Annotated in this window: 55 protein-coding genes and 1 tRNA gene (1 of these 56 running past the window's edge); 39 read left to right on the plus strand and 17 right to left on the minus strand. The window is 70.6% G+C overall.

What is annotated here, in order from left to right:
- Positions 1-794: HNH endonuclease (locus tag ACX80K_RS00005; protein WP_459269854.1), on the plus strand; the 794-nt coding region annotated here is incomplete at its 5' end.
- 161 nt (positions 795-955) lie between these two features.
- On the opposite strand, the gene ACX80K_RS00010 is transcribed toward ACX80K_RS00005, so the two are convergent.
- The 9 genes from ACX80K_RS00010 to ACX80K_RS00050 form a co-directional block, all read right to left on the minus strand.
- Positions 956-1,492, minus strand: a complete 537-nt coding sequence (locus tag ACX80K_RS00010; protein ID WP_459269855.1) for a hypothetical protein — start codon at positions 1,490-1,492, stop codon at positions 956-958.
- Complete coding sequence (locus ACX80K_RS00015) at positions 1,489-2,979, minus strand: DUF58 domain-containing protein (protein ID WP_459269856.1); 1,491 nt, start codon at positions 2,977-2,979, stop codon at positions 1,489-1,491. Before ACX80K_RS00015 ends, ACX80K_RS00010 begins: the two co-directional genes overlap by 4 nt.
- A complete protein-coding gene (locus tag ACX80K_RS00020) occupies positions 2,966-3,949 on the minus strand; it encodes an AAA family ATPase (protein WP_459270651.1) in 984 nt (327 codons plus the stop codon). Before ACX80K_RS00020 ends, ACX80K_RS00015 begins: the two co-directional genes overlap by 14 nt.
- Positions 3,950-4,002: 53 nt before the next feature.
- Complete coding sequence (locus tag ACX80K_RS00025) at positions 4,003-4,476, minus strand: hypothetical protein (protein WP_459269857.1); 474 nt, start codon at positions 4,474-4,476, stop codon at positions 4,003-4,005.
- On the minus strand, positions 4,473-5,204 hold the full coding sequence (locus ACX80K_RS00030) for a DUF4129 domain-containing protein (RefSeq protein ID WP_459269858.1): 732 nt from the start codon (positions 5,202-5,204) through the stop codon (positions 4,473-4,475). Before ACX80K_RS00030 ends, ACX80K_RS00025 begins: the two co-directional genes overlap by 4 nt.
- Before the next feature lie 118 nt (positions 5,205-5,322).
- Positions 5,323-5,395 (minus strand) — tRNA-Arg (locus tag ACX80K_RS00035).
- 89 nt (positions 5,396-5,484) lie between these two features.
- Entirely contained in the window at positions 5,485-6,996 is a 1,512-nt protein-coding gene (locus ACX80K_RS00040; protein WP_459269859.1) for an FAD-dependent oxidoreductase, read from the minus strand.
- Positions 6,993-7,853, minus strand: coding sequence for an FAD:protein FMN transferase (locus tag ACX80K_RS00045; RefSeq protein WP_459269860.1), 861 nt, complete (start codon positions 7,851-7,853; stop codon positions 6,993-6,995). Before ACX80K_RS00045 ends, ACX80K_RS00040 begins: the two co-directional genes overlap by 4 nt.
- Positions 7,854-7,861: 8 nt before the next feature.
- Entirely contained in the window at positions 7,862-8,416 is a 555-nt protein-coding gene (locus ACX80K_RS00050) for an FMN-binding protein (RefSeq protein ID WP_459269861.1), read from the minus strand.
- A 263-nt stretch (positions 8,417-8,679) separates the two neighbouring features.
- On the opposite strand from ACX80K_RS00050, the gene argS reads away from it, so the two are divergent.
- The 10 genes from argS (at position 8,680) to ACX80K_RS00100 (ending at position 21,722) form a co-directional block, all read left to right on the plus strand.
- On the plus strand, positions 8,680-10,320 hold the full coding sequence (gene argS / locus ACX80K_RS00055; protein WP_459269862.1) for an arginine--tRNA ligase: 1,641 nt from the start codon (positions 8,680-8,682) through the stop codon (positions 10,318-10,320).
- Between the two features lie 5 nt (positions 10,321-10,325).
- Positions 10,326-11,843, plus strand: coding sequence for a diaminopimelate decarboxylase (gene lysA, locus ACX80K_RS00060; RefSeq protein WP_459269863.1), 1,518 nt, complete (start codon positions 10,326-10,328; stop codon positions 11,841-11,843).
- Complete coding sequence (locus ACX80K_RS00065) at positions 11,840-13,171, plus strand: homoserine dehydrogenase (RefSeq protein ID WP_459269864.1); 1,332 nt, start codon at positions 11,840-11,842, stop codon at positions 13,169-13,171. The genes lysA and ACX80K_RS00065 overlap by 4 nt, the downstream gene beginning before the upstream one ends.
- Positions 13,172-14,275, plus strand: a complete 1,104-nt coding sequence (gene thrC, locus ACX80K_RS00070) for a threonine synthase (protein ID WP_104179015.1) — start codon at positions 13,172-13,174, stop codon at positions 14,273-14,275.
- A 1-nt stretch (position 14,276) separates the two neighbouring features.
- Complete coding sequence (gene thrB, locus ACX80K_RS00075) at positions 14,277-15,266, plus strand: homoserine kinase (protein WP_459269865.1); 990 nt, start codon at positions 14,277-14,279, stop codon at positions 15,264-15,266.
- A 366-nt stretch (positions 15,267-15,632) separates the two neighbouring features.
- The gene (gene rho, locus ACX80K_RS00080; protein WP_459269866.1) at positions 15,633-17,849 is read left to right on the plus strand and encodes a transcription termination factor Rho; all 2,217 of its coding nucleotides are present in this window, start codon (positions 15,633-15,635) and stop codon (positions 17,847-17,849) included.
- Between the two features lie 133 nt (positions 17,850-17,982).
- Positions 17,983-19,062: a peptide chain release factor 1 gene (prfA, locus tag ACX80K_RS00085; RefSeq protein ID WP_104179012.1), complete on the plus strand. Its 1,080-nt coding sequence runs from the start codon at positions 17,983-17,985 to the stop codon at positions 19,060-19,062.
- Positions 19,063-19,064: 2 nt separating this feature from the next.
- Positions 19,065-19,943 (plus strand): peptide chain release factor N(5)-glutamine methyltransferase, encoded by an 879-nt coding sequence (gene prmC / locus ACX80K_RS00090; RefSeq protein ID WP_459269867.1) that lies wholly within the window; start codon positions 19,065-19,067, stop codon positions 19,941-19,943.
- 11 nt (positions 19,944-19,954) lie between these two features.
- Positions 19,955-20,938, plus strand: coding sequence for a glycosyltransferase (locus tag ACX80K_RS00095; RefSeq protein WP_459269868.1), 984 nt, complete (start codon positions 19,955-19,957; stop codon positions 20,936-20,938).
- A 58-nt stretch (positions 20,939-20,996) separates the two neighbouring features.
- On the plus strand, positions 20,997-21,722 hold the full coding sequence (locus ACX80K_RS00100; RefSeq protein ID WP_459269869.1) for an L-threonylcarbamoyladenylate synthase: 726 nt from the start codon (positions 20,997-20,999) through the stop codon (positions 21,720-21,722).
- A gap of 7 nt (positions 21,723-21,729) precedes the next feature.
- On the opposite strand, the gene ACX80K_RS00105 is transcribed toward ACX80K_RS00100, so the two are convergent.
- Together ACX80K_RS00105 and ACX80K_RS00110 are read right to left on the minus strand one after the other, a co-directional pair.
- Positions 21,730-22,677: an NAD-dependent epimerase/dehydratase family protein gene (locus ACX80K_RS00105; RefSeq protein WP_459269870.1), complete on the minus strand. Its 948-nt coding sequence runs from the start codon at positions 22,675-22,677 to the stop codon at positions 21,730-21,732.
- The gene (locus tag ACX80K_RS00110) at positions 22,674-23,660 is read right to left on the minus strand and encodes a glycosyltransferase (RefSeq protein WP_459269871.1); all 987 of its coding nucleotides are present in this window, start codon (positions 23,658-23,660) and stop codon (positions 22,674-22,676) included. The genes ACX80K_RS00105 and ACX80K_RS00110 overlap by 4 nt, the downstream gene beginning before the upstream one ends.
- A gap of 194 nt (positions 23,661-23,854) precedes the next feature.
- On the opposite strand from ACX80K_RS00110, the gene ACX80K_RS00115 reads away from it, so the two are divergent.
- The 13 genes from ACX80K_RS00115 to ACX80K_RS00175 all read left to right on the plus strand — a co-directional run bounded on the left by ACX80K_RS00115 (position 23,855) and on the right by ACX80K_RS00175 (position 35,428).
- Entirely contained in the window at positions 23,855-25,783 is a 1,929-nt protein-coding gene (locus ACX80K_RS00115; protein ID WP_459269872.1) for a polysaccharide biosynthesis protein, read from the plus strand.
- Positions 25,780-26,802: an MraY family glycosyltransferase gene (locus ACX80K_RS00120; protein ID WP_459269873.1), complete on the plus strand. Its 1,023-nt coding sequence runs from the start codon at positions 25,780-25,782 to the stop codon at positions 26,800-26,802. The genes ACX80K_RS00115 and ACX80K_RS00120 overlap by 4 nt, the downstream gene beginning before the upstream one ends.
- A gap of 152 nt (positions 26,803-26,954) precedes the next feature.
- Positions 26,955-27,464, plus strand: a complete 510-nt coding sequence (locus tag ACX80K_RS00125) for a hypothetical protein (RefSeq protein WP_459269874.1) — start codon at positions 26,955-26,957, stop codon at positions 27,462-27,464.
- A gap of 1 nt (position 27,465) precedes the next feature.
- Positions 27,466-27,783 carry a hypothetical protein gene (locus tag ACX80K_RS00130; protein WP_459269875.1) on the plus strand — a complete coding sequence of 106 codons (318 nt, stop codon included), beginning with the start codon at positions 27,466-27,468 and terminating at the stop codon, positions 27,781-27,783.
- A gap of 85 nt (positions 27,784-27,868) precedes the next feature.
- The gene (atpB, locus tag ACX80K_RS00135; RefSeq protein WP_104179004.1) at positions 27,869-28,690 is read left to right on the plus strand and encodes a F0F1 ATP synthase subunit A; all 822 of its coding nucleotides are present in this window, start codon (positions 27,869-27,871) and stop codon (positions 28,688-28,690) included.
- 75 nt (positions 28,691-28,765) lie between these two features.
- Positions 28,766-28,981 (plus strand): ATP synthase F0 subunit C, encoded by a 216-nt coding sequence (locus ACX80K_RS00140; RefSeq protein ID WP_019481292.1) that lies wholly within the window; start codon positions 28,766-28,768, stop codon positions 28,979-28,981.
- Between the two features lie 50 nt (positions 28,982-29,031).
- Positions 29,032-29,601 carry a F0F1 ATP synthase subunit B gene (locus tag ACX80K_RS00145; protein WP_459269876.1) on the plus strand — a complete coding sequence of 190 codons (570 nt, stop codon included), beginning with the start codon at positions 29,032-29,034 and terminating at the stop codon, positions 29,599-29,601.
- Entirely contained in the window at positions 29,601-30,413 is an 813-nt protein-coding gene (locus tag ACX80K_RS00150) for a F0F1 ATP synthase subunit delta (protein ID WP_459269877.1), read from the plus strand. Before ACX80K_RS00145 ends, ACX80K_RS00150 begins: the two co-directional genes overlap by 1 nt.
- 108 nt (positions 30,414-30,521) lie before the next feature.
- A complete protein-coding gene (gene atpA / locus ACX80K_RS00155; RefSeq protein ID WP_104179001.1) occupies positions 30,522-32,156 on the plus strand; it encodes a F0F1 ATP synthase subunit alpha in 1,635 nt (544 codons plus the stop codon).
- Positions 32,157-32,248: 92 nt separating this feature from the next.
- Complete coding sequence (locus ACX80K_RS00160) at positions 32,249-33,142, plus strand: F0F1 ATP synthase subunit gamma (protein WP_459269878.1); 894 nt, start codon at positions 32,249-32,251, stop codon at positions 33,140-33,142.
- An 81-nt stretch (positions 33,143-33,223) separates the two neighbouring features.
- A complete protein-coding gene (gene atpD, locus ACX80K_RS00165) occupies positions 33,224-34,687 on the plus strand; it encodes a F0F1 ATP synthase subunit beta (RefSeq protein WP_104178999.1) in 1,464 nt (487 codons plus the stop codon).
- A 5-nt stretch (positions 34,688-34,692) separates the two neighbouring features.
- Positions 34,693-34,986 (plus strand): F0F1 ATP synthase subunit epsilon, encoded by a 294-nt coding sequence (locus ACX80K_RS00170; RefSeq protein WP_459269879.1) that lies wholly within the window; start codon positions 34,693-34,695, stop codon positions 34,984-34,986.
- Between the two features lie 10 nt (positions 34,987-34,996).
- Entirely contained in the window at positions 34,997-35,428 is a 432-nt protein-coding gene (locus ACX80K_RS00175) for a DUF2550 domain-containing protein (protein ID WP_459269880.1), read from the plus strand.
- A 27-nt stretch (positions 35,429-35,455) separates the two neighbouring features.
- Here ACX80K_RS00175 and ACX80K_RS00180 read toward each other — a convergent pair whose 3' ends face one another.
- Both ACX80K_RS00180 and nucS read right to left on the minus strand, forming a co-directional pair.
- Positions 35,456-36,664, minus strand: a complete 1,209-nt coding sequence (locus ACX80K_RS00180; protein ID WP_459269881.1) for an N-acetylglucosamine-6-phosphate deacetylase — start codon at positions 36,662-36,664, stop codon at positions 35,456-35,458.
- 52 nt (positions 36,665-36,716) lie between these two features.
- The gene (gene nucS / locus ACX80K_RS00185; protein ID WP_459269882.1) at positions 36,717-37,412 is read right to left on the minus strand and encodes an endonuclease NucS; all 696 of its coding nucleotides are present in this window, start codon (positions 37,410-37,412) and stop codon (positions 36,717-36,719) included.
- 78 nt (positions 37,413-37,490) lie between these two features.
- Between nucS and ACX80K_RS00190 the strand changes: the two genes are divergently transcribed.
- Positions 37,491-37,814, plus strand: a complete 324-nt coding sequence (locus ACX80K_RS00190; protein WP_459269883.1) for a hypothetical protein — start codon at positions 37,491-37,493, stop codon at positions 37,812-37,814.
- 55 nt (positions 37,815-37,869) lie between these two features.
- Positions 37,870-38,679 (plus strand): alpha/beta hydrolase, encoded by an 810-nt coding sequence (locus tag ACX80K_RS00195; protein WP_459269884.1) that lies wholly within the window; start codon positions 37,870-37,872, stop codon positions 38,677-38,679.
- 10 nt (positions 38,680-38,689) lie between these two features.
- Here ACX80K_RS00195 and ACX80K_RS00200 read toward each other — a convergent pair whose 3' ends face one another.
- A complete protein-coding gene (locus tag ACX80K_RS00200; RefSeq protein WP_459269885.1) occupies positions 38,690-40,006 on the minus strand; it encodes an AI-2E family transporter in 1,317 nt (438 codons plus the stop codon).
- Positions 40,007-40,297: 291 nt separating this feature from the next.
- Here ACX80K_RS00200 and ACX80K_RS00205 point away from each other — a divergent pair, with 291 nt between their 5' ends.
- From ACX80K_RS00205 to ACX80K_RS00235, 7 genes are all read left to right on the plus strand, one after another.
- Complete coding sequence (locus ACX80K_RS00205) at positions 40,298-42,088, plus strand: hypothetical protein (RefSeq protein WP_459269886.1); 1,791 nt, start codon at positions 40,298-40,300, stop codon at positions 42,086-42,088.
- A 53-nt stretch (positions 42,089-42,141) separates the two neighbouring features.
- A complete protein-coding gene (locus ACX80K_RS00210) occupies positions 42,142-43,098 on the plus strand; it encodes a co-chaperone YbbN (RefSeq protein ID WP_459269887.1) in 957 nt (318 codons plus the stop codon).
- A gap of 65 nt (positions 43,099-43,163) precedes the next feature.
- Positions 43,164-44,276, plus strand: a complete 1,113-nt coding sequence (locus ACX80K_RS00215) for an NADH:flavin oxidoreductase/NADH oxidase (protein ID WP_459269888.1) — start codon at positions 43,164-43,166, stop codon at positions 44,274-44,276.
- 64 nt (positions 44,277-44,340) lie between these two features.
- A complete protein-coding gene (locus ACX80K_RS00220; protein ID WP_459269889.1) occupies positions 44,341-45,150 on the plus strand; it encodes an ABC transporter ATP-binding protein in 810 nt (269 codons plus the stop codon).
- Complete coding sequence (locus ACX80K_RS00225; protein WP_459269890.1) at positions 45,132-46,697, plus strand: transporter; 1,566 nt, start codon at positions 45,132-45,134, stop codon at positions 46,695-46,697. The genes ACX80K_RS00220 and ACX80K_RS00225 overlap by 19 nt, the downstream gene beginning before the upstream one ends.
- A gap of 283 nt (positions 46,698-46,980) precedes the next feature.
- Positions 46,981-47,586, plus strand: coding sequence for a DUF6318 family protein (locus ACX80K_RS00230; protein WP_459269891.1), 606 nt, complete (start codon positions 46,981-46,983; stop codon positions 47,584-47,586).
- Between the two features lie 350 nt (positions 47,587-47,936).
- Positions 47,937-48,563: a PKD domain-containing protein gene (locus ACX80K_RS00235; protein WP_459269892.1), complete on the plus strand. Its 627-nt coding sequence runs from the start codon at positions 47,937-47,939 to the stop codon at positions 48,561-48,563.
- Positions 48,564-48,848: 285 nt separating this feature from the next.
- Here the strand turns inward: ACX80K_RS00235 and ACX80K_RS00240 are convergent, their stop codons facing one another.
- A complete protein-coding gene (locus tag ACX80K_RS00240) occupies positions 48,849-50,264 on the minus strand; it encodes an HNH endonuclease (RefSeq protein ID WP_459269893.1) in 1,416 nt (471 codons plus the stop codon).
- Between the two features lie 173 nt (positions 50,265-50,437).
- Between ACX80K_RS00240 and ACX80K_RS00245 the strand changes: the two genes are divergently transcribed.
- The 3 genes from ACX80K_RS00245 to ACX80K_RS00255 all read left to right on the plus strand — a co-directional run bounded on the left by ACX80K_RS00245 (position 50,438) and on the right by ACX80K_RS00255 (position 54,142).
- Positions 50,438-50,737, plus strand: a complete 300-nt coding sequence (locus tag ACX80K_RS00245) for a DUF3039 domain-containing protein (protein WP_459269894.1) — start codon at positions 50,438-50,440, stop codon at positions 50,735-50,737.
- Positions 50,738-50,912: 175 nt separating this feature from the next.
- Positions 50,913-52,370: an MFS transporter gene (locus ACX80K_RS00250; protein WP_459269895.1), complete on the plus strand. Its 1,458-nt coding sequence runs from the start codon at positions 50,913-50,915 to the stop codon at positions 52,368-52,370.
- The gene (locus ACX80K_RS00255; RefSeq protein ID WP_459269896.1) at positions 52,367-54,142 is read left to right on the plus strand and encodes a DEAD/DEAH box helicase; all 1,776 of its coding nucleotides are present in this window, start codon (positions 52,367-52,369) and stop codon (positions 54,140-54,142) included. The genes ACX80K_RS00250 and ACX80K_RS00255 overlap by 4 nt, the downstream gene beginning before the upstream one ends.
- 59 nt (positions 54,143-54,201) lie before the next feature.
- On the opposite strand, the gene ACX80K_RS00260 is transcribed toward ACX80K_RS00255, so the two are convergent.
- On the minus strand, positions 54,202-54,822 hold the full coding sequence (locus ACX80K_RS00260; RefSeq protein ID WP_459269897.1) for an isochorismatase family protein: 621 nt from the start codon (positions 54,820-54,822) through the stop codon (positions 54,202-54,204).
- The gene (locus tag ACX80K_RS00265; RefSeq protein ID WP_459270652.1) at positions 54,819-56,129 is read right to left on the minus strand and encodes a nicotinate phosphoribosyltransferase; all 1,311 of its coding nucleotides are present in this window, start codon (positions 56,127-56,129) and stop codon (positions 54,819-54,821) included. The genes ACX80K_RS00260 and ACX80K_RS00265 overlap by 4 nt, the downstream gene beginning before the upstream one ends.
- A 140-nt stretch (positions 56,130-56,269) precedes the next feature.
- Here ACX80K_RS00265 and clpS point away from each other — a divergent pair, with 140 nt between their 5' ends.
- The 3 genes from clpS to murI all read left to right on the plus strand — a co-directional run.
- On the plus strand, positions 56,270-56,578 hold the full coding sequence (clpS, locus tag ACX80K_RS00270) for an ATP-dependent Clp protease adapter ClpS (RefSeq protein ID WP_459269898.1): 309 nt from the start codon (positions 56,270-56,272) through the stop codon (positions 56,576-56,578).
- Between the two features lie 5 nt (positions 56,579-56,583).
- Positions 56,584-57,159, plus strand: coding sequence for a DUF2017 domain-containing protein (locus tag ACX80K_RS00275; protein ID WP_459269899.1), 576 nt, complete (start codon positions 56,584-56,586; stop codon positions 57,157-57,159).
- A 157-nt stretch (positions 57,160-57,316) separates the two neighbouring features.
- Positions 57,317-57,671, plus strand: the 5' end (the start) of a protein-coding gene (murI, locus tag ACX80K_RS00280) for a glutamate racemase (protein WP_459269900.1). Its footprint extends 554 nt past the window's final position; the window shows 355 of its 909 coding nt (coding positions 1-355); the start codon lies at positions 57,317-57,319; its stop codon lies off the right edge, out of view.

The raw sequence follows: 57,671 nt of genomic DNA on the forward strand, positions 1-57,671 counted from the left end.
TCGTGCCCGCCGGCTGGGCCAGGACCCTCCTCACCACGCAATCCGGCACACCCGCCGCTGACGCCACCGACGCCACCGACGCCACCGACGCCACCGACGCCACCGACGCCACCGACGCCATCGACGCCATCGACGCCATCGACGCCATCGACGCCACCGATGCCGGTCGGCCCGGGCAGGACCATCAGGTGTGGTTGCGGCGCCTGTATACGGCTTCGGGGAGTGGGGAGCTGGTGGCCGCCGATTCGAGGGCCCGGTTGTTCACGCCCGGGCAGCGGCGCTTCATCCAGGCCCGGGACCACCTGTGTCGGACCCCGTACTGTGATGCGCCGATCCGGCACCACGATCACGTCGTGCCCTGGTATGACGGCGGGCCCACGAGCCTGGCCAACGGTGCGGGACTGTGCGAGGCGTGCAACCACACCAAGGACCTCCACGGCTGGACAACCACCACCACAGCACCAGCCGCGACCACGACCACAGCCACGGCCACGCCTCCAGCCACGCCTACAGCACGTCCCGATCCGGCGGCCCGGCACACCCTCGAGCTCCGCACCCCGACGGGCCACACCTACACCTCCACCGCGCCACCCCTGCCCGGCGGCAGCCTGAACGAGTGGGACCACGAACCCAAGCAGCAACCCGTCAAACCCGCCCGAACACCGATACCGGCGGAACGCGTGCTGATGCCGCAGGACCGCCCACCGACGCCGGATCGTGCGCAGGACGACCACACGGGCCCGACACACCCTCACACCCGACACTCACGACGGGCCGAACTCCTCTTCGCCTGACCTACCGAGCTCGATCACGAAACCTACCGCGTGCAGTAGGCCGGGAGGAGTTCCCCTGTCGATCGGGCGGATGGCGGTCGAGCGTCGGACGCGCCCCGACGTCTGTCTGGACCGAGGGACGTGCACTTGCCGTAGTGCGTGAGCACCACGAGAACCCCGCTCTACGGGCGCCTTCCTCCCACCAGCCAGAGCGCCCACGCGGAGAACGCCGCCACGCCGACGGCGACGACCGCAAGACTCGACCCGTCCCGGCCCAGCAGCAGCGCGAGGAGGGCCACGGGCTGCGCGACGGCCTGGATGCTCAGGAACGATCGAGCGAGCTCCCGCAGCGCGGCTCCACTGATCCACCCGTGCAGTGGGAGACGCAGCAGCAGGAGATAGAGGACGAACACGGCGTGGAACCCGGCGACGAAGACCATGAGCCACGGCGATCCGGCAGGGATGTTCACGGCGTAGGCCACGACGAGGAGCAGGAGGGACAGGGTCGCCAGCCCGATCGACGGGAGCAACGCGGCGCCCGCCGCCACCACGATCGGCAGGACGACCCAGAAGGATCCACTCCAGACCACGGAACCGAGCAGGACGGCCACCAGCGCTGTCGCACACCGCACGGCGGCCAGCGGGACGAGTCCGCCCCGGTCGGGAACCGCGCGGTCGGGACCACGGTTAACAGTGAGCGACGACCGGGACGGCCTCACGAGGTCCTCCCGCCACGGGCTCCATCGGCGATCTCAGCAGCACCCTGTGAGGCGTCTGGTCCGGCGCCACCGGGACGGCCGACAGCGCCCCCGCGCCTTCGCGCCTGTCGGGCCAGCAGCCGGAAGCCGGTGTCAAGGCTCGGGCCGGTCGCGGCGAGGAGGTCCGCGCCCTGCCGTGCGGGGTCGGATGTTCTGCCCGGCGCCCTCGGCGCGTCAGCAGCGGGCGTCCCGAGCCGGGCGTCCGCCGACGCGCCGACGAACACCGGGATGCCGTCCTTCCGCAGGTCCTCGAGCAGCAGGCGGCGACGCAGGAGCGTCAGCCGTACGGCCTGCGCCTGGGCCGTCGTCGTCCCGCCGGACTGCAGCGGCGGCACGCAGTCCACGCCGGCCACGAGGTGGCCCTGCGCATGCCACAGGCGCAGCAGGCGCGCCGGCTCCGCATCGAGGAAGGCGGAGAACACGACGACGACGGCACCCGACGGCGGCACGGGATCCCGACGGCGCCGTCGTCGCTGGACCACGGACGTCCCCGCCAGCCGGGCGCGGATCTGCTCGAGGTGCCGGGCCCCGCCCGCGGAGCGCAGCGCGCGGCGGGTGCCGCCCAGGTCGTCGAGTCCCACCCTGTCGCCGCCCGCGAGGAAGGACGCTGCCACCGTCGTCGCGGCGGCGCGCGCGACATGGAGGGAACCGACCGTCAGGCGCGGACGTCCTGCGGTGAACCACTCGGCGGTCGTGGCCGGCAGGTCGTGTGCCTGATCGACCACGAGGAGGACGGTGGCCTCCGCGTCGGCATAGGAGCGCCGCACCATGAGCCGGTCCTGGTCGGTGGAGCGGCGAGCGGTGGCACGCCAGTCGATCCGTCGCAGCGCGTCACCCGGCTGCAGCGGTCCGACCGATCGCAGCTCCGCGCCCTCGCCCGGCCGCCTCGACACGTGCGTGCCGGCGAGGCCCACGAGCCGGCGTGACACGGGCCGCGCCAGCGGCACGCCGATCGGAGGGAGGACGCCGACTCGAACCGGCGGGCCGGCCACGAAGGCCGAGGATCCGGTGAGATCGGCAGTGAGACGGGCCGCGCCGTACGAGAGGACGTCGTGCTCCCCGGACAGCGGCCCGCCGACCAGCAGCGGGCACTCCTCGTCGGACCTGAGGACGAGGGCGTCGGGTATGCGTCCGGGAGCGGCCAGGATCGTGGCGACGAGACCGCGGAAGGGCGTGCCGGCCACCTCCAGCGGGGTTACCAGCAGTCGCAGGCGAGGGCCCTGCACCTCGGGTCGCCGGTCAGGGGAGACGAGCACGGGTGGCTCTCCCGCGCCGTGCGGAACGGAGCGTGCAGCCACGGCGAGGAGGGCGAACGGTGCCGCGAGCGCGACGGCGTCGGGCCGGCCGGAGACGAGCCCGGCGACGATGCACACCAGCGCGAGGATGGCGGCCAGGGCGACGGCGGCATCCGGGGCGGTCGTCCCGCCCCGGACCCTACGCCCGGCCACGGGGCGCGGTCGACGGCGTGGGTACCTCGGCCAGCACGTCCTGCACCACCCGCTCCGCTGCCACCCCCTGTGCCCAGGCGGACGGCGTGAGGGTGAGCCGGTGAGCGAGGACCGCCACGGCGCCCTCCTTGACGTCCTCGGGGAGGACGAAGGTCCGGCCGTCGAGGACCGCGAGGGCACGGCCGAGCAGGACCAGCGCCTGCGACCCGCGCGGCGAGGCGCCCACCTCGACGTCCGGATGACGGCGGGTCGCCGCTGTGAGGCGGACGGCGTAGTCGATGACGTCGTCGTCCACGCCCACCGCCTCCACCGCTGTCTGCAGGCGCAGCAGTCCGTCCGGTGTCGTCACGGCCGCGACCCGGGTCTCGTCCTGCCGCCGCGCGATGCGCCGCGCGATGATGTCCTGCTCGCCGCCGGGCCCGGGATACCCGAACCGGAGGCGGACCAGGAAGCGGTCCAGTTGCGCCTCGGGCAGCGGGTACGTGCCCTCGAACTCGATCGGGTTCGAGGTCGCGAAGACGTGGAACGGCCGCTGCAGCGGCAGGGTGGTGCCCTCCACCGACACCTGGGCCTCCGCCATGGCCTCCAGCAGCGCGGACTGCGTCTTGGGCGAGGTCCTGTTGATCTCGTCGGCGAGGAACAGTCCGGCGAAGATCGGGCCGGGCTTGAACTCGAACTCGCGCGTCGCGGGGTCGAAGATCGAGGACCCGGTGACGTCGGACGGCAGCAGATCCGGGGTGAACTGCAACCGCCGGAAGTCGAGGCCGAGCGCCTGGGCGAGGGTCTTGGCGGCGAGCGTCTTGCCGAGGCCGGGCAGGTCCTCGAAGAGCACGTGGCCGCCGGCGAGCACCGCCGCCAGCGCCAGCCGGAGCGGGCCCTCAGCGCCGACGACGACGGTGCGCGTGCGCTCGAGGACCTCCCGGCCCACGCGGGCGGCGTCCTCGGGGCCGAGGCCCGGAGCGGTACCCATGCGCGTGTCCGGGGTGGTGGCCCGGGTGGCGAGCGCGTCGGGGTCGGTGGTGCTCATGCGGTCTCCTGGTGGGGGAAGGGCGATGGTCCCGGGACGGGTGCCGGCGGGGCGACGACGAGCTGCTCGAGTTCGTCGATCACGGCGCCCAGTGCGCGGGGGGTCAGCGCGACGGGCCGGTTCTGCGCCGTGAACGCGCGGAGTGCATCGCTGCGCGGCGCGTCCGGCCGGGCGGCAGCCACCGTGACGGCGAGGGCATGTACCTCGAGGACGGCACGCGTGCCGGGTTCCGCCGAGGCCAGCGAGAACTCCAGCGAGTGGATGTCGGCGAGCCCGAGGACGGGATCGGGGAGCGGGGGCAGGACGGCGCGCGGGACGTCCACGGCTTCGAGGAGTCCGTTCGCGACGCCCGCCGCGATGGCAGCTGCGACGAGCGCGACTGCGTGGCGGGCGTCGAGTCCGAAGAACCATCCCGCCGCGAGGGCGAGGCCGGCCAGGACCGCGGTGAGAACCCACGCCGACCGCTTCACCGCGCCCCCGCCCGGCGGGTGGGAAGGGCCGCGGCGAGCTCCGTGACGGCGGTGATCGCGAGCTCCCGCTCGTCCTGGCCCAGGGGCAGCGCCCCTCCGGTACCGGTCCGGCCGAAGCGGGCCCGCTGGTAGAGGCGGGTGAGGGCCGCCAGGGGAGGGAGGGGCAGCTCGAGCGCGACGGCCGCGGCGGAGGCGAAGTCGGACGTCGTCTGGGCCGGTGTCCGCACCACACCGACTGCTGAGCACAGGCTCTCGAAGTCGAGCCAGCACCGGATGACGGCGTCGGAGGTGTCCGCCTCCTCCGTCAGGAGGGCGTGCGAGGCCTCCGTCCAGGCGGGAAGGGCGTCGGCGGCGAGCGCGGGGAGGTCCTGCTGCTGCAGGTCCGCCTGCTCCAGCAGGCCGTCCTCGGCCGCGTGCTGTGCGCGGAACCGCAGCAGGAACCTCACCAGGAGGGCGAGCGCCGCGATGCCCAGGATCAGGAGCGCAGCCACGGCCCAGTCGCCGCTGATCTCCAGGCGCCCGCCGTCGGGCGACGGTTCGGGCGTGCCCGTGGCGGACGGCGTGGGCTGGTTCTCCGGTGCCTGGACGGCGGACGGGGGCTCCACGACGGGCTCCGCGGAGAAGTCGCCCATGAAGCCGGCCGCGAGCACGGCGAGGACGAGCATGGTGACGGTCAGGAGGAGAGGGGTGGCCGGCGCCGCGCACCGCGGGCTGCCCGTCGTCCCCACGTTTCCCCCGCCGCTAGGTACCGATGCGGTCCCCGGGGCCGCGTGCTGGAGAGCCTACCAAAAACAGAACCGCCGCCGGCCTGGTGGCCGACGGCGGTGGACTCTGCATGAGTCGGGGTGCCCTCGATAGGATTCGAACCTACGACCTTCTGCTCCGGAGGCAGACGCTCTATCCCCTGAGCTACGAAGGCAGACACGGGCATTTCCGTGCCCGTTAGGGACTCATCGAGCTTAGCAGGTAGGGGTCCGGTCGGGGAAACGCGGGACGCCCCCCGGGGCGTCAGTAGCCCAGGAAGGCGTCGGTTCTCACGCGTGGGCCACCCGCCGCGCGCACCGTCGAGCGGAACTCGCCGATGAACCGCGGCGAGCCCGACACGAGGACCGTGCGCCTGCGGAGGTCCGGCACGGCAGCCAGCAGGTTCTCGGCCGTCGGGTCCGCCCCCGCGTGGGTCCAGGTGCCGGGCAGCGGCGGGGCGTCGTCCCCCGACGGCAGGAAGAGCACCACGCGGGTCCCGAGGTCGGCCAGCTCGTCGCGGAACGCGATCTCCTGCTCGCCCCGCACCACGTAGACGAGCACGACGTCGCGCGTCTCGCCCCGGGCGGCGAGGTCCCGGAGCTGGCTGAGGAACGGGGTGATGCCGATGCCCCCGGCTGCGAGCAGCAGCGGGACCGACGGGTCGCGCGGGAGGCGGAAGTCCCCGCCGACGAGCGTGCCGGTCACCCGGGCGTCCTTCGGCAGCTCGAGCAGGGCCTTCTTGAACGAGCTGCCGGACTCGGTGGTGCGCAGCCCGAAGGTGACGGTGTCGCCCTGCTGGGGCGCTGAGGTGATGCTGAAGACCCTCCTGCTGCCGCGGCTGTCGGCCCCGCGGTGCGGCATGCTCAGTTCCATGTACTGGCCGGCCCGGAACCGCACGGGCTTCGCCGGCGCGAAGGCGAGTTCGGTGCTGGTCGGCGTGAGCCGGCGCGACCCCGTGAAGGACAGCCGTACGCCCCTGCGCTGTCCCATGAGGAACGCCACGCCGTTCCCGATGACGAGCGCGAACTCGGGGCCGAGGAACACCGGGCCCACCGACAGCTGGAGGGCGAAGACCACGGCGACGACGGCCGCGAAGACCCACTGCTGCCAGCGCAGCGGCGGGAGGGTGAGGGGTTCGGTCATCATGAAGCCGAGCAGGAACAGCACGGGGTAGGAGGTCAGGACCAGCTGGAGTCCGGCCCCGGGCGCCATGCCGCCCTGCACGAGGCCGACCAGCAGGATGCCCAGCGCCACCCCGAGGAACACCCCTCCCATGGAGAGCTTCCGCGTGCGGTACAGCAGCAGGGCGGCGCCCACCGCGACGACGGGCAGCATGTACGCGTTCGCGACCCACCAGGCGGCCGCCCCGACCCCGAGCAGCGTGGCGACCACGGCGCCGGCCGCGGCCGGGTTGAAGATGTGCCGCCCCCGGAAGGCCAGGACGAATTTCGACGCGCCTGCGGCGATGCCGGCCACGAGGATCCCGCCGAGTCCCGCAGGGGTGCTCGACGGGAACATGGTGAGGAAGACGATCAGACCCGTGATGAGGGAGGAGTCACCGTGCGGCCGCAGCCGCAGGATCAGGGCCATCAGGCGGGTGCCGATGATGGTTCCTCCGACCGCGGCGACGAGCGTTCCGCCGAGCTCGGCCGGGGTGTAGGCGAGGAGCCCGGTCATCGACAGCACGAGGGCCTCGGCGGCCAGGACCAGGAGCAGGGTCAGCGTGAGCCGGTACAGGCTGATGCGGCCCAGCAGGCCGTCGAGTACTGCGGTCATGGGAACAGGGCTCCTTGGAGGGCGGCGGACGTGCGGGCGCGACCGTCCGAGTACACGAGGACGAAGTCGAAGTCGAAGGCGAGGGCGAGGTCTGCGGGATCGGCGACGAAGAGGGCCGTGCACAGGCCGTCGGCGGTCATGGCGTCGTCGGCGAGGACCCAGGTGGCGACGACGGTGTCGACGCAGCGGCCGGTCCGCGCGTCCAGGACGTGGTGGAGGCCGTCCCCCCAGACCCGGCGGTTGGACGCGGAGGCGCACAGCGCGGCCGAACCGAGGTCCACCGTGCCGATGGCCGAGGACGGGTCGTAGGGGTGCTCCAGGCCGACCGTGATCGTACCGGCGCCCGCCCGTCTCATGTCGCCGCTGGCGTCCACGATCACGTCGGTGTGGCCGGCGGCCACCATGAACTCCAGCATCAGGTCCACGAGCTGGCCCTTCCCGGCGGCACCGACGTCGAGCAGGGCGGGACCGCTCAGGGCGACGCCGTCGTCCGTCCACGTCAGGAGACCGTCCCAGGCGCGGGAGGGTTCGGGCGCCGCCGTGGGCACGAACGAGTACCCGGCGTCGTACCCGAGCGCGGCGAGGCGTTCGCCGACCAGCGGCGAGACCCCGCCGCCGGTCACGTCGTGCAGGGTGCGCAGGAGCCGGCCGAGCCCGGCGCCGTGGTCGGGCAGCGGCAGGAAACCTCCGGAGGCGGCGAGGGCCGTGACACCCGAGTCGTCGCGGAAGCGCGAGTAGAGGGCGTCGTACTCCTCGGCGAGCCGCAGCAGGGCCGCCCGCTGCTCCGCCGTCAGCGGCGCAGCGGTGTCGACGCGCCAGTGCGTGCCGATGGCCTCGAAGCTGAAGGAGTCCGTCACGCCGGGGCCTAGAGCTGCGCTTCGCTCTTGATCTTGCCGGTGGCCTCGTTGAACCCGCCGCTGGTGAGCGAGGACCCGGCCACCTTGTCGACGGCGAGATCGTCGAGCTTCTTGCCCACGATCGCGTCCGAGATCCCGCCCGCGAACCGCTCCTGGTACATCGTGGTGGTGGGGTTGTCGGGCATGGGCTCCACCTCGACGGCGGTGACGACGTCGGCCTCGAGCGTGATCGTCACGCCCACCTCCTCGGGGCCGGCGGGCGACTGGTAGGAGCCGGTCTCCGTGTAGGTGCCGTCCTCGTAGGCCTGGCCGGCGGCCTCTCCGGCGCCCGGGGCGCTGCCCGCCTCGGTCGTCGCCTCGGCCGGGGCCGCCTCCTGCGATGCACCCTCTCCCGCCTGGGCCTCGGGGGCGGGAGGCTCGGCCTCGGCGCCGGCGCAACCCGCAGCGCCGAGGATCGAGACCGCGGCGAGCGCCGTCAGGACGCGCCGGGAGAGCGGGACGCCTGCCTGACCGGTCCGTGCAGCGGGAAGGGCGGGAAGGGTGTGGGTCGGGCGTTCGCTCACGGGGTGCTCCTGGTGTCGCCGGGTCGGGCCGGGCGGGATGACCCGGCCCCGAGGTGAAGGTTGAAGATCGAACTAACGTGCCTGCTCCGTCCAACGTTCCACCGACTCATTCGTTTCCTCCAGCCCTCCGGACTGTTGCATGGAGTCTAGGAGACCTTCCCGGCCGGAACCGGGGAGGCGCGGGTTGCCGTCCGGAATCGCGTCGGACCTCGGCCCGCGTCCCCGAATCGGGGTGCCGAGGTCCGCGCCGCTATGCTGGACGGGTGACTCCCGAAGAACTCTCCGCCGCTGTTTCCGCCTGCCTGGAGGCCGCCGTCGAGGCCGGCGACCTCGCCATCGACCTCCCCTCGGAGGTGCGCGTGGAGCGACCGAAGAACCGGGACCACGGGGACTGGGCCACGAACATCGCCCTCCAGCTCGGCAAGAAGGCCGGGATGAACCCGCGCGAGTTCGCCCAGCTGCTCAGCGACCGGCTCGCGGGGATCGACGGCGTCAAGAGCGTCGACATCGCCGGTCCCGGCTTCCTCAACATCACGCTCGACGCCGGAGCGGCTGGAGAGCTGGCCCGCACCATCGTCGAGGCCGGCCCCGCCTACGGCACCAACGAGGCGCTCGCCGGCCACACCGTCAACATGGAGTTCGTGTCGGCCAACCCGACGGGTCCGCTGCACCTGGCGCACACGCGCTGGGCGGCGCTCGGCGATTCCATCGCCCGCGTCCTCAAGGCGAGCGGCGCGCAGGTGACGACGGAGTACTACATCAACGACGCCGGCACGCAGATGAACAACTTCGCGGCCTCCGTCCTCGCGACCATCACGGGCCGTCCGACGCCGGAGGGCGGGTACCCCGGCGAGTACATCGCCGATCTCGGCCGCACCGTGCTCGCCGCCCGTCCCGATGTCGCGGACCTCGACGACGAGGCGGCGCTCCCGATCGTGCGGGCCCTCGCCTACGAGGCGCAGATGGCCGACATCAAGGAGACGCTGACCGACTTCGGGGTGCACTTCGACGTGTTCTTCTCCGAATCGGCGCTGCACGACGGGGGCGCCGTCGAGCAGGCCGTCGACCGCCTGCGGGAGCAGGGCCACGTCTTCGACGAGGGCGGAGCCGTCTGGCTCCGCACGACCGACTTCGGCGACGACAAGGACCGCGTCCTCATCCGGGCCAACGGCGAGCCCACGTACTTCGCCTCCGATGCCGCCTACTACCTCTCGAAGAAGGACCGCGGCTTCCCCGAGAAGATCTACCTCCTCGGCGCGGACCACCACGGCTACATCGGTCGACTCAAGGCCATCGCGGCGTGTGCCGGCGACGACATGGAGCAGAACATCCAGGTCCTCATCGGCCAGATGGTGTCCGTGAACGGGGCTCGGCTGTCCAAGCGCGCCGGCAACATCATCGAACTGCGGGACCTGCTCGACTGGCTCGGGAAGGACGCGCTGCGGTACTCGCTCGGACGCTCGCCGGCCGATTCGGCCATGTCCATCGACCCCGAGCTGCTTCGGAAGAACACCAACGAGAACCCCGTGTTCTACGTCCAGTACGCGCACGCCAGGACCCACGCCGTGGGCCGCAACGCGGTCTCGGCCGGCGTCGACACGGGCGCCTTCGACGCCGCCTCGCTGAGCCACCCCACCGAGGGGGAGCTGCTCGCCGCCCTCGGCCGGTTCCCCGGCGTCGTCGCGCAGTCCGCGACGTTCCGCGAGCCGCACCGCGTGGCCCGGCACCTCGAGGTCATCGCCGGCACCTACCACCGGTGGTACGACGCCTGCAGGGTCGCGCCGCTCGGCGACGCCCCGGTCGAGGACGTCCACCGCTCGCGCCTCTGGCTGAACAATGCCACGCAGCAGGTCCTCGCCAACGGGCTCGACCTCCTCGGCGTCTCCGCGCCGGAGAGGATGTAGCGGCCATGGCGACCACGTCCGCCGCATCACCGCTCGCACCGGAGTGGCTGTCCCTTCCCGCCGAGCCGGCCGTGCTCGACGCGAAGCTGTGGGCCGAGGACGTCGAGCGCGGGGCCGACGGCGTCCTGCGGGTCGACGGCGTGTCCGTCGCCGACCTCGCGGAGCAGTACGGCACCCCGCTGTTCGTCGTATCCGAGCAGGACTTCCGCACCCGCGCGGCGACGTTCAGGGACGCCTTCGACGAGGCCTTCGCCGACCTGTGCGGGGGAGTGGACGTGTTCTACGCCGGCAAGTCCTTCCTCTGCACCGAGGTGGCCCACTGGGTCCGGGAGGAGGGCCTCGGGCTCGACACCTGCTCGGGCGGGGAGCTCGCCGTCGCGCTGCGCGCCGGTTTTCCCGGCTCCCGGCTGGGACTGCACGGCAACAACAAGTCGGCGGCCGAGATCACGCGGGCCGTCGACGCGGACCTCGGCCGGATCGTCGTCGACAGCATCCAGGAGGTCGCCCTCGTCGGCGACCTGGCCCTGGAGCGCGGCCGCACCGCCAACGTCATGCTCCGCCTCACGCCCGGGGTCCACGCGCACACGCACGAGTTCATCGCCACGGCCCACGAGGACCAGAAGTTCGGCCTCTCCCTGACCACCGACCAGGGCCCCGACGACTCCTCCCCGGCGGCCCGCGCCGTCGCGGACGCCCTGGCCCACCCCGGCATCAACCTCCTCGGCGTGCACTGCCACATCGGGTCGCAGATCTTCGAGCCGGAGGGTTTCGAGCTCGCCGCGCAGCGCCTGCTCCGCTTCCTCGCGGACGTCCGCGACCGGCACGGCGTCGAACTGCCCGAGCTGGATCTGGGTGGCGGGTACGGCATCGCCTACACCGAGGCCGACGAACCGCGCCCTGCACGGGAGATCGCGCGGGCCATGGCCGCCGTCGTCGGGTCGACCTGCCGGGAGCTCGGGCTGGCCGTGCCCCGCATCTCGATCGAGCCCGGCCGGGCCATCGTGGGCCCCAGCACGTTCACCCTCTACAGCGCCGGGACCACGAAGACCGTGCGCGTGGACGCCGCCCCCGATGGGACGCAGGACGCCTCCGTTACGCACCCTCGGCGCTATGTGTCGGTGGACGGCGGCATGAGCGACAACCCCCGTCCGGTGCTCTACGGCGCGGATTACTCGGCCGTCCTGGCGTCCCGGACACCCGAGGCGCCCCCGGTGCTCTCCCGCGTGGTTGGCAAACACTGCGAGAGCGGTGACATCGTGGTGCGGGACGTCTACCTCCCCGAGGACACCGGAGCCGGTGACCTCCTCGCCGTCCCGGGCACCGGAGCCTACTGCTGGGTGCTCTCGAGCAACTACAACTACCTGACGCGTCCGCCGGTCGTGGCGGTCGTCGACGGCGTCGCGCGGGTGATCGTGCGCGGCGAGACCGAGGAGGACCTGTTCCGCAGGGACGTCCAGCGCGAGCCCGCCTCGCCCGGGAAAGCAGTGCCCCCCACGGATTCAGGAGCATCACGGACAGCATGAACTCACCCGCCACACCCCCCGCACGAGCCCTGCGCGTAGCCCTGCTCGGCTGCGGCAACGTCGGCTCGCAGGTAGCCCGCATCCTCCTCGAGGACGCGGAGAACCTGGGTCGCCGTGCCGGCGCCCCCCTCGAGCTCACGGGCATCGCCGTCCGCAGCCTCGACGCCCGACGCGACGTCGACCTGCCCGCCGGGCTCCTCACGACCGACGCGGAGGCGCTCGTCGAGGACGCCGACATCGTGATCGAGCTGATGGGCGGGATCGAGCCGGCCAAGTCGCTCATCCTCCGGGCCATCGGGCACGGCGCCACGGTCGTCAGCGGGAACAAGGCCCTCTTCGCACAGGACGGCCCCGAGCTCTACGAGCAGGCGGACGCCGCGGGCGTGCAGCTGTCCTACGAGGCCGCGGTGGCAGGCGCGATCCCGATCCTCCGCCCCATCCGGGACAGCCTCTCCGGCGACCGCATCACGCGCGTGCTCGGCATCGTGAACGGCACCACCAACTACATCCTCGACCAGATGGACTCCACGGGCGCCTCCTTCGCCGACGCGCTGAAGGCCGCCCAGGACCTCGGCTACGCGGAGGCGGACCCCACGGCCGACGTCGAGGGCCACGACGCCGCCGCGAAGGCCGCCATCCTCGCCTCCCTGTCCTTCCACACCCGGTTCGCGCTGGAGGACGTCCACTGCGAGGGCATCACGTCCGTCACGGCCGACGACATCGCGGCCGCCGCGGAGGACGGCTACGTCATCAAGCTGCTGGCCATCGCGGAGATGCTCACCGACGAGTCGGGCGCCACGGGCGTCGGCGTGCGCGTGCACCCGACGCTGCTGCCGCGCTCCCACCCGCTGGCCGCCGTCCGGGGCGCGTTCAACGCCGTCTTCATCGAGGCGGAGAACGCCGGAGAGCTCATGTTCTACGGGCAGGGCGCGGGCGGCACCCCGACCGCGTCCGCCGTCCTCGGCGACGTCGTCAGCGCCGCCCGGCGGATGGTGCTCGGCGGCCCCGGCCGGACGGAGACCACCACCGGCCACGTGCCGCCGCTGAGCATCGACGTCGTCCGCACCAGCTACTGCATCGGCCTGCAGGTCGCCGACCAGCCCGGCGTCCTGGCCCGCATCGCGCAGATCTTCGCCGAGAACGGCGTCTCCATCGAGACCATGCGTCAGCGCATCCACCAGGGCGGGCCCGACGGCGGCACCACCGCCGAGCTGCGGATCGTCACCCACCGCGCGCCGGAGGCCTCGCTCGCCGCGACCGTCGAGCAGGTCGCCGCGCTCGACGTCATCACCGCCGTCTCGTCCGTGCTCCGAGTAGAGGGAATCTAAGTGGCCCACCAGTGGCGCGGAGTCATCCGCGAATACGCCGACCGCCTGCCTGTCACCGACGCCACCGAGGTCATCACCCTCGGCGAGGGCGGCACGCCCCTGGTCCATGCCCGGCACCTGTCCGAGCTGACCGGGTCCGCCGTCTACCTCAAGGTCGAGGGCATGAACCCCACGGGGTCCTTCAAGGACCGGGGCATGACCATGGCGATGACCGCGGCCGTCGCGGCCGGGGCCAAGGCCGTGGTCTGCGCGTCGACGGGCAACACGTCGGCATCGGCCGCGGCGTACGCCACCCAGGCCGGCATCACGTGCGCCGTCCTCGTGCCGGACGGAAAGATCTCCATGGGCAAGCTGAGCCAGGCGATCGCCCACGGTGCGCAGCTCCTGCAGGTCAACGGGAACTTCGACAACTGCCTCGACGTCGCCCGGAAGCTCTCCGAGGCCTATCCCGTGTTCCTCGTGAACTCCGTCAACCCGGCGCGCCTCGAGGGCCAGAAGACGGCGGCCTTCGAGGTCGTCGACACCCTCGGCGACGCCCCGGACTACCACCTCATGCCGGTGGGCAATGCCGGGAACATCAGCGCGTACTGGAAGGGCTACAAGGAGTACGCGGCGCCCTACGCCTCGATGCACTCCGGCGAGCTCCCCGCCGTCGCCACGCGCACGCCGATCATGTGGGGTTTCCAGGCCGAGGGCGCGTCCCCGCTGGTCAAGGGCCACCCGATCACCGAGCCGGACACCATCGCGACCGCCATCAGGATCGGCAACCCCGCGTCCTGGGACTTCGCCGTCGCCGCACGGGACGAGTCCGGCGGGATCATCGAGGCCGTGACGGACGAGGAGATCCTCGACGCGCACCGCTGGCTGTCCTCCCGCGAGGGCGTCTTCGTGGAACCCGCCTCCGCGGCCGGTGTCGCCGGCCTCATCAAGAAGCACGCGGAGGGCCTCGTGCCCACCGGCAAGACGATCGTCATCACCGTCACCGGCCACGGCCTGAAGGACCCGCAGTGGGCGCTGCGCCTGGCGGACGGCTCGGACGTCGAGCCCACCAAGGTCGAGTTCGACGTCGTGAGCGTCGCCGCCGCGCTCGGACTCGAGGACTGACATGGCCGGGCTGCATGCCGCACCGGCGTCCACGGAGGTGCTCGACCTCCCCGCCGTCGCCGCCGGGCAGGACGTCCGCGTCACCGTCCCCGCCACGAGCGCGAACCTCGGGCCCGGCTTCGACTCCCTCGGCCTCGCGCTGACGCTGCAGGACACCGTGCGCGTGCGCACCACGACGTCGGGCACCACCGTCGTGCGGGCCTCGGGGGAGGGTGTGGACAACCTGCCGACCGATGAGAGCCACCTCGTGGCGAAGTCGCTGATCAGCACCCTGCACCACGCCGGACACCGGGCACCCGGGCTCGAGCTCGACACCACGAACGTGATCCCGCACGGCCGGGGCATGGGCTCCTCCGCGGCCGCGATCGTCGCCGGCGTCCTCGCCGCGAACGCCCTGCTGCCCGCCGCCGAGCGGCTCGACCCCGCGCACCTGCTGCAGTGGGCGGCCTCCCTTGAGGGCCACCCGGACAACGTGGCACCTGCCCTCGGCGGATCGCTCGCCATCTCCTGGGAGAGCGGCCACGCCTTCCACAGCACGCGGGTCGAGGTGCGGCAGGATATCGTCCCCGTCCTGGCCGTGCCCGATCTCGCACTGTCCACGGACAGCGCCCGCGCACTCCTGCCGGCGTCCGTGTCCCATCGGAGCGCCGCCGCGAACGCGGGGCGCGCCGCGCTCCTCGTCCACGCGCTCGGAGCAGACCCGTCGCTGCTCTTCGCGGCCACGCAGGACGCGCTGCACCAGGACTACCGTGCGCAGGCCATGCTGCCCAGCGCCACGCTGCTGAGGAGCCTCCGGGCGGCAGGCTTCGCCAGCACCATCTCCGGCGCCGGGCCCAGCGTCCTGACCCTCGCGGTCGGGGAGGCCGGCGCGCGTGCTGCCGAGGATGCGCTCCACGACCTGCTCGGACAGCACGACACGCCGGGGAACTGGCGTGTCCTCAGGCTCGCTGTGCAGCGCGAAGGTGCTAAAGTGGGAGTGCACCAAGGGTAGGAACCGCCGGGCGCATCACGCGCCCATCGGGACCAGCGTGTCTTCAAGCAATGACCGTGTCGTCCAGCAGACACCGTGTCCCACACCAGGCACCGCGTGCTGTTGAACGGGCCGTCCTCTTCTCCAGGCCGCCGCGAATCTGCAGATACCACCAGCAGTAGCACATCCTCCGGTGTAGCCTCCGACCTTATCTTTGTGCGTGCGGTCCCACCTCCCGCACAACGACATCCTCAGGCTCCCAGCACACCCAGCCCGGGCCGGATCGTTTCCGGACCGACTGAAACCCGCCCGCTTCCCATGCGGCACGGGGCAAACCACCGCGGACCATCGATCAGGTGGCCGCCCGACGAGGGGGAAGGATCCTTCGTGACTGAAACCACTGACCTGTTACCAGGTGTGGCCACCCAAGACGCTGAAGCAACCGGCGCAACAACTTCCAAGAGCAGCGGCCTCGCAGGCCTGAAGCTCGCCCAGCTGCAGGCGCTTGCCGGCCAGCTGGGGATCACCGGCGGATCGAGGATGCGCAAGAGCGACCTCGTGTCCGCGATCTCCGACCACCAGCGCGGCTCCGCCGTCGCCGACCGGAAGACCCCCACCGTCCGCAGCGAGCACAGCGCCGACGCAGAGCGTCCTGCCGTCTCCGGTACCCCCGCCGCGGCCGAGACCCGGGCGCAGGACGAGCCGTCCGCCCCGGCCGAGCGCCAGCCGCGCACCCGCAACCGCAATCGCCGCGCAGGCAGCGACGGTGTCGTCTCCACGCCCGCTCCGGACGCCGTCGTTCCGGCCGAGCAGGTCGAGGCCCCGTCCCGCGACACCGACACCTCCACGGACGAGCAGCAGGACCGCGGCGACCGCGACAACGGCGGGCGCAGCCAGCGCAACCGCCGCAACCGCCGCGGCGAGGACCGCTCCGACGCCCAGTCGGGACAGGCCGATGCCCAGAACGGCTCGCAAGGCGACACGCAAACCGCCGGCCAGGGCGAATCAGCGGCCGATACGCAGTCCGGCCAGCAGGGTGAGGGCCGCAACGAGCGCCGTACCCGGTCACGCAACGGCCGCGACGACGGTCCGAACAACCCGAACGGTTCCAACGGCACCTCGAACGGTTCGGGCAACGGCTCGAACGGCTCGAACGGGTACGGCAACACCTCGAACGGGTCCGGCAACGGCTCGGGCGACACCCAGTTCGACAGCGGCCGCAACGGCAGCGAGCGCAGCGACAACCGCGGCAACGGCGCGAACGGCGGCAACGACGACGACGGCCGCGGACGCAACCGCCGCAACCGTGCGAACCGCAACGGCGGCACGGGGAGCAACGGTCCCGAGGACCGCAACAGCCGCTTCCGCGATCGCAACGACCGCAACGACCGCAACGAGCGCCGCCGCGGACGCAACCAGCCCGACGTCGACGACGTCGAGGTCACCGACGACGACGTCCTGCTGCCGGTCGCCGGCATCCTCGACGTCCTCGAGAACTACGCGTTCGTGCGCACCTCGGGCTACCTGCCGGGCCCGAACGACGTCTACGTCTCGCTCGCCCAGGTCAAGAAGCACAACCTGCGCAAGGGCGACGCCGTCGTCGGCGCCATCCGTGCACCCCGCGAGGGCGAGACCCAGGCCGCGGCCCGCCAGAAGTTCAACGCCCTGGTGCGCGTCACCACGGTGAACGGCAAGCCCGCCGAGGACCTCAAGGACCGCGTCGAGTTCGCGAAGCTCGTCCCGCTCTACCCCTCGGACCGCCTGCGCCTCGAGACGGACCCGAAGAAGATCGGGCCCCGTGTCATCGACCTCGTCGCCCCGATCGGCAAGGGCCAGCGCGGCCTGATCGTGTCGCCGCCGAAGGCCGGCAAGACGCTCATCCTCCAGGCGATCGCGAACGCCATCACGATCAACAACCCCGAGGTCCATCTCATGATGGTCCTGGTCGACGAGCGTCCCGAAGAAGTCACGGACATGCAGCGGACCGTCAAGGGCGAGGTCATCGCCTCGACCTTCGACCGCCCCGCCGACGACCACACCACGGTCGCCGAACTCTCGATCGAGCGCGCCAAGCGCCTCGTCGAGATGGGCATGGACGTCGTCGTGCTCCTCGACTCGATGACCCGCCTCGGACGCGCCTACAACCTGGCCGCCCCGGCGTCCGGACGCATCCTGTCCGGTGGCGTCGACTCGGCAGCGCTGTACCCGCCGAAGCGCTTCTTCGGTGCCGCCCGCAACATCGAGAACGGCGGCTCGCTCACCATCCTCGCCACCGCGCTCGTCGAGACCGGGTCCAAGATGGACGAGGTCATCTTCGAGGAGTTCAAGGGCACCGGCAACATGGAGCTCCGCCTCTCGCGCAACCTCGCCGACAAGCGCATCTTCCCCGCCGTGGACGTCAACGCGTCCGGTACCCGGCGCGAGGAGAACCTGCTCTCGCCCGACGAGGTCAAGATCATGTGGAAGCTGCGCCGCGTGCTGTCGGGTCTGGAGACCCAGCAGGCACTCGAGCTGCTCACCAACAAGATCCGGGAGACGCAGTCCAACGTCGAGTTCCTCATGCAGGTCCAGAAGACCACGCTGGGCTCCAAGGACTCCGACTAGCGCCGGACAGCCGTCCGGGACGGGCCGGGCCACGTCGTGGCCCGTCCCGTCCCGGGCGGCTTCCCCGTTAACCGGCATTCCTGCCCTCTCGACCTTCGTAGACTGGCTGCACAAGCCGAAAGAGGTACACCAGATGTTTGAGTCCATCCAGGGACTGCTCGACGAACACTCCGAGCTGCAGGACCAGCTCGCCGACCCCGCCGTCCACGCCGATCAGGCGCTGGCGCGCAGGCTCGGCCGCCGGTACGCGGAGCTCGGGCGCATCGTCGATGCCCACAACCGCTGGAGTGCGCTCGACGACGACCTGCAGGCAGCGCGCGAGATGGCGTCCGAGGACCCCGAGTTCGCCGCCGAGGTGCCCGTCCTCGAGGAGCAGCTCGCCACGGCGCAGGAGCGCCTGCGCCGGCTGCTGATCCCCCGGGATCCCAACGACAGCCGGAACGTCATCATCGAGGTCAAGGGCGGCGAGGGCGGCGACGAGGCAGCCCTGTTCGCCGGCGACCTGCTCCGCATGTACGCGCGGTACGCCGAGTCCCGCGGCTGGAAGACCGAACTCCTCTCGGCCAACGAGTCCGACCTCGGCGGGTACAAGGACGTGCAGATGGCCATCAAGGGATCCTCGAACGATCCCGCCGAGGGCGTCTACGCCCGGCTCAAGTTCGAGGGCGGCGTGCACCGCGTCCAGCGCGTGCCCGTCACCGAGTCGCAGGGCCGGATCCACACCTCCGCCGCCGGTGTCCTCGTGCTGCCCGAGGTCGACGAGCCCGAGGAGGTCGAGATCAGCCAGAACGACCTGAAGATCGACGTGTACCGGTCCTCGGGCCCCGGCGGGCAATCCGTCAACACCACCGACTCCGCCGTCCGCATCACCCACCTCCCCACCGGCATCGTGGTCGCCATGCAGAACGAGAAGTCGCAGCTGCAGAACCGCGAGGCGGCTATGCGCGTGCTGCGCTCCCGCATCCTCGCCCACGAGCAGGAGAAGATCGACGCCGCGAACTCGGACATCCGGAAGTCGCAGATCCGCACCATGGACCGCTCCGAGCGCATTCGCACCTACAACTACCCCGAGAACCGGATCGCGGACCACCGCACCGGCTACAAGGCGTACAACCTCGACGCCGTCATGAACGGCGATCTCGAACCCGTGGTGCAGTCCGCCATCGAGATGGACGAGCAGGCGCGGCTCGACGCCATCGGCGCGGACGAGTAGGCGTGGAGGAAGCCCTGCGGGCGGCCGAACGGCAGCTCCGGGACGCCGGCGTGCCCAGCCCCCGTGTCGACGCCGAACTCCTGGCCGCTCACCTGCTCGGGGTGTCGCGCGGTCGGCTGCGCGCCCTGGCGCTCACCGGCGCGGCGGCGCCCGACGGCTACGCGGCACTCGTCGACGAGCGTGCCCGCCGCGTCCCCCTGCAGCATCTCACCGGTACGGCGTCCTTCCGCCGCGTCGAACTGGCCGTCGGGCCCGGCGTCTTCGTGCCGCGGCCCGAGACCGAGACCGTGGCCCAGCTCGTGATCGACCGCGCCGCCGGCCTCGATGCCCCGAAGATCGTGGACCTCGGCACCGGCAGCGGCGCGATCGCCGCGGCCGTCGCCGACGAGGTACCCGGAGCGGAGGTGTACGCTGTCGAACTCAGCGACCTCGCCCTCGCGTGGGCCGGGCCCAACCTCGCGCCGTTCGGGGTCCACCTCGTGCAGGGCGATCTCGCGACGGCCCTGCCCGAGCACGACGGCTCGTTCGACGTCGTCGTGTCGAACCCGCCCTACATCCCCGCCGACGCCGTGCCCCTCGAGCCCGAGGTGGCGGAGCACGACCCGCGGATGGCCCTGTACGGCGGGGGAGCGGACGGCATGGAGCTGCCACGCGCCGCAGCCCTCACCGCCGCACGCCTGCTCGTGCCCGGCGGGTACTTCGTGATGGAGCATGCCGAGGTGCAGGCGCCCTGGATCGCGGCGTTCCTCGAGCAGATGGGCCGGTGGACCACGGTGACGACCCACCAGGACCTCGGCGGACGGGATCGCGCGACGAGCGCGGTCCTGGCAGGCGTCCGCGCGGACGGAGATCCGACGACGACGGGAGAGGCACCAGGATGACGGAGCAGGGCATGCAGGCAGACGCGGGCACGGGTGCCGTGGGGCACCCGGACGTGGACACGGACATGAACAAGGACACCGGCACGGACACCGGCACGGACACCGTCGCCGTCGCGGCCGTGACCTACGACCGGCACGAGGAGCTCGCCCAGCTCCTGGCGTCGCTCGCGGTCCAGAGCGCGCCGATCGCGCGCGTGGCGCTCGTGGACTCGGGGACGAGGCCCGCCACCGCCGTCGTCGACGCGGCCACCGCCGCGGGCGGCGCCATCCACTACCTGCGCTCCGAGGCGAATCTCGGAGGAGCCGGCGGGTTCGCCTTCGCCATCCTCGCGGCCCTCGCGACCGGCGCCCGCTGGATCTGGCTCATGGACGACGACGGGCACCCCGAGGACGAACGCTGCCTGGCCGAACTGCTCCGTGCTGCGCACGAGCACGACCTCGACATCGTGAGTCCGCTCGTGGCGGCGACGGACGATCCCACGCGGCTGTCCTTCAACTTCCGCATCAACGGACGGCTCACGAACGACCGCGCGACCCTCGAACCCCTCGGCTACCTGCCCGACATGGTGCACTTCTTCAACGGTGCCCTGATCCGCTCGGACGTCTTCTCGAAGATCGGGCTGCCGGACATGAAGTACTTCATCCGCGGCGACGAGGTGGACTTCCTCGCGCGGGCGCGGAAGGCGGGCCTGAAGTACGGCACGCTCGCGACCGTCGCGGTCCGGCACCCGGCCACCTGGTCGGAGATGAAGCCGATCTTCGGCGGGTTCATCACGCCGGTCATCCCCGATGGGGACTTCAAGCGGTTCTCCTACTTCCGCAACCGTGCCTACAACGCCCGCAAGTACCGCAACCTGCGCTGGTTCGGGGCGGATGTCATCGGCTTCCCCTACTACTTCCTCACCCAGCGCGACCTCCGGGGCCTGCGTGCCTGGTTCGCTGCCTACTCCGCGGGGCTGCGCGGCACGGGCTTCGGTCCGCCGCCGTCGTCCTGACCTGGGCCGGCGCCCCGCCGATGTGCGGAGGCCCGGGTCGCAATGGAAGGATGAACCGGTGACCACCAGCTACGACTGCTCCGACCCTGCCCAGCGACGCGACGGCCTCACCGCCGCGCAGCGCGCCGTCTCGCTCAAGCAATGCGTCGTCCTGCCGACCGACACCGTCTACGGCATCGGCGCGGACGCCTTCTCGCCCCAGGCCGTCGCGACACTGCTCGCCTCCAAGGGCCGCGGCCGGAACATGCCGCCGCCCGTGCTCATCCCGCGGATCCAGACGCTCGACGGGCTCGCGACGGACGTGCACCCGGACGCCCGAGCCCTCGCCGAGGCCTTCTGGCCCGGCGGGCTCACGCTGATCTGCCACGCGCAGCCGTCCCTGACCTGGGACCTCGGCGACACCCTCGGCACCGTGGCCCTGCGCATGCCCGACGACGAGGTCGCGCTCGAGCTGCTGAGGCTGACGGGGCCGCTCGCGGTGTCCTCGGCGAACAGGACGGGCCAGCCCGCGGCGACCACCGCGGCCGACGCCGCCCGGCAGCTCGCCGAATCGGTGGCGGTCTACCTCGATGCAGGACCGCGGACGGAGGCCGACGGGACCGGGTCGACCATCGTCGACGCGACGGGCGCGACGCTCGGCGTCGTCCGCCAGGGCACCATCTCCCTCGAGCGCCTGCGCGAGGTGGTGCCGGGCATCCTCGGCCTCGACGAAGCCACCGCGGACCATGACGCCCCGGCGGACGAAGCCCCGGCGGACCACGACTCCGGAGCAGCCTCCGCCTGACGGCCGGTCAGGCGGAGGCGGGCCCGTCGGTTCGCCCCTGGCGCGCCAGCACCCCGCGCACCCCGTGCGCCGGTGCGAGGTCCTGCTCCACGGCCCACCCGGGCACCTGGTCCTGCCCGAACCACAGGAGTTCCACCCGGCGCACCTGGCCGTCGAGGCGCCCCCGCAGGAGCGCCGACAGCGCATAGCCAGCCGCCACGGCCGCCCGGCAGGCCGCCGCGGGCAGCAGGCGCGGACGTCCGCCCGCCGCCTCGAGGACCGTGCGGACGGTGAGGCCCTCCCACGGCTGCAGGACGATCGGCGGGACCTCGCCCCCGCGCTGTCCGACGGCGAGGACGAGCTCGGCGAGGGCGTCCACCGAGGTGATCGGCGACCGCGCGGTCCCGGGAGACGCCACCGAGGCGAGCGGGGACCGGGCGAGCCGCACGAGGGCCGCCGTCGTCGGGCGCCCGGGGCCCTGCACCGACGTTGCACGGACGGTCACCACGGACAGCCCGGGCTCCCGCACCGCCGCGAGTGCCAGCGCCTGCTCGCCGAGTGCCTTGCTCCGCGAGTACGCGGAGAACGGGCGCACCGTGTCCGTCTCGTCGAGCCGATCCGTCCTGCCCTGCACGGCGGCGCTGCTCAGGTGGATCAGGCGCGCGGCCCCGGCCGCAGCGGCGGCGCGTGCGAGGACGGCAGGGAGCAGGGCGTTCGCCCCGAACAGGTCCCCGTCCTCGGGAGCGGAGGGAAGGGCGAGTCCCGCGGCATTGACGACCACGTCGTGCCCCTCGATCGCGGCCACGAGGCCGGAGACGTCCGTGTGCGCCGCCGCCTCCAGCAGGTCGCCCGGCGTCCGGGCGGAGGTCGCCAGGCGCGGGGCGGGCAGCGGGCGGGCGTCGATCCCCGCGGCCCGCAGCGCGTGCAGCACCGACGAGCCGACGAACCCGGACCCGCCGAGCACCAGCCACGTCATCGCGTCCCTCCGGTGGGCCGGCCGGTCCCCGCCGGTGCCGTCAGGGGTGGTTCGGGCTGCCAGCCCGGGTCGCGGAGGATCACCCGGGCGGCCCGCCAGCCCCGCCAGAGGGACGGCACGCCGGAGAGGGACCGTTCGACGACCACGAGGCGTACCAGTTCCTTGCCGGCGGACAGGGCCGTCCCGAGGCCGAAGCCCACGGGGTGGAACCGGCCGTGCAGGCCCAGGTAGCGGGCGAGGTGCCCGCGGTTGCGCATGCCGCAGAACCGGGACAGGTCGCTGGAGTCGTTGAGATGGCGGACACCGAGGTCCACCTGCCGCTGGGCGCGGGTCTTGCGCAGCACGAAGGCGTCGACGTACGCCACCGGGTACCGCCGCGAGACGAGCCACCCGTAGGTGAGGTCGTCGCCGTTGAGGAAGAACCGCGCGTCGGGCAGGCCGACCTCCCGGACCACCTCCGCGGCCACCAGCATGCCCTCGAAGCAGCCCACGTTGGTGTGGAACACCGGGGACCGGGCGAAGACGTCCCCGCGCACCGGCAGATGGACGCCGAGGAACTCGTCGAGGAGGTGCTGCCAGAAGAACGGCTCGCCCGCGTGGTCGTACCGGCGCCCGTGGATGCAGGAGTAGCGGGCCATCCAGGGCCGGAAGGACGCGAGGGCGTCGGGCAGGACGACGACGTCGTCGTCCATGAGCCACAGCCACTCGGCGCCCTCCCCGAGCGCACGGGACACGCCCGCGGCGAAGCCGCCGGAGCCGCCCGCGTTCACGGGGAGACGGTGCACGAGGACGGGCACGCGCGCCTCCAGCGCAGCCAGGACGTCCGCCGTGCCGTCGGTGCTGGCGTTGTCGACGACGACCACGCCCGACGGCGCCGGATCGAGGGTGTCGATGGAGGCGAGGAGGTCCCGCAGGTGGGCTGCCCGGTTGAAGGTGGTGATGACGATGAACACGCGCGGACTGCGGGCGTCGGGGACGTGCAACGTGGTCCTTCCGGGCCGCGCCAGCGCGGTGCGCAACGGGCCTGGCACGGGCGGGACGGCTAGTATTCTCGGGTAACAGCAGTCTATTACACCGTGTTCCAGCCCCCGCCGGACCCGTCCCGGCCCTGCCGGTGTGGCCCGGCAGCAGCACGCCCGGTGCTGGGCGCGGTGGCTGCCTGACACCGTTAGGAATCATGGGACTCAACGAAGGCCGGACACCGGGCTCCACCGCCAGGACACCAGACTCGACCGCCGCAGCTCCGTCCGGCGACAAGCCTGCCATCTGGCTGTGGTCGCAGTACCTGCTCGACGCCGTCGCCTGGATCGTGGCCATCCTCCTCGCGCTGATCCTGCGCTACGAGCTCCTCGTGAAGGAGATCAACGTCCCGGGCATCGCCGCGTTCTGCGCGCTGGCCGTCCTCGCCCAGCTCGTGGTGGGACTGAGCTTCGCGCTGTACCGCGGGAGGTACAGCTTCGGGAGCTTCCACGAGGCCAAGCTGCTGGTCATCGTCGCGGTGCTCGTCGCGGTGATCCTCGTCCTCACGAGCGTGGCCTTCTTCCGGGTCATCGAGGTGCCGCGCAGCATCGGCATCATCGCGTTCCCCTTCGCGTGCATGTTCCTCGCCGCGACCCGCTACCTCAAGCGCATGTACGTGGAGAGCAAGGCCAAGCCGGGGGAGGACGCCCAGCGGACCCTCATCTACGGTGCCGGCTTCCTCGGCAACTCGCTCGTGGGCCGCATGATGCAGGACCCCGGGTCCCCCTACTTCCCCGTGGGCCTGATCGATGACGACCCCGCCAAGAAGCACCTCCGGCTGTCCGCCGTGCCCGTCCTCGGGCGGATCGACGACCTCCGGGAGATCGCCGTCCGGACGCAGGCCCAGATCCTCGTCATCGCGTTCGCCGAGATCGAGGCCTCGCAGGTCCGCCGTGTCTCGGACCTCGTGGCAGGCCTCGGCATCAAGGTGCTCGTCCTGCCGCCGCTGCGCGACATGCTCGGCGCGGCAGGGGCCGCGATCGCCGACTTCCGCGAGGTCGCGGTGGAGGACCTGATCGGCCGGCGCCCCGTGGACATCCACCCGGACGAGGTGGCCGGCTACGTCACCGGCAAGCGCGTGCTCGTCACCGGGGCCGGAGGGTCCATCGGCTCCGAGCTCTGCCGCCAGCTCGCCACCTTCGCGCCGGCCGAGCTCATCATGCTGGACCGGGACGAGACCGGGCTCCAGTCCACCCAGATCTCCCTGACCGGCCGCGGCCTGCTGACCGGCCGCGACACGGTCCTCGCCGACATCCGTGACGCCGACGCCCTGCTCGACATCTTCGAGGACCGCAGGCCGCAGGTCGTCTTCCATGCGGCGGCGCTCAAGCACGTCTCGCTGCTCGAGCAGTACCCGGAGGAGGCCTGGAAGACGAACGTGCAGGGCTCCCTCAACGTCCTGCGGGCGTCCGGCGCCGTGGGCGTCACCAACTTCGTGAACATCTCGACGGACAAGGCGGCGGACCCCACGAGCGTCCTCGGCCACTCCAAGCGCGTGGCGGAGAAGCTGACGTCCTGGCACGCGGAGCGCACCGGGCAGAAGTACGTGTCGGTGCGCTTCGGCAACGTGATCGGGAGCCGCGGCTCCATGCTGCCCCTCTTCACCGAGCAGATCCGCAACGGCGGTCCCATCACCGTCACGGACCCCGAGGTCACGCGCTTCTTCATGACCATCCCCGAGGCCTGCCAGCTCGTCGTGCAGGCGGGTGCGATCGGCAGGGGAGGGGAGGTGCTGATCCTCGACATGGGCGAGCCCGTGCGCATCCTCGACGTGGCCCAGCGCATGATCGCGATGTCCGGCAAGGACATCGACATCGTCTTCACCGGCCTGCGGCCGGGCGAGAAGATGCACGAGGACCTGATGGGCGTGGGGGAGGACGACTCCCGTCCGCTCCACCCCAAGATCTCCCACACGTCGGTCGCGCCGCTCGACCCGCAGCAGCTCAGCCTCCAGCAGTGGCAGGCCGAGGGCGGCTTCGGCCGGGGCAGGCGCGGGATCGGGCCCGGCCCGGCCCCCGCCGGGCACCCGGGCCGACGGTCCGCCGCCAGCGTCCCGCCGTCGGGCGTGGGCGGACGGGCGTCATGAGCCCGCTCCTCGCCGTCGTCGGGCTCGCCGCCCTCGCGCTGTCGCTCGCACTGCCCGTCGTCGTCAAGCCCCTGCTGAAGCGGCTCGGCGTCATCGACATCCCCAACGACCGGTCCTCCCACACGACCGTCGTCATCCGCGGGATGGGGGTGGCCGTCGCCGTGGCGATCCTCGCCGCCCTGGCCCTCTCCCTCGCCACGGGCCTCGTCTCGGTCGACCGGTCGCTCATCGCGATCATCCTCTGCATGGTCGCCGCCGCCTCGCTCCTCGGCTGGATCGAGGATTTCCGCGGCCTCTCCATCCGGGTGCGCGCCTCGGCGCAGCTCCTCGTCGGCGCCGTCGGGACCGTCGCCCTCGCGACCACCATCGACGACAGCAGCTACTGGTGGGTGCCCCTCGGCGCCGTCGCGGTCGCCACGTACATCAACGCGGCCAACTTCATGGACGGGATCAACGGCATCTCAGGGATGCACGGGGTGGTCGTGGGCCTCTTCTACTCGGCCGCCGGCGTCCTCAGCGACCAGCTCTGGCTGACGGTCGCGGGCCTGGTGGTCGCAGCGGCCTTCGCCGGATTCCTGCCCTGGAACCTCGGCCGCGGGTTCGTGTTCCTCGGGGACGTGGGCAGTTACCTGCTCGGCGCCTCCATTGCTGCCATCGCGGTCACGGGCCTGCTCGCCGGGGTCTACCTCGAGTACCTGCTCTCCCCGGTCCTGATCTACCTCGCGGACACGTTCACCACGTTCCTCCGGCGCGCCCGGCGGGGCGAGCCCCTCTACACCGCGCACCGGCAGCACGTGTACCAGCGGCTCACCGACACGGGACTCAGCCACGTCCAGGTCTCGCTCCTCGTCAGCGTCCTGTCGGCGCTCACCGGTGCCGCCGGGTTCGTGCTCGCCACCGCGCCCGCGCCCCTCGCCGTGTCCGCGTCGGTGTTCGCCGCCGCCGTCGTCGCGCTGTACCTGTACTTGCCGCGGATCTTCCGTGCCCTGGAACGTCGCCGGACTCCGGCGGACGCGTGAGCGGGCCCGTGTCCGCAGCCCCCATGCGGTAGGATTTCAGGCGCCGGGCGCGACGACGCAGAGTCGTTCCGACCCGGGGACCAGGCCCCGCGACGCCGTCGCCGGAGGACCAGCAGGGCGCCATCGGGCGCAGCCGACAGAGCGGACAGCGCGTGCCACGACCGGAGCATCCGGCGAACGGACCCGATTCCCCGACCCTCGTCCCGGCGTCCGGCGCCACGGAGTCCCCCTGGCTGGGTATCCTGGCCCGGAGCGCCGCAGCGGCCGGCGGTGTAGCGCTCGTACTCGCCGCGGCGGCCGCCGTCGCCACCTCACCCGCAGCGGGCCTGAGCGTCCTCTTCGGCGCCGTGCTCGTGATGGCGTTCTTCGGTATCAGCCTCCTGATCGGGCACTTCACCGGGAGGACCAACCCCTCGGGCGCCCTGGGGCTGTTCATCGTCACCTACGCCATCAAGGTCGTCGGCTTCGCCGCCGTCCTGTTCGTCCTCGGCACGCCCGCCTGGCTGGACCGGACCTGGTTCTTCACGGGAGCGCTCGCGGCCGTGCTCGCCTGGCAGGTCGCCGAGGTGTTCGCCTTCTCGCGCCTGCGCACGCCCCTGTACGGGGACACGGCGCCCGCGGATACGGTCCCGCCGTCGACCCGACCCCCGGAAGGGCGCTGACATGGTGGCTCCTCCAGAAGGGCCGGACGAGGCCCGCGGAGCGGCGGCGCGCAACGAGGAAGCGCGTCTCGCGAACGGCGGCTACAACGCCGGCATCGCCGTCTTCAGCTACATCATTGGCGGGATCGCAGTGTGGAGTTTGATAGGCTGGGGGCTGGATAATCTCCTCGACACGCGCTGGTTGGTGCTGGCGGGAGCGTTCTTAGGTGCGGCAGGGGGTTTCTATCTCTCCCACACGCACAACCTCACCCGGAACCACACCCCGAGTCCGCACCGCGGATCCCGGGCGACGCCCGGTGCCGAGGACGGACCCGAGTGAATCCCCATAACTCAACGAGTCGGACCAGTTCCACTGCGACCGAACAGATCTTGCCCAACGATGGACACTGCAGAGAGGAAACGCGTTGATCGCGCTTGCGCTCCCGGCCGCAACTACCGAAGAGGGATTCGTAGCCCCGACTATCGAGGACACCCACTACCGGGACATCCTCCCCTGGGGTGACGCCTACGGAGTCTGGTTCGACCCCGGCTTCGGCAAGCAGATGCTCATGGTCATCCTGTCCGTGGTCCTCATCGCCACCTTCTTCCTCGTCGCCTCCCGGCGTCGGCAGCTCGTCCCCGGCAAGATGCAGTTCCTCGGTGAGTCGGCGTACGGATTCGTCCGCAACTCCATCGGCAAGGACATCATCGGCGGCAACGACTTCCTGAAGTACGTGCCCTGGCTCTTCACCGCCTTCTTCTTCGTGCTGGTGAACAACATCTTCGGGGCGATCCCGTTCCTGCAGCTGCCGAGCTTCTCGCACCCGGGCAGTGCCTACGCCATCGCGGCGATCTTCTACCTCCTCTGGGTCGGCATCGGCATCAAGAAGCACGGCCTGCGCTACTTCAAGCTGGCCGTCGTCCCGTCGGGCGTCCCCTGGTACATCCTGCCGATCGTCGTGCCGATCGAGATCATCTCGAACTTCATCGTCCGGCCGGTCACCCACTCGCTGCGACTCTTCGCCACCATGCTCGCCGGCCACCTCATCGTGACCCTCGCCGGCTCCGCCATCGAGTACATGGTCATGACGGGCAACATCCTGCTCCAGGGCACCAGCGTCCTGGTCCTCGTCGGCGCCGTCGCGATGTACATGCTCGAGGCGCTGATCATGGTCCTCCAGGCCTACGTCTTCACGCTGCTCGCCGCGATCTACATCGAAGGCGCACTGCACGCCGACGCCCACTGATTCACACACGTCTTCCCCGTCGGGGATGATCCCAAACAACCTGTCGCCCTCGAGCGGCATCTTGAAAGGAACACAATGGAAGTACAGGGTAGCCTCAACCTCGTTGGATACGGTCTCTCCGCAATCGGCGGTGGTATCGGTGTGGGTCTCGTCTTCGCGGCCTACATCAACGGCGTCGCTCGCCAGCCTGAGGCACAGCGTGTCCTCCAGCCCATCGCCTTCCTCGGTCTGGCACTGACCGAGGCACTCGCGATCCTGGGCCTCGTCTTCGCCTTCGTCATCGGCGCCTGACACCGCCGTCCTGATCGACCGAAGACAAGTTGAAGAAAGACGGGTGAAAAATGCTTAACGCAGCAATCATGGCGGCGGAGGAGGGCTCGAGCCCGCTCGCACCGAACTGGTGGGAGTTCCTCGTAACGCTGGTCGGCTTCGCCGTGCTGATGTTCATCGTCATCAAGTTCGTCATGCCGGCATTCGAGAGGACCTTCGCAGAGCGCACCGCCGCGATCGAAGGCGGCATCGCCAAGGCGGAGGCTGCACAGGCGGAAGCCAACGCGGCACTGGCCGAGTACAAGCAGCAGCTTGTCGACGCCCGCACCGAGGCGAACCGCATCCGCGAGGAAGCACGCGCCGAAGGCGCGCAGATCCTCGCGGAGCTCAAGGAGAGGGCGGGCGCCGAGTCGGCACGCATCTCCGAGCAGGCCCACGTCCAGATCGAGGCCGAGCGCCAGGCCGCAGTGGTCTCGCTCCGCGCCGAGGTCGGGACGCTCGCCACGGATCTCGCCAGCCGCATAGTCGGGGAATCCCTCGCCGATGACGCCCGCTCGTCGCGCGTCGTCGACCGGTTCCTCGCGGACCTCGAGACGTCGTCGAACGGAGCAGTCTCCAACAGAGCAGGTGCGGCGAAGTAATGGCAGGTGTATCGAGCGTCTCCCTGGCGACGGTCCGTGCAGGACTGGAGCCCCGGCTGCAGGGCGCGACCCTCGCGCTGGCCGAGGACCTGTTCGGCGTCCTGGCGATCCTGGACAGCAACGCCGGCCTCCGGCGTGCGCTGACGGACCCGTCACGCACCGGCCGGGACAAGGCCGTGCTCGTGGACCAGCTCATCGCCGGTCGGGTGTCGCCGGAAGCGGCCGGAGTGGTTCGGGACCTCGTCAGTGAGCGCTGGGCGAACGCCCGCGACATCGGTGACGCCCTGGAGACCCTCGCCGCAACCGTCGTCATCGCCGTCGCCGAACAGGGCAGCGGCGCGGAGGGCCTGGACCAGCTCGAGAACGAGCTGTTCTCCTTCACCCAGGTGGTCGCTTCGAGCCACGCCCTGCAGAGGGCGCTGTCGGAAGCGCAGGCCACGCCGGAGTCGAAGGTCACCCTCGCCTTGAAGCTCGTGCCCCGCGCGGGTGCGGCAGGCAGGCTGCTCATCTCGCAGGCCGTGCGGGCCCCGCGCGGGCTGAAGCCCGCCGCGCTCGTACAGCGGTTCCTCGAACTCGTCGCCGTGCGCCAGCAGCGCTGGATCGCCAATGTCAGCGTCACCCGTCCGCTGACGGCAAGCCAGCTCGCTCGCCTGGAGTCGGGCCTGAACGCGATGTACGGGCGCGAGCTCAAGGTCAACGTGAAGGTCGACCCCTCACTCATCGGTGGCGTCCGCGTCAGCGTTGGGGACGAGATGGTCGACTCGACCGTCATCACGCGTCTGTCCGAACTCCGCAGGACCCTGGTGGGATAGGCGTCCGCGCCTGCCCACCCGAGTTCCACCGGGGTTCCACCCACTGAATCACACACCGGTCGCCACGCATCCCATGGGGACCAACAACACAGGAGAGCAGGGACTGAGATGGCCGAATTGACCATCAACGCCGAAGACGTACGCAGTGCGTTGAACGACTTTGCGGCGTCCTACGAGCCCGGAAATGCGGAGCGCGTCGAAGTCGGCCGCGTCTCCACCGCGAGCGACGGCATTGCCCGGGTGGAGGGTCTTCCCTCCGTCATGGCCAACGAGCTGCTGCGGTTCGAGGACGGCACGCTCGGACTCGCCCAGAACCTCGACACGCGTGAGATCGGTGTCGTCGTCCTCGGTGACTACACCGGCATCGAAGAAGGCCAGGAGGTGCACCGCACGGGCGAGATCCTCTCGGTCCCCGTCGGCGACGCCTTCCTCGGCCGCGTGGTCGACCCCCTGGGCCAGCCCATCGACGACCTCGGCGAGATCGTCGCCGAAGGCCGCCGTGCGCTCGAGACCCAGGCCCCCGGCGTCACGCAGCGCAAGTCGGTGCACGAGCCGATGCAGACCGGCCTGAAGGCCATCGACGCGATGATCCCCATCGGCCGTGGCCAGCGCCAGCTGATCATCGGTGACCGGCAGACGGGCAAGACCGCCATCGCCGTGGACACCATCATCAACCAGCGTGACAACTGGGCGTCGGGTGACGTGACCAAGCAGGTCCGCTGCATCTACGTCGCAATCGGCCAGAAGGCGTCGACGATCGCCGCCGTCCGCCAGACCCTCGAGGACAAGGGTGCGCTGGAGTACACGACCATCGTCGCGTCTCCCGCCTCCGACCCCGCCGGCTTCAAGTACCTCGCCCCCTACGCCGGTTCGGCCATCGGCCAGCACTGGATGTACGGCGGCAAGCACGTCCTCATCGTGTTCGACGACCTGTCGAAGCAGGCCGAGGCCTACCGTGCGGTATCACTGCTGCTCCGCCGCCCGCCGGGACGCGAAGCCTACCCCGGCGACGTGTTCTACCTGCACTCCCGCCTGCTGGAGCGTTGTGCCAAGCTCTCCGACGAGCTCGGTGCCGGTTCGATGACGGGCCTGCCCCTCATCGAGACGAAGGCGAACGACGTCTCGGCGTACATCCCGACGAACGTCATCTCCATCACCGACGGCCAGATCTTCCTGCAGTCGGACCTCTTCAACGCCAACCAGCGTCCCGCGGTGGACGTCGGCGTGTCCGTCTCCCGCGTGGGTGGCGCCGCACAGGTGAAGTCGATGAAGAAGGTCTCGGGCACCTTGAAGCTCGACCTCGCCCAGTACCGCGACATGCAGGCCTTCGCGATGTTCGCCTCCGACCTGGATGCGGCGTCACGCCAGCAGCTGACCCGTGGTGCGCGCCTGATGGAACTGCTCAAGCAGGGCCAGTACTCCCCGATGCCGGTGGAGCAGCAGGTCGTGTCCATCTGGGCAGGGACGAACGGCTACCTGGACGACGTGCCGGTGGAGGACATCCGCCGCTTCGAGTCCGAGTTCCTGGAGCACCTCGGCCACAAGTCGCAGATCCTCAACACCCTCGCCCAGACGGGCAAGCTCGAGGACTCGACGGCGGAGGAGCTGAAGACCCAGATCACGGACTTCAAGCAGGGCTTCTTCGGGGTCGGTGCCGACGGTTTCGGCGCGGGCCACGAGGAGTACCAGGCCATCGACGCCGAGTCGGTCGAGCACGAAAAGATCGTTCGACAGAAGCGCTAGAGGAACTGCTGCCGGGAGGGGCGCTGCCCCTCCCGGCCTGCAGGACCCTGGCCTGATCGCTCCCCGACGCGGGGGCGGAGGAAAGGACAAGCATGGGAGCCCAGATCCGGGTCTACCGCCAGAAGATCGCCTCGACCACGTCGACGCGGAAGATCTTCAAGGCGATGGAGCTGATCGCGACGTCGCGCATCGGCAAGGCACGTACGCGTGTCGCTGCGGCCCAGCCGTACGCCAACGCGATCACCCGGGCCGTCTCGGCCGTGTCGTCGCAGTCGGAGATCGACCACCCGCTCACCACCGAACACGGTGAGGTGCGGCGTGCCGCCGTCCTGGTGATGACCTCCGACCGCGGCCTCGCAGGGTCGTACTCGGCCAGTGCCCTCAAGAAGGCCGAGGGTCTCTTCGAGGCGCTCCGCTCCGAGGGCAAGGAGATCCAGGCGTACCTGGTCGGCCGCAAGGGGCAGTCGTACTTCGACTTCCGCCAGCGCGACTACGAGAGGGTCTGGACGGGCAACACCGACGCTCCCGAGTTCGAGACCGCACGCGAGGTCGGCGAGGCCCTGCTGGAGACCTTCCTCAAGGACTACGAGGACGGCGGCGTGGACGAAATCCACATCGTCTACACGAAGTTCCGCTCCATGGTGGTCCAGGAGCCGGCCGTCCTCCGTCTGCTGCCGCTGGAGGTCGTCGACGAGCAGGTACCCCAGGACGGCGAACTGCTGCCCCTGTACGAGTACGAGCCGGAGCCTGAGCAGGTCCTCGACGCCCTGCTCCCCAGGTACATCGAGTCGCGCATCTTCGCGGCGATGCTGCAGGCATCGGCCAGCGAGCTCGCCGCGCGCCAGCGGGCCATGAAGTCCGCCGGTGATAACGCGACGGAGCTCATCAAGAAGTACACGCGTCTCCGCAACACCGCCCGCCAGGCGGAGATCACCCAGGAGCTGTCGGAGATCGTGGCCGGCGCCGACGCGCTGAACGCCTCCTGACGCCCCGCCCGCCCGGGTCCTCGCGGATTCCGGGCAGCCTAGACTTAGTTCCACGCCATCTACGTAAACGAAGTGAGAGAGATGACTGCCCAGACTGTTGAGCACGGTACGGACTCAGTTGCCCCCGGCGCCACCGGCCGTATTGCACGTGTCATCGGCCCGGTTGTCGACGTCGAGTTCCCGGCCGACGCAATCCCCGCCATGTACAGCGCGCTGACCACCGAGATCACCCTCAACGGTGTGACGCGCCTGATCACCTTCGAGACCTCGCAGCACCTGGGCGACAACCTCGTCCGGGCGATCTCCCTGCAGGCGACCGACGGACTCGTCCGCGGCACCGTCGTGCAGGACACCGGATCCCCGATCACGGTCCCCGTCGGCGACGGCGTGAAGGGCCACATCTTCAACGTGCTCGGCAAGCCCCTCGACGTCGAGGAGTCGGCGCTCGAGATCACCGAGCGCTGGCCGATCCACCGTGCTGCTCCGAGCTTCGCCTCGCTCGAGGGCTCCACGGAGATGCTGGAGACCGGCATCAAGGTCATCGACCTGCTCACCCCGTACATCAAGGGTGGCAAGATCGGCCTCTTCGGTGGCGCCGGTGTCGGCAAGACCGTCCTCATCCAGGAGATGATCACGCGTGTCGCCCGTAACTTCGGTGGCACCTCGGTGTTCGCCGGTGTCGGTGAGCGCACCCGCGAGGGCAACGACCTCTGGGTCGAGATGGAGGAGGCGGGCGTCCTCAAGGACACCGCCCTCGTGTTCGGCCAGATGGACGAGCCGCCGGGAACGCGCCTGCGCGTGGCGCTCTCGGCCCTGACCATGGCGGAGTACTTCCGCGATGTGCAGAACCAGGACGTGCTGCTCTTCATCGACAACATCTTCCGGTTCACCCAGGCCGGCTCGGAGGTGTCGACCCTCCTCGGTCGCATGCCGTCCGCCGTGGGCTACCAGCCGAACCTGGCGGACGAGATGGGCCTCCTGCAGGAGCGCATCACCTCCACCAAGGGCCACTCGATCACGTCGATGCAGGCGATCTACGTCCCCGCCGACGACTACACCGACCCGGCCCCGGCGACTACCTTCGCGCACTTGGACGCGACCACCGAGCTCTCCCGCGAGATCGCGTCCCGTGGCCTCTACCCGGCCGTGGACCCGCTCGCGTCGACCTCGCGCATCCTGGATCCGCAGTACATCGGCCACGACCACTACAACACGGCCGTGCGCGTCAAGCAGATCCTGCAGAAGAACAAGGAACTGCAGGACATCATCGCGATCCTCGGTATCGACGAGCTCAGCGAGGAGGACAAGGTCGTCGTCGCCCGCGCACGCCGTATCCAGCAGTTCCTCTCGCAGAACACCTACACCGCCAAGCAGTTCACCGGTGTGGAGGGTTCGACCGTGTCCATCAAGGACACCATCGAGGGCTTCTCGGCGATCTGCAACGGCGACCTCGACCACATCGCGGAGCAGGCGTTCTTCAACATCGGCGGGCTCGACGACGTCGAGCGCCAGTGGGCCAAGATCCAAGAGCAGACCGGTAAGTAGCGCAGATGGCATCGAACGGCGAACTCGAAGTCGAAATCGTCGCGGCCGACCACTTCGTGTGGTCGGGCGCGGCGCGTCAGGTCAACGCACGCACCAGCAACGGGCAGATCGGGATCCTTCCCGGCCACGCCCCCATCCTGGCCATCCTCGAAGCAGGGGACCTCTCGGTGGAACCGGTCAACGGTGAGCGCCTGGTCGTGGGCGTGGACGGTGGCTTCTTCTCGGTCGACTCGAACCGCGTCGTGATCGTGGCGGACAACGCCAGGGTCGGCGGTTCGGGAACTGCGGAATCCGTCTAGGATTCCGGGCGTGGAGGCACTCGGTGTGACGTTCATCTGCCTTGCGGTCCTCTTCGGCCTGCTCGTGCTCGTGATCGCCGCCTTCCTCCTCCGCCGCTACCAGCTGGGCCGCGCGCTCGGCACCTTCGACGCCTCCATCCGCCTCCCTCCCCGGGGATGGCGGGTGGGGGTTTGTCGTTACACGGACAGACACCTCGAGTGGCTCAGCCTCCTCTCGCTGAGCCCCATCCCGCGCTTCCGTTTCCTCCGCAGCTCCCTCGAGGTGACGGGCTGGCGGGCGGCCACCGAGGTGGAGCGCGTCAGCATCCAGCCCGGCGCGATCATCGTCCACCTGACCTACGAGGGCGAGGCCTTCGACCTCGCGATGAAGTACGACGTCTACGCCGGCCTCTCCTCCTGGATCGAGGCCGGTCCGGTCATCGGCATCGGCACCTGGCGCTGATGCAGACGCTTCCCGGAGCGCTCCGCCCTAGCCGATGTCGAGCGGCCTGACCCAGGTCCCCGCGCGGAGTACGCCCTTCAGCTCGAGGTCGGGGGAGAGGACCAGCGCGTCGGCGCGGAGCCCGCTGCGGAGGCTGCCCACCTCGTCGGCCAGTCCCAGCACCCCGGCCGGGACGGTGGTGGCCGAACGGACCGCGTCCACGATGCCGACCCCCGCCCCCACGGTGCAGCGCACGACGTCGAGGAGGCTCCCGGCGCCACCCGCCAGCGTGCCGGTCGCGATCAGGATCGCCGCGTCGTCCACGACAGTGATCTCGCTGCGGCCGAGCCGGTAGGTACCGGAGGCGCAGCCCGCCGCGGCCGTCGAGTCGCTGACGAGGCAGATGTTCTCGGCACCGGCGATCGTGAAGGCCATGCGGACCGTCTCCGGGTGGAGGTGCACGTTGTCCGCCACGAGCTCGACGGCGATCTCACCCGCACGGGCGCGCTGCAGGAGCAGCGGCACGGGGCCAGGGGACCGGTGGTGGATGGCGGGCATCGCGTTGAACAGGTGCGTGGCCATGGGCCTGCCACTGAAGCCCTCGAAGCCCGTGGAGGCGAGCTCCTCGTTGATAAGGTCCAGCGCAGCACCGGTCTCCTCGGTGGAGCTGTCCGTGTGCCCGATGGACGGGATCACGCCGTGCATTACCAGTTCGTACACCAGGACGTCGCTGCCCGGCAGTTCCGGGGCGTACGTCATGGAGGCCAGGTGCCCCTGACCGGCTGCGACGAGGCGGGCCACGTCCTCCTGCTTCGGCAGGATCAGGAAGGCCGGGTCGTGCGCCCCGTGGCGCTCCTTGGACAGGAACGGGCCCTCGGCGTGGATCCCGGCCACGAGCCCTGCCTGCGCGGCGGCGGCGAGCCTCCCGAAGGCGGCCTCGAGGTCCTCGAGAGGAGCCGAACACGTGCTGGCGAGCGCCGTCGTCGTACCGCTGCGGTGCAGGTGGGCCGCCGCCGCCTCGATGTCCGCGCTGGAGCCGGACGTGAAGTCGCCACCGCCGGCCCCGTGGCAGTGGAGGTCGATGAGCCCCGGGAGGATGAGGAAGCCCTCCGGCAGCCGCTCGTCGGAGGGATCGCCCGTGCCGGTCCCTGCCGCGACGATGCGGGAGCCGTCCCAGCGGAGCACTCCGTCGATGATCCCCGCTTCGGTCACCAGTCGTCCGGACAGTGCAGTGGGCGTTCCGCTGGAGTGGGCCATGGTCCGATTCTAGGCGGTCGCGCTCCCGGCGACCCGGAGGACGGAGCGGGCGCTAGAAGAGGCGGGAGGCGCTGTCGTCCACGCCGCGCATCGCGTCGTAGTCGAGGGTCAGGCAGTCGATGCCCCGGTCGGTGGCGAGGACGCGTGCCTGCGGCTTGATCTGCTGCGCGGCGAAGACCCCGCGCACCGGCGACATGATCGGATCCCGGTTCAGCAGTTCGAGGTAGCGGGTGAGCTGCTCGACGCCGTCGATGTCGCCGCGGCGCTTCAGTTCGACGGCGACCGTCCGCCCCTCGGCGTCGCGCGCGAGAATGTCCACGGGCCCGATGGCCGTCATGTACTCGCGGCGGATGAGGGTGGATCCAGCGCCGAGGAGCTCGATCTGCTCGGCGAGGAGCCGCTGGAGGTCCGCCTCCACGCCGTCCTTCACGAGGCCGGGATCGACGCCGAGGTCGTGCGAGGAATCGTGCAGGTGCTCCCGGATGTTGATGACCAGCCTGTCGTCGGTCTTGGCGTGCTGCACCGTCCAGACCTCTGTGATGCCCTCGGCCCGGTCCGCCTCGTCGGGCTCGTTCACACGCAGGGTCGCGGGCGGGCTCATCCAGTTGAGCGGCTTGTAGGACCCGCCGTCGGAATGCACGAGGACGGAGCCGTCCGACTTCACCATGAGGAGCCGGGTGGCCAGCGGGAGATGCGCCCGGAGGCGGCCGATGTAATCGACGGAGCAGCGGGCAATGACGAGACGCACGACAAGAATCCTACCGGGCGCCGGGCCGCACCCGTGCCCGGTGCGGAGGCGCGCGGCCGGATCATGCAGACTGAGGGGGTGCCCCGTTCCAACCGCCCGAACCGCCCCCGCGGCTCCTCGCGGCCCAAGTGGTCCGCGCCGCCGGAGCAGGACCTGGAACGCACGCGGGTGGGGCTGCCGCTCCGCGAGTCCGCTCCCGACGGCGAATGGTCCGTCCGGCGCATCACGGAGCGCAACGCGGCCAAGACCTACACCTGCCCCGGATGCCACTCGTCGATCCTGCCCGGGATCGCCCACCTCGTCGTCTGGCGGGAGGACTCGCTGCTCGGCCCCGAGACCGCCCTCGCCGACCGGAGGCACTGGCACGTCCGGTGCTGGCAGACGCGCAGCTTCCGCTACTGACCTCGGTCCGCGCACGACGCACGGCCCGTGGAGCACGCCGTCCTAGACTGGGCGGATGCCCACCGAATCGCCCGAGTACACGTTCACGCCCCATGACGAGGCGATCGAGATCCGCGCGTCGACGGTGCTGCCCGCCGATCGCCGCGACATCGAGCTGCACACCGCCGACGGCCTGACCCTCGTGGGGGAGTTCGCGGCGCCCGCGGGCGGCCGCCCGCCGCGGGCCACCCTCGTCACGCTCCACCCGCTGCCGACCCACGGCGGCTTCATGGACTCGCACGTGTACCGGAAGGCTTCCTTCCGGCTGCCGGCCCTCGCCGACATCGCCGTCCTGCGGTTCAACACGCGCGGCACGTGTTCCCCGCGCGGATGCAGCGAGGGAGCGTTCGACGGCGGCGACGGGGAACGGCTGGACCTGCAGGCCGCCGTCGAGTGGACCGTCGCGCAGGGGCTCCACCACATCTGGCTCGTGGGCTGGTCCTTCGGGACGGAACTGTGCCTCAAGTACGGCGCACAGGACCCGGTGGCCGAGCTGATCGAGGGCGCCGTCCTGCTGTCGCCGCCCCTGCACCGGGCCGGTGACGCCGATCTCGATGCGTGGGCGGCGAGCGGGCTGCCCCTCAAGGTGCTCGTGCCCGAGTTCGACGACTACCTGGTACCGAAGGACGCGGCTCAGCGCTTCGCCCGCGTGCCGCAGGCGGACGTGACGGGGATCGACGGCGCGAAGCACCTGTGGGTGGGGGAGAAGTACGCGGCGCGGGCGCTCGACGAGATCGTCGGCGTCGTGCACCCCGAGCTGGACCTGCCGATGCCCACCCGCTGGACGGGTCCCGCCGCCGTCGCGCCGTCGGCGACCGGCGGCTGAGCGGACCGGGCTACTGGCCGTCCTGGCGGGCGATGAACACTTCCTTGAGGAGCAGCATGACGGCCGCCGCTGTCGGGATCGCGATGAGTGCGCCGAGGACGCCGAGGAGGCTGCCGCCCGCGATGACGGCGATCACCGCCACCGCGCCCGGGACGGCGACCGCACGCTGCATGATGCGCGGCGAGATGAAGTAGGCCTCGAACTGCAGGTACGCCACGTACGGGATCGCGAACAGGAGGGCGGTGTGCCAGCCCACCGTCAGGGCGATCAGGCTGACGATCACCGCGGCGATGGTGCCGCCGACCAGGGGGATGAAGGCCAGCAGGGCGACGACGAACGCCAGCAGGACGGAGAACGGGACGTCGGCGATGGTCATCACGATGAACGCGAACGTGCCGTTCAGCAGGGCCACGCAGGCCTGGCCGATCACGTACATGCCCACGCTGCGCGTGATCTCCTCCGAGAGGACCTCCACGCGGGGACGGCGCGAGCGCGGCGCGAGGCGGTACGCCCACTTCTTGATGGACGGCAGGGACGCGAGGAAGTAGAGCGCGAGGACCAGAATCACCAGCGAACCGAACAGCCCGTTGATGATCACCGTGCCCACACCGAGCACGCCGCCGAAGATCCCGCCGACGGCCTCGCTGTTCGCGAAGAACTTGTCGATCTCCGAGACCACGCGGTCGCGGACCTGGAACTGCTCGTCGAGCGTCGTGAAGAACTCGGAGTTCAGGAAGTCGTCGGCGTAGCCCGGCGCGCGGTCCACGATCTGGGAGGTCTGGCTCACGATCGTCGGGATGAGCAGCGCGAAGAACCCGGCCACGATGCCCACGAGGACGGTCAGGGCCACCGCGATGCCGGCCGGGCGCGGGACGCCCTTGGTCTCGAGCCACCGCACGATCGGGTCGAGCCCGAGGGCGATGAAGAGGGCAGCCCCGATCCACACGAGGAGCTGGCCCACGTTGGTGATGATGAAGAAGGCCAGCAGCGCGAGGCCCACGCCCACGCTCGTCATGAAGCCGAAGTGGATGGGGTGGGTCCTCATGCTCCGGGGATACGCACCACTGAACTTCAGGCGCTCGTCGGCGAGCGAGACATCCGGATCGACGGCGACACCCTCCGGCTCGCGTTCGGGCGGGAACTCGAAGCGGGGCCGCGGCTGCGCCGTCGGCAGTGACTTCCGCGCGAGCGAGAACAGGGACCTCAGGGTCGTCGGCGGTCCGGGGTCGGCCGGCACGTCGAGGGAGGGCTGCGCGTCCCCTCCGGTCCCGGGCGGCTCGGGCCGCGGAAGCGGCTGGTCGAGCGGGACTTCCTGGTGGTCTGTCAACGAAGAGCTCTGCTTTCGGACGTGCGGTGCCAGTTCCGCGGGGTGGGACGACTAGCGAAACCCTAACAGTCGGGCACAGCCGAGGAGGTGGTTGACGGACCGACTCCCCGGCGGTCCCGCGGGCTGCGGGAGGCCCGGGATCCTCCCCGTCCTTCCGGTCCGTGCCCGACCCGGCGGGGGAACTTCGTTACCATTGGGTGACTATTCCTGATGGCCCGCCGCCGCATGCGCCGGGCCATCGGAGCGGAGGGGGCCAGGCGGTCCGCCGGAACGGACGACGATAGGCAACCAGTGCGCGGAAAGACAGCAGTACCGATCATCGTGGCAGGGCTCCTGCTGATGCTCCTCGGCATCGGGCAGCGGACCCTCTGGGCTCCTGCCGAGACGGTCACGGCCGGCGTCGCGCAGGATGCGCAGTCCGCACCCGTCACGGTGATCGAGCCCGGCGCACGGGGCGACGCCGAGGGGCCGGTCGAGGTCACCGTGGAGGCGGACGGCCCCTTCACCCTCGCGATCGGGCGGACCTCCGACGTCGAGGCGTGGGTCGGCGGGGCTGCACACCTGAGTGTCACGGGAATCGCCGGGGACACGCTGTCCTCCGACTACACGGACGGCGAGGACACCGTCCCCGATCCGAGCGGCGGCGACCTCTGGGTCAGTGAGGAGCCCGGCGACGGGACGCTCACCTACCGGTGGAGCGAGCCCGTGGAGGGCGACTGGTCGATCCTGCTCGCCGCCGACGGGACGGCGCCCGCACCCACGCAGATCTCCGTCACGCGCCCCAACGACCAGTCCACGCCGTTCGCGCTGCCGCTGATCATCGGTGGGGCGCTCGTCGTCGTCCTCGGGATAGCACTCCTGTTCATCCCTCCGCGCTCCCGCCGCGGCAAGGCCGGGACCGAGCCGGCCGAGGGCACCCGTGCCCACGCACGCCGCAGCGTCCAGGCCGGCCGGTCGGTCGCGTCCTCGATCGCCGTCCCCGGCTCGGCCCTCGTCGCGGGCCTCGTCGCGGGCGGCTCGCTGCTGGGCGTCGCCCCCGGGATGGCGACGACGACGCCGTCGGCCACGCCCAGCGCCTCGTCCACCGCCTCGTCCACCGCTTCGTCCACCGCTTCGTCCACCGCTTCGTCCACCGCCGACGCGACGCCGTCGTCCGCGGCCACCGGTGCGCCGTCCGCCGGGAGTGCGGCCAGCGGTCCGCCCGTCGTCCTCGCCGGCCAGCTCGAACGCATCCTCGGGGCGGTCGCCTCGACCGTCGCCGATGCCGATGCGGCGGCCGACGCCACGCGCCTGGCCCCGCGGGTCGACGGCGCCGCGCTGGACCTGCGCACCGGCTCCTACGCGGTCCGGGCCAAGGACGCCAAGGCCGCCCTGCCGGTGCCGGTCGCCGCTGATCCCGTCCTGCTGGACATGATCCCCACCGACGAGGAGTGGCCCCGCACCATCGTCGCGCTGACGCAGAGCGACGACAACCCGGTGCCGCAGGCCCTCCTGCTGGTGCAGGAGACGCCGCGCGAGAACTACAAGCTGACCTCGGCGGTCCAGATGCTGCCCGGCAGCACGTTCCCCTCCCCGCCGGCACCCGGCGCCTCGGGCCCGGTGCCGCTCGACGACGCCGGAGCGCTCGCCAAGGCGCCGCAGGACGCCGTCGCGTCCATCGCCGACTTCCTCACCAAGCCGACCGGCGCCAACGCCGGGACGTTCGAGGAGAACTCGTTCTCCGAGGCCATCACCGAGTTCCAGGCCGGCGTGGTCGCCGACCCCGGCAACAAGGCGGCCAACATCACCTTCACCCACCAGGCGCAGGGCGGGCGCACCCAGGCCCTCCAGACGGGCGACGGCGGAGCGATGGTGTTCGGCTACCTCACCCACACCTACGCCAGCGTCCCGAAGGGCGCCGGCGACAGCATCGACCTCAAGGGGACGGTGTACCAGTCGCTGACCGGCAAGGACACCAGCGGGAAGGGCATCGACGTCAACTACGGCGAAGCCGTCATGATGTACGTCCCCCCGGCCGGAAGCGACGATAAGATCCGGGTCATCGGCGCCGCACAGCAGTTGCTGTCCGCGAAACTCCGCTGAACCGGCACCCCGCCACCAGCGTCCACTCCAGGCAGCCAGAGAAAGGCAGAGCATTGTCGACACCAGCACAGCGGGGCGGGATACCGCCGTCGAGCATGAACCTGCGGGGAGCGGTGGACCTGTCCGCGCTCAAGGCACGCGCCGACGCGGCAGCCCGTCCGGCCGCGGCACGCCAGCCCCCGGCAGGACAGAGCCCCTACATCGTCGAGGTCACGGAGCAGACGTTCCCGCAACTCGTGCAGCTCTCCTCCCAGGTGCCCGTCATCGTGAACCTCCGCGCCACCTGGAGCGAGCAGTCCACCCAGGTGACCGCCGTCCTCGAAGCAGTCGCGGTGGAGTCAGACGGGCGGATCCTGCTCGCCAACGTGGACCTCGAGGCCCAGCCGCAGATCGCCCTGGCCTTCCAGGCCCAGGGTGCGCCGACCGTCGTCGCCGTGGTCAAGGGCCAGCCGGTGCCGCTGTTCGAGGGTGCCCTGCCCGAGCCGCAGATCCGCGCGTACCTGGACGAGCTCCTGAAGGTCGCCGAGGCCAACGGCGTGACGGGGACACTCAACGATGGCTCGGAGCCGGGCCCCGCCGCCCCCGCGGAGCCGCAGCTGCCGCCCCTGCACCAGGAGGCCTTCGACGCCATCGAGGCCGGGGACTACGCCACCGCCGCCTCGGCCTACCGCCGCGCGCTGGCCGAGCAACCGGCCGACGCGGACGCGAAGGCCGGGCTCGCGCAGGTGGAACTCATGCAGCGTGTGCAGGACGCCGACGCCACGGCAGTGCGGCAGCGCGGCGCCGACGAGCCCGACGCCGTCGAGGCCCAGCTCGCCGTGGCCGACCTCGATCTCACGGGGGGACACGTCGAGGACGCCTTCAACCGCGTCGTTGCCTTCATCGGGCGGACCTCCGGCGAGGACAGGGAGACCGCGCGCAAGCGCCTGCTGGAACTGTTCGACGTCGTCGGTGTCACCGATCCGCGCGTGACCAAGGCCCGCGGGGCGCTCGCACGCGCCCTGTTCTAGCAGGGCACCGGTCGCCGTCCCGTCACCGCTTCCGGCTCCGATCCGTTCGACCACCAGAGGATGGCATGACTCCCGCAGCAGCTCCCGCCGGTACGCCCGGCCTGTTCGATCCCTTCACGCTCCGTGGCCTGGACCTGCCGCACCGGGGCTGGGTGGCCGCCATGTGCCAGTACTCGTGCGACCCCGTCGGAGCTCCCGGGGTGCCCACCGACTGGCACCTCGTGCACCTCGGCCAGTTCGCCACCGGGGGTGCGGCGCTGATCATCACGGAGGCGGCGGCCGTGAGCCATGAGGGCATGATCAGCCCGCGCGACGCCGGTATCTACACGCAGGAGCAGGCCGCCGCCTGGCGCCGCATCAACGACTTCATCCACGAACACAGCGCCGTCGGCACGAAGACCGCCGTGCAGCTCGCCCATGCCGGGCGCAAGGCGTCCACCTACTGGCCCTTCAGCGGCAAGCGCGACTCGGTCCCCGCGTCGGAGGGTGGCTGGGAGGCCGTCGGGCCCACCTGCGAGGCCTTCGGGCGATACGCCGCCCCCCGGGCCATGACCGAGGAGGACATCGAGAAGGTCATCCGCGACTTCGGGGCGGCCGCAGCCCTCGCCGTGGACGCCGGCTTCGACACCGTCGAGATCCACGGCGCCCACGGGTACCTGCTGCACCAGTTCCTCTCGCCGCTGGTCAACACCCGCACCGACGGCTGGGGCGGTTCCGAGGAGGCCCGGTTCCGCCTGACGCTCGAGGTGATCCGTGAGGTCCGCCGGGTCATCCCGGAGACCATGCCGCTGCTGCTGCGCATCTCCGCCTCCGACTGGACCGAGGGCGGGCTCGACGGCGCCGTGTCGGCGCGGCTCGCCAAGCGTGCCGCCGAGGAAGGCGTCGATTTCGTGGACGTGTCGTCCGGCGGAGCGGTTCCCGCCGCGTCGATCCCGGTGGGACCGGGCTACCAGGTGGCCCTCGCCGAGGAGGTGCGGTCCTCCGGCGTCCCGACGGGCGCCGTCGGCCTCATCAGTGATCCGCGGCAGGCCGACGACCTCATCCGCGCGGAGCGGGCCGACGTCGTCCTCATCGCCCGGGCGGCCCTGCGGGATCCGCACTGGTGGATGCGGGCCGCGCACGAGCTCGGCCACGACCTGGTGCCGGCGCCCCAGTACGAGCGCGCCGGCGGCTTCTGACGGGCCCTCCTTCTCGTCCTTTGGGATGACGAGCGGCGCGAGCGCGCGTTGCTAGCGTGACAGCATGAGTTCCCTCGTGCCATCGCCGACCGATGAGAACAATCCGCAGGCCAGGACCGGTACGGCCGCCCTCAGCATCCGTGGTCTCGCCAAGCGCTTCGGGGAGAAGATCGCCGTCAACGGCATCAGCCTCGACGTGCCGCCCGGCTCCTTCTACGGGCTCGTCGGGCCGAACGGGGCCGGCAAGACCACCACGCTCTCCATGGCCACGGGCCTGCTGCGCCCGGACTTCGGGTCGGTCACGGTGCACGGCGTGGACGTGTGGGGACAGCCGCTCGAGGCGAAGAAGCTGATGGGTATCCTGCCCGACGGCGTCCGGCTGTTCGACCGGCTCACCGGCGAGCAGCTCGTCACCTACGCGGGACTGCTGCGTGGCATGGACCGCGAGACGGTGATGGAGCGTACGGGGGACCTGCTGCGCGCCCTCGACCTGACCAACGACGCCGGCACGCTCGTGGTGGACTACTCCGCGGGCATGACGAAGAAGATCGCCCTCGCGTCCGCCCTGATCCACGCACCGAGACTGCTGGTCCTCGACGAGCCGTTCGAGTCCGTCGATCCGGTCTCGGCCGCGAACATCCGCGACATCCTGGCAGGCTATGTGCGCTCCGGCGGGTCGGTCATCGTGTCCAGCCACGTGATGGACCTCGTGCAGCGCATGTGCGACCACGTCGCTGTCATCGCGGCAGGGACCGTCCTCGCGGCGGGCACCGTCGACGAGGTCCGCGGGGACGCCACACTGGAGGACCGCTTCGTCGAGCTCGTCGGCGGCCGCAGCACGTCGGAAGGACTGTCGTGGTTGCGGACCTCCTGAGGCTCAAGCTCCTCCTGCTGCGCAACTCGCTCAGGCGGAGCACGGGCCAGCTCATCGGTGTGATCCTCGGCGGGCTCTACGGGCTGGGTCTCCTGGGCGTGCTCGTGGTCGGTCTCGTGCTGCTCGGCACGGCGGAGGTCGAGCTGATCCGGACCATCCTCGTGATCGGCGGTTCGGCGACCGTGCTCGGCTGGATCATCATCCCCATCGCGGCGACCGGCATCGACATGACGCTCGACCCCGCGCGGTTCGTGACCTTCGCGATCCCCATGCGCCAGCTGCTCGCCGGGCTGGTCCTGGGCGGCGTCCTGGGCATCCCGGGCGTGGTGACGCTCATCGCCTCGCTGACGCAGGCGATCACCTGGATCCGCTATCCGGCGGCCGCCCTGACGGCCCTCGTCTGCGGTCTGCTCGCCGTGCTGTTGTGCGTAGTCGCCTCCCGTCTCGTGACCACCGCGGTGTCCTCCATGACAGGATCACGCCGCTTCAAGGACGTGAACGGCATCGTGGCGTTCATCCCCCTGATCTTCCTCGGCCCGATCATCGGGGGAGTGACCGCCGGATTCCAGAGCTCGCCCGGTTTCGCGCGGTCCCTCGCGGACGTCCTCGCCTGGACTCCGCTCGGTGCCCTCTGGGCCGCGCCGGCCGACGTCGCCGCGGGCGAACCCGGGGCGGCCCTCCTGAAGTTCCTGATCGGCGCGGCGACGCTGGTGCTGTTCCTCGTGCTGTGGAGCCGCAGCCTCACCCATGCCCTGGTTACACCCCCCTACAACGCGGTGTCCAAGCGCGCCGGTGGGAACCTCGGCTGGTTCGCCCGGTTCCCTGCGACTCCTGCCGGGGCCATCGCCGCGAGGGCGCTGACCTACTGGCTCCGCGACCCGCGGTATTCCGCGTCCCTCGTGGTGATCCCGTTCGTCGCGGTGCTGCTGTACTTCTCCGGAGGAGGATCGGGCACGGCTTTCGCGTTCCTCGGACCCCTCACCGCGTTCCTCCTCGCCTGGTCCATCTCGGCCGACATCTCCTACGACAACACCGCCTTCAGCCTCCACGTCTCCACCGGCGTGAGTGGCCGCGACGACCGCCTCGGTCGTGCTGCCGCGCTGCTGGTCTTCGCGTTGCCGATCACCCTGGTGTTCACGGTAGGGCCGTTGCTCCTCACCGGCCGCACCGAGGATCTGCCCGTGATGCTGGGACTGTCGATCGGCCTGCTGCTGACCGGCGCCGGGCTGTCGAGCATCGTGTCGGCGCGATACACCTACAACGTCCCGCTGCCCGGGGAGAGCGCCTTCAAGACGCCGCCGGGCACGAACTTCACGATGTTCGCCGTCCAGTTCATCGGGTGGTTCGTCATGCTGCTTCTGGCGCTGCCCGAGATCGTCCTGACGGTCGCCTACTTCGTGACAGGGCAGGCGCTGTACGGCTGGCTGACCCTCCTGATGGGGTGCGTCCTCGGCGGAGTGCTGCTGGTGGTCGGCATCAGGACGGGCGGGCGGTGGTACGACCGCCGGGCGCCGGAGCTGCTTCTGGCCGTCTCCGCCAACCGCTGACTTACTAAGGCATCCTCGGGAGTGCGCCGAGTGGCGGTTTCCCGAGCCGGCGGACTCCCGCCAAACGGCAGGCGCGGCGGAGGAGCTCCGAACATCCGTCGAGTCCCGCGGCATTCAGGGTGTGCATAACCCTGTAGCGGATGAGCGCTTGGGACTATGCTGAGGCGCATTCCGGGTCGCTGGACGACTGTGATGGGGGAGTTGCGTGTTCCTTGTGCGGGCAATTAGTCGTGGTCGACGCGGTCGTCGTCGAACGGTGGTGCCGGGGTTAGCCGGCGCGGTTGTGGCGCTGGTACTGCTGACGGGGTGCCAGAGCGATCCGGATCCGACGACGGAACCGGGCCCTGAGCCGCCGCCGTCCTCCTCCTCCGCATCGTCGTCTGCTTCCGCGGTGCCGACAGCGTCAGCCACTCCTGAGCCCTCACCGGCTTCCTCGGCCGGGCCGGCAGCGAACATCCCCGTGCCGGTGAAGCCCGCGCTGGCGGACGAGAACTCGGCTGAAGGGCTCGAGGCATTTACGGAGTACTGGTTTGAGCTGTTCTCCTACGGTTACGAGACGAACGACTGGGCACCGTTTAATGCTGTGACCGACCCCGGCTGTAGGACGTGTGAACAAACGCGTGAGGTCGTGCGAGGTTCCTACTCCGATGGCGGTTGGATTCGAGGAGGAGAATTCGAATTGCTCGACTTCAGTGTCGATTTTCGAGTGAACACATCGGGCTCAATTCAAGGGTTTGTGGATTACCAGCAGTCAGACCTTATGTACTACGACAAGCACGGCCGCGGGTTACTAGAGAAAGCGCCGGAGGCATCGTTGAATACTATTTATGCTGTGTATCAAGAAACTGGGTGGCTCCTGCTTGACTTCGGGAAACCCGAGGGAACCTAATGAGGTCTCTCAGGACGATAGTCCCCACTTTGTTCTTGGTTCTCCTTTGTATGACTTCTGTGTCTCCTTCCTTCGCGGAGAGCGAACGGCCATCCGCGTTCGCTGAGAACAACGAGTTCGGAGCTGCTAATTTGTCGCAATCGCAGAAATCCCGATCGCTTGGGGCGTCTGGGTCATCCAGTGGGTCGAAATCGTCGCGTGTTGCCGCGGAGCCAGCCGCATTGCCAGCAGATGACGGTATTGAGTACACGTATGAGCGTGCATGTACGGCCGGTGCTGAAGAAGCCTTGAACCCTGCCACCTGTCCGCGGATGAATGCTCAATGTGCAGCACAGGAGGACGGGATCCTGGTGAACTGGATCGCCGTGGACACCAAGGTGCAGCCTCCGACGCGGACACCCACGGGCCGCTCCTCGTGCATGTACCCAGGTCAGCCGCCTGAGCCGCCGATCGAGGGCGGGGTGATTCCCGAGGAGCTACCGATCGTGATCACGCTCGAAGAGTTCCAGAAACAGCCCGTCCTTGCGGCGACGATCCTGTCGCAGCCCTCGAATTTCGGGCTACGGAACGCCCACTCGAACATCTATGCGGAGGCCCAGGAGCAGGAATTCGCGTTCGACTTCCAGGACGCGTCGATTGTTCTCAAAGCCCGGCCGGTGTCCTACCGATGGGACTACGGTGACGGCTTCAGCACGACGACCTCCACGCCCGGTGGCCCCATCATCGAGAACGCTTTCAACACGCCCACAGCGACGAGCCATCAGTACGCTCGAACCGGGGACTTCCAGGTCACAGTGACCACGTTCTTCGCCGGGGACTATTCGGTCGATGGTGGTCCGTTCCAGCCGGTCGCGGGAGAAGCGGCGGTCGTGTCTGCGCCGCATCTCATGAGTATCTGGCGGACCCAGTCCCACCAGGTAAGTCAGGACTGTTTGGAGAACCCGACCGGTATCGGCTGCGAACCACCCACGCGCTGACCGCCGACCGCCAGTCTGCTGACCTCCTTCGTCACCGTCAGCTCGTTACGGCCAGCTCGTTACGGCCAGGTCGCTACCGTCAGTTTCTGATCAGTGGCCCGGTCAGGACATTCCAGGGGGTCCATGGCCGCCACCATCGGCCGGCCGCCTGGTGTTCTCCTTCGGCCTGCATCCTCGGGTGCCCGCCATCTCGCACCCGCAGATCCCTGGCGGTTGCTTCCTGCGAGCGTTGGGCTCGGAGTTATCGACGGTGCAGTGCTTGTCCCATCGCTGGGTCTGCGCGGGTCAGAAGGGGGGTTGGTCGGGTTCGGTGGTGTAGGTGCGGCCGGTGGGTGAGGTGGCGGTGAGGGTGCCGGGGGTGTTGTAGCCGGTGGGTGTTCCGGTGGGGCTGCCGGGTGTGTCGGGTGTGTGTTGGTTCTGGGTGTCGTGGGTTTGGGTGTAGTGCCAGATGCCTTGGGTTTTGAGGTGGTGGTGTTTGCGGCAGAGGGAGGCGAGGTTGGTGGCGTTGGTGGGTCCGTGGTGGGACCAGGGCACGGTGTGGTCGAGGTCGCAGCGGGAGGCGGGGATGGTGCAGCCGGGGTGGCGGCAGGTTTGGTCGCGGACGCGGAGCCAGTGTTTGAGGTCGGCCGGGACGGTGTAGGTGGTGCGGCCGACGCTGAGTACGGCCCCGGTTTCGGGGTGGGTGAGGATGCGGGTGAAGGAGGGGGCGTGGGCGGCGAGGCGGCGGGCGATGTCGGCGGGGATCGGTCCGTAGCCTTCGAGGTCGGCGGGGGCGTCGTCGACGCCGAGGAGGGTCAGCACGGGCACGGTGACATTGACGTGCGCCCGGATCCGGGGCCCCACCCCACCATTCGACGCACTCTCCGACCCGCCCGCCGTCCCCGATCCGGTGCACCCGGTGCACCCGGTGCAGGGGGTGCAGGGGGGTGGGTCGGTGAGGAGGAGGTCGGTGAGGATGTCGGTGCGCAGTTGGGTCAGGGTGCGGGTCTCGGTGGGGGTCTGTAGAGAACGGGCGGTGCTGGTGAGGCGGGTGTCGATGGCGGTGGCGTCGGTGGCGGGCAGGTGGACGTGCAGCCAGGCCATCGCGTCGTGGTCGGGTTCGAGGTCGACGCGGCGGCGGGTGGTGGCGGTCGCGGCGCGTTGGTGGAGGGTCTCGGGGTGCAGTCGGGTGCGCAGGGTCCGGGCTTTGCGGGCGAGGCGGCTGGTGGTGGTCTCGGCGGCCAGGGGCAGGAGCTGGTCTTCGAGGAGGGCCGCGGTGGTCGCGGGCAGGCCGGTGTATTCGTGGAGCAGGGTGGTCGCGTGGGCCCAGGAGATCGTTCCGGCGTGCAGGGCCGCGTGGGTGCGGGGGTGGTGGTTGACCAGGACCGCGGAGTGCTGGACGAGGCGGTGGGCGGTGCGTTCGGGGATGCGCAGCAGGCAGGCCAGTTCGGTCGCGGTCGTGGTGTCGGCGAGGTTCGTACGGCGCCGCCTGACGGGTTTCTCAGAGGATTGTCCGCCGGGTTGCCCACCGGGTTGCCCATGGGATTGCTGATGGGTTCGCCCGCCGGACTGGTAGTCGAAGAATTCGTCTTCGAGGAGTTGGTGGAGTTCCTCGGTGGCGGTCGCGAGGTCCGCGTCGATGCGGGCTTTGTCCGCGGCGAGGGACAGGATGCGGGCGTCGATCCGCTCGCATTCGGCCCGATACTCCGCGGTCGTCCTCATGCACCGATGATCCCGCCCACCACCGACACTATGAGGCCGCCAGGATCACCTCCCGGCCACCCGACAGGAAACAGTTCATCGGGCGGAAGCGGGGCGATTTCAAGGGAGGAGTCATGGGCGATTACCGCCGTCGACCCTGCAGGGCGGGTGCGGTCGGGCGATAGACTGGGCCCATGACTATGCCCGCAGATCCCTTCGCCAACGACCCCCTCGACGCCGGTGCAGGCGGCTCCACGGCGACCATCGAACGTGAGGAACTCCGTCAGGAGGTGGAGCCCGGGGACGCAGAGCGCTTCGCGCACTACGTCCGCAAGGAGAAGATCATGGAGTCCGCCTTCACCGGCGAGCCCGTGATCGCACTCTGCGGCAAGGTGTGGACCCCGGGCCGGGATCCGGAGAAGTTCCCGGTCTGCCCCGAGTGCAAGGAGATCTACAACGGCCTCCGCCCGGGCAAGGACAAGCCCGAGGACTGACGACCGCCCGGCGCCGCACGCGACGCGCGCCGCTCCCGACCGCCCTCGGTGCGCGTCGAGGAGGCATTGCGGCGACGCGTCCGGCTCGGACGAGTGCCCCGACCGGAGTGGGTGAGTGCTACAGCCGACCGCGCCCGGCCTCCACGAGGGGACCACGCCACGAGAACAAGGTGACATGAGCAAGACCGCCAAGACGGCAGGGAACAGGACGGCAGGAGTGATGTCGCCCGAGCTGCGCCCCCTCACCATCGGCATCCTCGCCATCATCACCTGCGCGGCCTTCGAGGCGATGGCCGTCATCACCGCGATGCCGTCCGTTGCCCGTGAGCTCTCCGGCGAGTCCAGCTACGGCCTCGCCTTCTCGATGTACCTGACGGCGTCGTTGCTCGGTACCGTCGTCGCCGGCTCATGGTGCGACCGCAAGGGCCCCCGGCCCGCCCTCGCCGTCGGGCTGGGCCTGATGATCCTCGGACTCCTCGCAGCGGGAGCGGCTCCGGACTTCTGGCTGGTCACGGTGGGCCGCGCGGTGTCCGGTCTCGGCGGGGGCTTCATGATCGTGGCGGTGTACGTCGTCATCGGACGATCCTTCCCCCAGAAGGCGCAGCCGGTCGTGTTCGGCTGGCTCGCCGCCGCATGGGTGCTGCCTGCGCTGATCGGTCCCGTGGTCGCGGGATTCGTCACGGAGAACTTCGGGTGGCGCTGGGTGTTCCTCGGCGTCGCCCCGGTGGTGCTCGCCGCCGTCGTGATCGTGTGGCCGAAGACGAGGAAGCTCGGTCCTATGGAGGCGACCGAGACGGGCCCCGCGAAGAGCCGGGTGCTGCGCGGCGTCGCCCTGGCCGGGGGCGTCTTCGCCGCCCAGTGGGGCGTCGTACGGCTCGCGGACACGCAGGACCCCGATGCGGCGACCGTGGCGGGCCTCGTGGTCCTGTCCGTCGCGGGCGTCGTCGTCGCCCTCCTCGTCCTGCCCCCGCTCCTGCCCAGGGGCACCCTCGTCCTCGCCCGGGGGCTGCCGAGCATCATCGCGACACGCGGCATCGTGAACATCGCCTTCTTCGGGACGGAGGCGTTCATCCCCCTGATGCTCGTGAATTCGAGGGACATCGATCCGGGAACCGCCGGGCTCACGCTGAGCGCCGGTGCGCTCGGCTGGAGCGCCGGCTCCTACGTCCAGGCGCGGGTGACGTTCAATCGCCGGTGGCTGCTCGTCGCCGGGTCCTCCATCCTCTCGCTGTCGCTCGGCGGCTTCGCCCTCGCGACGGCCGTGGAAGCCCCGTTGTGGGTGCTGGCCGTGGTGTGGGGACTGTCGGGCTTCGCCATGGGGATGACGCTCTCCAGCACCTCCGTGCTGGTGCTGAAGCTCTCGGCGCCCGCCGAGCAGGGGCGCAATTCGGCCGCGTTGCAGATCTCCGACCAGCTCGGCGGCGTCGCAGGGACAGCCGGGGCCGGTGCCCTCTTCGCGCTGCTGCACGACCCCGCGGACCCGGGGCACGTGCCGACCTTCGTTGCGATCTGGCTGGCTCTGTGGGTGTTCACGGCAGCGGGTATAGTTTCGGGTCTGAGAGGGGCCAGGTCATCCGATGACGGTCCCGGTCTCGCCCCCAGAAAGTCAATGGAAGGTACTGTCCCGGCGTGAGTAATGACACCCTGTTCGGTGCCGGCGCAGCCCTGCCCCCCGCATATCCGGAGCGCGCGGCCTGGGGTACGGCCCCCAAGCTGCGCCAGTGGCAGAGCGAGGCGCTGGAGAAGTATTTCCTCGCATCGCCGACCGATTTCCTCGCAGTGGCCACCCCGGGCGCGGGCAAGACCACCTTCGCCCTGCGGGTGGCGACCGAGCTCGTCGATCGCGGCGTGGTCAACCGGGTCACGATCGTCGCCCCGACCGACCACCTCAAGCGCCAGTGGGCCGATGCCGCCGCGAAGGTCGGCCTCGCGATCGACCCCAACTTCAAGAACGCGGACGGCCGTCATGGCGGTGCCTTCATCGGCGTCGCCGTGACCTATGCGCAGGTCGCCAGCAAGCCCATGCTGCACCGCGCGAAGACGGAGGCCGCCCGCACCCTCGTGATCCTCGACGAGATCCACCACGGCGGCGACGCACTCTCCTGGGGCGACGGCATCCGTGAGGCCTTCGAACCGGCGGCACGGCGCCTCGCGCTGACCGGGACGCCCTTCCGCTCGGACACCGCGGCGATCCCGTTCGTCGAGTACACCGAGGACCGCGACGGCATCCGCCGCTCGCGCGCCGACTACACCTACGGCTACGGTCAGGCCCTCCGCGACCACGTGGTCCGGCCCGTCATGTTCATGGCGTACTCGGGCCAGATGCGCTGGCGGACCAGTGGCGGCGAGGAGATGGCGGCGTCGCTCGGCGAGGCGTCGGTGACCAAGGACATCACCGCCCAGGCGTGGCGGACGGCGCTCAACCCGGCCGGCGAGTGGATCCCGTCGGTCCTCGCCGCCGCCGACAAGCGGCTCACCGAGGTGCGGCGCACCGTGCACGACGCCGGCGGACTCGTCATCGCGACGGACCACGACGACGCCCGCGCCTACGCCGGACAGCTCAAGCGGATCACGGGGGAGTCCCCGACCGTGATCCTGTCCGACGACGCGAAGGCGTCCTCGAAGATCGAGGACTTCTCCGCGGGCGACAAGCGCTGGATGGTCGCTGTGCGCATGGTGTCCGAGGGGGTCGACGTCCCGCGCCTGGCCGTCGGCGTCTACGCCACCTCGACCGCGACCCCACTCTTCTTCGCGCAGGCCGTCGGCCGGTATGTGCGAGCCCGACGCCGCGGCGAGACGGCGTCCATCTTCCTGCCCTCGGTGCCGAACCTCATGGCGCTCGCGAACCAGCTCGAACTCGAACGCGACCACGCCCTCGACCGTCCCGAGAAGGACGACGAGGGATTCGGCCTCGAGGACGCGCTCATGGAGGCCGCGAACCGCGAGGACAAGGCGTCGGACTCCCTCACGAAGCAGAAGTTCGAGGCCCTCGAATCGCAGGCGTCCTTCGACCGCGTCCTGTTCGACGGCGGCGAATTCGGGACCGGCGGCGAGATGGGCAGCGAGGAGGAACTCGACTTCCTCGGCATCCCCGGACTGCTCGACGCCGACCAGGTGGGCCAGGTGCTGCGCCAGCGCCAGCAGGAGCAGCAGTCACGCCGCAAGACGCGCCACGCGGCAGCGCCCGCCGAACCGCTCGTGGTGGACCATCGCCAGCTCACCGAGCTGCGCGGCCAGCTCGCCAAGAACGTGTCGGCATGGGCCGCACGGACCGGGATGCCGCACGGCCAGGTGCATACCGAGCTGCGCCGCCAGTGCGGCGGGCCCGCCGTGGCGCAGGCCAACGAGGACCAGCTCCAGCGCCGCCTGCAGAAGCTGCAGGACTGGTTCATCGGCAAGAAGTAGGACCACACGGACGAAGGCCGGGCTGGATCACCAGCCCGGCCTTCGTGCATCCGGGAGCTCTAGCGGGTCAGCTCGACGCCGGCCGCCTCCAGCTCCTCCAGGGCCTCCTCAGATTTGTCCTCGTGCACGCCGCGGACGAGGTCAGCCCTCACCGTGACGGAGTACCCGGCCTGGAGCGCATCCAGGGCCGTCGCGCGCACGCAGTAGTCCGTCGTGAGGCCCGCGATCACGACCTCGTCGACGTCGTGGTCCTGCAGCCAGTCATCGAGGGTCATGGGGTCCTCGTCGCTCTCGGTGGCCCCGCCGAGCTTCTGGTCCCCGGTCGGGACTTCGTCATCGGGCGCCTTGACGCCCTCGAAGCCCGAGTAGGCGGCCTCGAACTGGCCCTTGCGGAACACCGCGTCGATGCTCTCCGTGTCGAGGTCGCGGTGGAACTCCGCCCCCCTCGTGTCGGCGACACAGTGCACCGGCCACGAGTCGGTGAAGTCGGGCTCGTCGGAGAAGTGCGCCCCCGGGTCGATGTGCCAGTCCTGCGTCGCGACGATGTAGTCGTAGGAGCCGGCCTGCCCGTCGATGTGGTCGCTGATGTCGGCCGCGACCTGGGCGCCGCCCTGCACGGCGAGCGAACCGCCCTCGCAGAAGTCGTTCTGCACGTCCACGACGATCAATGCGCGCGTCATGATGCTGCCTCCTCGTACTCGGTGGGGATGACGGGTTCGCCGCGCTGCAGGCGCCGGACGGCCCCCGGCAGCTCGGCGACGGATCGGGTGTGGCGCTCGGCCGCCCGGTGGACGGCCTCCGGCCCGGTCCAGCCGGGCAGGACGACGCCGTCCTTCACGAACTGCTGCACGAGCGGGCGGTCGTCGCCGTCGTTGGCCGGGCTGATCCCGATGCCGACGACCTCGGTCTGGGCGATCCCGTGCTCGTCGAGCCTGCGCAGTGCCTGCTTCAGCCCGCCCACCGATGCCTTGTTCTTCGCCGCCTTCGCCACGGAGATGAAGGTGCCCTCGTCGTCCTGCCGGCTCACGAGCTTGTAGACCATGCCCGCGGTCGGCGCCCCGGAGCCCGTGACGAGGGACGTGCCGACGCCGTAGGAATCGACAGGGGCCGAGGCGAGGAGCCCGATGGCGAACTCGTCCAGGTCCGAGGTCACCAGGATCTTGGTGGTGTGGTTCCCGAGGTCATCCAGGAGCTGCCGCACCCAGCGGGCCTGGGCGACGAGGTCGCCGGAGTCCAGGCGGACGGCGCCGAGCTCCGGGCCCGCCACCTCCACGGCCGTGCGGACGCCCTGTTCGACGTCGTACGTGTCCACGAGGAGCGAGGTGCCCCGGCCGAGCGCGGCGACCTGCGCCTCGAACGCGGCACGCTCGGAATCGTGCAGGAGTGTGAACGAGTGGGCGGCCGTGCCGACGGTCGGGAGGCCGTACCGGCGGCCCGCCTCCAGGTTGGACGTGCTCGCGAAACCGCCGATGATCGCGGCGCGGGCGGCGGCGACGGCGGCTTCCTCGTGCGTGCGGCGCGACCCCATCTCGATGCAGGGGCGTCCGGCGGCCGCGCCCGTCATCCGCGATGCGGCGGAGGCGATCGCGCTGTCGTGGTTGAGGATCGAGAGGACGAGCGTCTCGAGGATGCAGGCCTCGGCGAACGTGGACTCCACCGTCAGGATCGGCGAGTTCGGGAAGTACGCCTCACCCTCCGCGTACCCCGAGATGGAGCCGGTGAACCGGAAACCGGCCAGGAAGGCGAGGGTGGTGTCGTCGACGATCCCGTGGTCGCCGAGGAACGCGAGCTGCGCGTCGTCGAACCGGAAGGTCTCGAGGGCCTCCAGCAGGCGTCCGGTCCCCGCGACGACGCCGTAGCGCCGGCCCGCCGGCAGGCGGCGTGCGAAGGCCTCGAACACCGACCGGCGGTGGGCGGCCCCCGAGTGCAGCGAGGCCTGCAGCATCGTGAGCTCGTACTGGTCGGTGAAGAGCGCGCTGTTGGGCATGTTCACGGCGGGAGGCACCGCACCGGCAGCGTCGGACGGATCGGTGGTCAGGGCGTTGGTCACCCTCAAAACGATAGCGGTGTGCCCGGGGTGCGAGTACCCGGGCAACGGGTCGGGGCGGAGCGACCTAGACTGAGGGGATGACCGTAGGCTTTGCAACCGGCACCGACACCCTGGAAGAGACGCGGACGGCCGAGAAGACCGACCTCGACCAGCCCTGGGTCGTGGTGGTCTGGAACGACCCCGTGAACCTCATGAGCTACGTGAGCTACGTCTTCCAGACGTACTTCGGCTACAGCGAGGCCAAGGCGCGCACCCTGATGCTCGAGGTCCACGAGCAGGGCCGTTCCGCCGTCGTCTCCGGCAGCCGCGAGAAGGTGGAGCAGGACACCGTCGCCCTGCACTCCTACGGACTGTGGGCCACCTTCGAGAAGAGCGGAAGCGAGTAGGCCCGATGGCGAAACCGTTCAAATCGACGCGCCGCGGTATCACCGGAGCGCTGGAACCGGGTGAGGCGCGCCTCCTCGGAGCCCTGCTCGACGACGTCATCTCCATGCTCGAACCCGAGACGGGTCCCAGCGACGATCCGCTGGCCGCCCTCGTGGGCATGTCCGGTGTCGATGCCGAGTCCACGGCCCCCGACGACTCGGCGGTCCGCCGCCTCCTGCCCGACGCCGTCCGCGGGGACGACGACGAGGCGCTCGCCTTCCGTCGCCTGACCGAGCGGTCGCTGCGGGAGCAGAAGATCGGTGCCCTGCGCAGCAGCGCCCTCGCGATCGAGTCGAACCCGATCGCGCTCACTGACGAGCAGGCGCGCCTCCTGGCGCAGGCCCTCAACGACGTCCGGCTGGTCCTGGCCGATCGGCTCAGCATCGAGACGGAGGAGGACGCCGAACGGCTCCACGACGTCGCGGACTCCAAGGACGTCGACGACGTCGAGTCCTACCTCGCGCTGGTGTACAACTTCATCACGTGGCTCCAGGAGTCGCTCGTGCAGGCGATGCTGAAGGCGGCCCGGCTGCAGCGCTGACCCCGAACCGTGGCGGAATCGTCTACGGAGCGCACGGGACAGCACCCGGACAGCGCCCGGACAGCGGCAGGAACGTGCGGGTGGGCGACGGGCTGTGACAAAACCCACGGATCGGCGAATAGTTTTCGTCGGCGGCACGCCATATTCTCGGAGGATCATGAGCCCAGAGCCAGCGAACCCCGACCGCAGCGCAGCGCCCATCGGCATCTTCGACTCCGGCGTCGGGGGACTGACCGTCGCACGAGCCGTCATCGACCAGCTCCCGCACGAGTCCATCATGTACGTCGGCGACACGGCGAACGGTCCCTACGGGCCGCTCCCGATCGCCCGGGTGCGCGCCCACGCGCTGGGCGTGATGGACGAACTCGTCGACTCCGGCGTGAAACTCCTGGTCATCGCCTGCAACTCGGCGTCCGCGGCCGTGCTCCGCGACGCGCGGGAACGCTACACCGCCCGCTACGGCATCCCCGTGATCGAGGTCATCCAGCCCGCCGTGCGCCGCGCCGTGGCGT

Source organism: Arthrobacter sorbitolis (assembly GCF_054510995.1).

What these genes read in the sequence shown, in the direction of transcription:
- ACX80K_RS00115 (WP_459269872.1), top strand. Translation starts at nt 23,855, where the DNA reads ATGGGACTCAACGAAGGCCGGACACCGGGCTCCACCGCCAGGACACCA.
- ACX80K_RS00240 (WP_459269893.1), bottom strand. Translation starts at nt 50,264, where the DNA reads ATGAGGACGACCGCGGAGTATCGGGCCGAATGCGAGCGGATCGACGCC.
- ACX80K_RS00105 (WP_459269870.1), bottom strand. Translation starts at nt 22,677, where the DNA reads ATGACGTGGCTGGTGCTCGGCGGGTCCGGGTTCGTCGGCTCGTCGGTG.
- ACX80K_RS00040 (WP_459269859.1), bottom strand. Translation starts at nt 6,996, where the DNA reads ATGACCGCAGTACTCGACGGCCTGCTGGGCCGCATCAGCCTGTACCGG.
- ACX80K_RS00170 (WP_459269879.1), top strand. Translation starts at nt 34,693, where the DNA reads ATGGCATCGAACGGCGAACTCGAAGTCGAAATCGTCGCGGCCGACCAC.
- ACX80K_RS00095 (WP_459269868.1), top strand. Translation starts at nt 19,955, where the DNA reads ATGCAGGCAGACGCGGGCACGGGTGCCGTGGGGCACCCGGACGTGGAC.
- ACX80K_RS00180 (WP_459269881.1), bottom strand. Translation starts at nt 36,664, where the DNA reads ATGGCCCACTCCAGCGGAACGCCCACTGCACTGTCCGGACGACTGGTG.
- clpS (WP_459269898.1), top strand. Translation starts at nt 56,270, where the DNA reads ATGACCGTAGGCTTTGCAACCGGCACCGACACCCTGGAAGAGACGCGG.
- ACX80K_RS00275 (WP_459269899.1), top strand. Translation starts at nt 56,584, where the DNA reads ATGGCGAAACCGTTCAAATCGACGCGCCGCGGTATCACCGGAGCGCTG.
- ACX80K_RS00140 (WP_019481292.1), top strand. Translation starts at nt 28,766, where the DNA reads ATGGAAGTACAGGGTAGCCTCAACCTCGTTGGATACGGTCTCTCCGCA.
- ACX80K_RS00265 (WP_459270652.1), bottom strand. Translation starts at nt 56,129, where the DNA reads ATGCCCAACAGCGCGCTCTTCACCGACCAGTACGAGCTCACGATGCTG.
- ACX80K_RS00250 (WP_459269895.1), top strand. Translation starts at nt 50,913, where the DNA reads ATGAGCAAGACCGCCAAGACGGCAGGGAACAGGACGGCAGGAGTGATG.
- atpD (WP_104178999.1), top strand. Translation starts at nt 33,224, where the DNA reads ATGACTGCCCAGACTGTTGAGCACGGTACGGACTCAGTTGCCCCCGGC.
- ACX80K_RS00220 (WP_459269889.1), top strand. Translation starts at nt 44,341, where the DNA reads ATGAGTTCCCTCGTGCCATCGCCGACCGATGAGAACAATCCGCAGGCC.
- ACX80K_RS00065 (WP_459269864.1), top strand. Translation starts at nt 11,840, where the DNA reads ATGAACTCACCCGCCACACCCCCCGCACGAGCCCTGCGCGTAGCCCTG.
- ACX80K_RS00260 (WP_459269897.1), bottom strand. Translation starts at nt 54,822, where the DNA reads ATGACGCGCGCATTGATCGTCGTGGACGTGCAGAACGACTTCTGCGAG.
- ACX80K_RS00160 (WP_459269878.1), top strand. Translation starts at nt 32,249, where the DNA reads ATGGGAGCCCAGATCCGGGTCTACCGCCAGAAGATCGCCTCGACCACG.
- atpA (WP_104179001.1), top strand. Translation starts at nt 30,522, where the DNA reads ATGGCCGAATTGACCATCAACGCCGAAGACGTACGCAGTGCGTTGAAC.
- ACX80K_RS00245 (WP_459269894.1), top strand. Translation starts at nt 50,438, where the DNA reads ATGACTATGCCCGCAGATCCCTTCGCCAACGACCCCCTCGACGCCGGT.
- lysA (WP_459269863.1), top strand. Translation starts at nt 10,326, where the DNA reads ATGGCGACCACGTCCGCCGCATCACCGCTCGCACCGGAGTGGCTGTCC.
- prfA (WP_104179012.1), top strand. Translation starts at nt 17,983, where the DNA reads ATGTTTGAGTCCATCCAGGGACTGCTCGACGAACACTCCGAGCTGCAG.
- ACX80K_RS00215 (WP_459269888.1), top strand. Translation starts at nt 43,164, where the DNA reads ATGACTCCCGCAGCAGCTCCCGCCGGTACGCCCGGCCTGTTCGATCCC.
- ACX80K_RS00150 (WP_459269877.1), top strand. Translation starts at nt 29,601, where the DNA reads ATGGCAGGTGTATCGAGCGTCTCCCTGGCGACGGTCCGTGCAGGACTG.
- ACX80K_RS00120 (WP_459269873.1), top strand. Translation starts at nt 25,780, where the DNA reads ATGAGCCCGCTCCTCGCCGTCGTCGGGCTCGCCGCCCTCGCGCTGTCG.
- thrB (WP_459269865.1), top strand. Translation starts at nt 14,277, where the DNA reads ATGGCCGGGCTGCATGCCGCACCGGCGTCCACGGAGGTGCTCGACCTC.
- ACX80K_RS00130 (WP_459269875.1), top strand. Translation starts at nt 27,466, where the DNA reads ATGGTGGCTCCTCCAGAAGGGCCGGACGAGGCCCGCGGAGCGGCGGCG.
- ACX80K_RS00020 (WP_459270651.1), bottom strand. Translation starts at nt 3,949, where the DNA reads ATGGGTACCGCTCCGGGCCTCGGCCCCGAGGACGCCGCCCGCGTGGGC.
- ACX80K_RS00145 (WP_459269876.1), top strand. Translation starts at nt 29,032, where the DNA reads ATGCTTAACGCAGCAATCATGGCGGCGGAGGAGGGCTCGAGCCCGCTC.
- ACX80K_RS00195 (WP_459269884.1), top strand. Translation starts at nt 37,870, where the DNA reads ATGCCCACCGAATCGCCCGAGTACACGTTCACGCCCCATGACGAGGCG.